Genomic DNA, 43,893 nt, shown 5'->3' with positions numbered 1-43,893 from the left:
GAAGTGGTGTTTCGTGGATTGGCCGCCCCGGGACCGTCCGCGCCGATGCGTGTCCGGTGCTCCCTGTCGAGCGACTAGAGAACACTACGCCCATCGGCGGGAGGAAGCAAACATCGCGCAAAGAAGCCGGCCGGACCCCTGGGGGAAGGGTCCGGCCGGCTGCTCGGGGCGCCGGTCGAGGCTCAGCTGTTGGTCGGGAAGCCGAGGTTGATGCCGCCGTGCGAGGGGTCGAGCCAGCGCTGGGTGACGGCCTTGCCACGGGTGAAGAACTGCACGCCGTCCGGACCGTACGCGTGCGCGTCACCGAACAGGGAGGCCTTCCAGCCGCCGAAGGAGTAGTAGGCGACCGGCACCGGGATCGGCACGTTGATGCCGACCATGCCGACCTCCACCTCGAACTGGAAGCGCCGGGCCGCGCCACCGTCGTTGGTGAAGATGGCGGTGCCGTTGCCGTACGGGTTGGCGTTGATCAGGGCCACGCCCTCCTCGTAGGAGGCGACGCGGACCACCGACAGCACCGGGCCGAAGATCTCGTCGTTGTAGACGGACATGCCGGGCTTCACGTGGTCGAACAGCGTGGGGCCGAGCCAGAAACCGTCCGCCGTCGGCGCACCGTTCCTGTCCTCGGCGGTGATCGGGTGCTTCCGGCCGTCGACGGCCAGCTCGGCGCCGTCGGCGACACCGGACTCGACATAGGAGGTGACCTTGTCCCGGTGCTGGCCGGTGACCAGCGGGCCCATCTCCGATTCACCGTTGCAGCCGGGGCCGACCTTCAGGGTGGCCATCCGCTGCTTGATCTTCTCGACCAGCTCGTCACCGATCGGGTCGACCGCGACCAGCACCGAGACGGCCATGCAGCGCTCGCCGGCCGCGCCGAACCCGGCGTTGATGGCGGCGTCGGCGCTGAGGTCCAGGTCGGCGTCGGGCAGGACCAGCATGTGGTTCTTGGCGCCGCCGAGGGCCTGCACGCGCTTGCCGTAGCGGGTGCCGGTCTCGTACACGTAGCGAGCGATCGGGGTGGAGCCGACAAAACTGACCGACTTGATGTCGGGGTGCTCCAGCAGCCGGTCCACGGCGGCCTTGTCACCGTGGACGACGTTGAAGACACCGTCGGGGAGACCGGCCTCCTTCCACAGCCCGGCCAGGAAGTTGGCGGCGGACGGGTCCTTCTCCGAGGGCTTCAGGACGACCGTGTTGCCGGCCGCGATGGCGATCGGGAAGAACCACATCGGCACCATCGCCGGGAAGTTGAACGGCGAGATGATCGCGACCGGGCCGAGCGGCTGGCGGATCGAGTAGACGTCGACGCCGGTGGACGCCTGCTCGGTGAAGCCGCCCTTGATGAGCTGCGGGATGCCGCAGGCGTACTCGACGACCTCCAGACCGCGGGCGATCTCGCCCAGCGCGTCGGAGTGCACCTTGCCGTGCTCGGAGACGATGATCGCGGCCAGCTCGTCCCGGCGGGCGTTGAGCAGTTCGCGGAAGCTGAAGAGCACCGTGGCGCGCTTGGCGACCGAGGCGTTGCGCCACTCGGTGAAGGCCGAGGCGGCGGCCGCGACGGCCTGGTCGACCTCGGCGATCTCCGCGAAGTCGACGTGGCCCGAGACCTGGCCGGTGGCCGGGTCGAAGATGTCGCCGCGCCGGGGCGCGGCGCCGGCGGTGGCGACGGGCGCGCCGCCGATCCAGTGCGTGATGTGCTTGCTCAAGGTCGTCTGCCTCCGAAGTCCCGGGCGGCGTCCTGCCGCCGGTCCCTTGTCTGGCGCCGCCCGTGTGCGGGCCGGGCGACGGGATTCACGGGGCTACCGCGCTCATCTCCCAGTCTGCTGGCCTCCACGGCCCACCTCAACGAACAGGCTGACGGGGATCGGGGATTCAGCCTTACAGGTCGTCGGCCGGATCCGCCGAACGGGCGAAGCCCCGCCGGCCCTCCCTCAGACCGCCTCCGTACCGTCCGTCTCCTCGGCGCCGTCCGTCTCCTCCAGGTACGGGTCGTGCAACCCGTCCGCCGCCTCCTGGGTCTCCAGCAGATCCAGTCGCAGATCCTGGGACCACGCCAACGCCCACCGCTTCAGCCCGCCGACCGCGCTGCCCGGGTACCCCCGGGCCCGGAACCGTCCGTCGGCGGCGTCGGCCAGCGTCTCCAGTCGGTCGGCGAGCACGGCGGGCTGGAAGCCCGCGTCCAACGAGACTGCCAGTGCGAGCAGTTCGCCCTCCCGGTACCAGGCGGTCAGGGCGTGTACGTCGATCAGGTCGCGCGGCAGGCCGCGGTCGGCGAGCAGCGCGGTGGCCAGGGCGGCCGCGTCCTCCAGGGCGACGGCCGTCAGCGTCAGCGCGGGCCCGCCGGGCACGGGCGCACCGAGGTCGAGCCGGACCGGTCGGTGGCCCAGCGGTTCCTTGCGCAGCTCCACCGCGTGGGTGCGGCCGCCGAGCGTGAGCCGGACGGAGAGCTGCTCCAACCGGGGCGTGCCCGGCCGCTCCGCGACGCCGCCGCCGACCGCCCGGTAGGCGGCGGCCAGCTCGGCCGCGGCCTCCGGCAGATCGGTGCCGCCGCTGGTGACCAGGGTCAGCCCGTCCTGGGGGCAGGCCGGTACGCCGTGGGCCCGCAGGGCATGGCCGCCGGCGAGGGCCAGTCCGAGCCGGTCGCAGACGGGCCGGGCCAGTTCGGCGAGCCGCAGCTGGGCCGGGCCCGGGCGAAGGGACGCGTCGACGGCGTCCGGGACGGTGGTCACGCCTCCAGTCTGACGCGACCGCCCGCCCCACGCCCCCACGCGCCCCTTCCACCCTTCAACCGACGCGATGCCGCCCTCGCCCTCCGGTGCCCCGCCGGTGGCTCCCGTCTCACCAGTCCCGGAGCCGGGCCGCGGCCTCGTGCAGGGCGAGCTCCAGCAGGGCGGGGTCGTTGAGCCGTCCGGAGCCGTCGGGCGGGACGAGCCAGCGCGCTCCCCGGCTGCGTGGCCGGGGGTGCGGGACGACGATCCAGGTGCCGTCGCCCGCGCAGCGCACACCGGTGCCGATCCACCGGGCCGCCGTGCCGACGGGGACGAGGAAGCCGACGCTCTCGCCCCCGAAGTCGGTGAGGACCGGCCCGCAGAGGCCGTCACCGAGGATCTCCAGGGCCGGCCGGCCGAGTCGGCCGGGCACCGAGAGGACGTCCCACCTCCGCCCGGCCGGCAACAGCATCAGTCCCAGTCCGGTGCGTTCCCACTGTTCCCTGAACGCCTCCGGGTCCGGTGCCGCCTGGGCGAGCCAGTGCAGTCCGGTGCTCTCCATGTGCCGTCCCCGTTCCTCAGCGCTGACGCTGCTCGCGGCGCGGCGGGAACCGAGACCCGCCGTCACCAACGAGAGGCGGACGGCGGGTCTCTCTTACACGGATCACCCGATCGGATGCGTCACCCGGCCGAAAGTCGCCGCAGCGGACGCATCACCGCGGCGGACGCGCGACCGGAGGCGCGGCGGTCAGCTGTCGAAGCCCAGCCCCAGCCGGTCGAGCGTGCGCAGCCAGAGGTTGCGGTGCCCGCCGTTGCGGTCCGCGCGCTGCAGGGACCGCGTGGTGATCTCGATGCCGGCCCAGCGCACCGGCTCCGGCGGGAACGGCAGCGGCTTGCTCCGCACCATCTCCAGCGTGGTGCGCTCGGTGCGCTCGCCCGCCAGCAGGTCGAGCATCACCTCGGCGCCGAACCGGGTGGCCCCGACGCCGAGCCCGGTGAACCCGGCCGCGTAGGCGACCCGGCCGCGGTAGGCGGTGTCGAAGAAGGCCGAGAAGCGACTGCAGGTGTCGATGGCGCCGCCCCAGGCATGGGTGAAGCGCACGCCCTCCAGCTGCGGGAAGCAGCGGAAGAAGTTGTGCGCCAGCGTGCGGAAGGTCTCCGGCCGCTGGTCGTACTCGTTCCGGACGTGGCCGCCGTAGTGGTAGACCGCGTCGTAGCCGCCCCAGAGGATCCGGTTGTCGGCGGAGAGCCGGAAGTAGTGGAACTTGTTGGCGCTGTCGCTGAGCCCCTGCCGGCCGCTCCATCCGATCGCGGCGAGCTGTTCCTCGCTGAGCGGCTCGGTCATCAGCGCGTAGTCGTACACCGGGACGACCAGCGGGCGGACCCGCTTGACCAGGGACGGGAACACATTGGTGCCGAGCGCGACCCGGCGGGCGAAGACCCGGCCGTAGGGGGTGCGGACGGCCATGCCGCTGCCGTACTCACGCAGGTCCAGCGCCCTGGTGTGCTCGAAGATCCGCACGCCCTGGCGCAGGCAGGCGTCCTTCAGGCCCCAGGCGAGCTTGGCGGGGTGGACCATCGCCACGCCCTCCTTGTCCCAGAGCCCGCCGAGGAAGGTCGGCGAGTCGACCTGGGCGCGCAGCGCGTCGGCGTCGAGCACGGTGATGTCGAAGCCGTACTCGGCGACGGCCTCGGCGATCTCGTGCAGTTCGGCGAGCTGGTGGGGCTGGGTGGCGACGTCGATCTCGCCGGTGCGCTCCCACTCGGCGTCGATGCCGTAGCGCTTGAGGGTGGCCTCGATGCCGTCCAGGTTGGCGGCACCGAGGCGCTCGAGTTGGCCGAGTTCGGCGGGCCAGCGCTGCAGGCCGTTGCCGAAGCCGTGGGTCAGGCTGGCCGCGCAGAAGCCGCCGTTGCGCCCGGACGCGGCCCATCCCACCTCGTTGCCCTCGACCAGGACGACGTCCAGCGAGGGGTCGCGCTCCTTGGCGATGAGGGCGGTCCAGAGGCCGGAGTAGCCGCCGCCGACGACCAGCAGGTCACAGGTGGCGTCGCCGACCAGGGCGGGCAGCGCCTCCGGCCGGCCCGGGTCCTCCAGCCAGAAGGGGGTGGGCCTGGCGTCACTGAGCGCGCGGGCGGAGTCCATGCATTATCAGCCACTTTCTGCACATAGGTGATGGTTGGGCGGCCACCCCGACGGTAGGTCAGGCGGTGGCCTTGCGACGGTTGCCGAGCCACTGGCCGGCCACCGTCAGCGCGACGGCGGCGATGAACATCGCGGTACCGATGACGTTCACCTGCACCGGGATGCCGCGCTGCGAGGCGCCCCAGACGAACATCGGGAAGGTGACCGTGGTCGGGCCCGAGTTGAACTGGGTGATGATGAAGTCGTCGAAGGAGAGCGCGAAGCTGAGCAGCGCGCCGGCCGCGATGCCGGGGGCGGCGAGCGGCAGGGTGACCCGCAGGAAGGTCTGGGTCGGCGTCGCGTAGAGATCCTGGGCGGCCTGTTCGAGCCGGGGGTCCATGCTCATCACGCGTGCCTTGACTGCCGTCACCACGAAGCTCAGGCAGAACATGATGTGCGCGATGAGGATCGTGGTGAAGCCGAACGGGATGCGCATGTTGAGAAAGAGCGTGCCGAGCGAGGCGGCCATCACCACCTCGGGCATGGCCATCGGCAGGAAGATCATCGCGGTGGTGGCCGAGCGGCCGCGGAAGCGGTAGCGGGCCAGCGCGAAGGCGACCATGGTGCCGAGCACGGTGGCGCCGATGGTGGCGAGCACCGCGACCTGCAGGCTGAGCGAGAGCGACTGGCACATGTCGGCCACACCGCAGGGATTGGTCCACGCGTCGGTGGAGAACTCGGACCACTCGTAGTTGAACTTGCCCACCGGCTTGTTGAACGAGAAGGCGAGGACGACCAGGTTGGGCAGCACCAGGTAGGCCAGGGCCAGCAGACCTGCCAGCACCACCAGATGGGCGCGGACCCATGTGAGCACTCGGGACATCAGACCAGTTCCTCCGTCCCGGCCTTGCGCATGTAGACCGTCACCATGCCCAGGATCAGGGCCATCAGGATGAAGCTCAGCGCGGCCGCCGTGGGGTAGTCGAGCACGTTCAGGAACTGCTTCTGGATGCCGTTGCCGACCATCTGCTCGCTCGGCGAGCCCAGCAGCTGGGCGTTGATGTAGTCGCCGGAGGCCGGGATGAAGGTGAGCAGCGTGCCCGCGACCACACCCGGCAGCGAGATCGGGAAAGTGACCTTGCGGAAGGTGGTGAACGGCCGGGCGTAGAGGTCGCCGGCGGCCTCGTGCAGCCGCGGGTCGATCCGCTCCAGCGAGGTGTACAGCGGCAGGATCATGAACGGCAGGAAGTTGTAGGTCAGACCGCAGACCACGGCGAGCGGCGTGGCCAGCACCCGGTCGCCGGAGGTGAGGCCGATCGCGCTGGTGACGTCCAGGATGTGCAGCGCGTTGAGGGCGCCGACCACCGGGCCGCCGTCCGAGAGGATGGTCTTCCAGGCCAGCGTGCGGATCAGGAAGCTGGTGAAGAACGGCGCGATCACCAGGATCAGGATGACGTTGCGCCACCGCTTGCTCGCCTTGAAGGCGATCGTGTACGCCAGCGGGTAGCCGATGGTCAGGCAGAGCACCGTCGCGGTGGCGGCGTAGCCGAACGAGCGGACGAAGTGCCAGCGGTACTCGACCAGGGCGTCCCAGTAGGTGGCGAAGTGCCAGGTGACCTTGAAGCCGTCCTCCAGCGAGCCGGTCTGCAGCGAGGTCGACCCCTGGTAGACCATCGGCACGGCGAAGAAGACGACCAGCCAGGCGATGCCCGGCAGCAGCAGCCAGTACGGGGTGAGCTTGCGCTTCGGCTTCCGGGCGGCCTCCGGGAGCGGTATGACTTGCGGCGGCGCCGCCGGGGTGGTGGTGGTCATGCCGCCTCCTCCCCGGTGCCCGCGTCGATCGCCTGCGCGGCGTCCAGGGCGAAGGAGTGCGCCGGGTTCCAGTGCAGGACGACCGGCGCGCCGGGGACGATCCGGGCGTCGCGCTCCATGTTCTGCTCGAAGACCGTCACCTCCTGGCCCCCGTCGGTGCGCACCAGGTACTGGGTGGAGACGCCGATGAAGCTGGAGTCGACCACGGTGCCGGCCAGCCGGTTGCGGCCGTCGGCGACCTCGGCGGAGGCGTGCTCGATGGTGATCTTCTCCGGCCGGACCCCGAGGTGGACCTTCCTGGCGTCGGTGGCGCAGCGGGCCCTGGGCACGGCGAGGCGGGTGCCGTCGGCGGTGAGCAGCAGGTCGCCGCCGTCGGCGCCGGTGACATCGGCGGGCAGCAGGTTGGACTGGCCGAGGAAGTTGGCCACGAAGGTGGTCGCGGGATTCTCGTAGAGGTCGGCGGGCGCGCCGAGCTGTTCGACCCGGCCGCCGTTCATCACCGCGATGGTGTCGGCCATGGTCATGGCCTCCTCCTGGTCATGGGTGACGTGGACGAAGGTGATGCCGACCTCGGTCTGGATCCGCTTGAGCTCAAGCTGCATCTGGCGGCGGAGCTTGAGGTCGAGGGCGCCGAGCGGCTCGTCCAGGAGCAGCACCTGCGGGTGGTTGATCAGGGCGCGGGCGACGGCGACGCGCTGCTGCTGGCCGCCGGAGAGCTGGTGCGGCTTGCGCCGGGCGTACGGGCCGAGTTCGACCAGTTCCAGCATGTCGTCGACCTGCTTCTTGACGTCCTTGCGGCCGCGGCGGCGCAGGCCGAAGGCGACGTTCTCGAAGATGTCGAGGTGCGGGAAGAGCGCGTAGCTCTGGAAGACGGTGTTCACCGGCCGCTTGTACGGGGGCAGGGCGGTGACGTCCTGGCCGCCGATCAGGACGGCGCCGGAGGTGGGCTCCTCCAGACCGGCGATCATGCGCAGGGTGGTGGTCTTGCCGCAGCCGGAGGCGCCGAGCAGGGCGAAGAAGGAGCCCTGGGGGACGGTCAGGTCGAGCGGGTGGACGGCGGTGAAGGAGCCGTAGGTCTTGCCGATGCCGGTGAGGCGGACATCGCCGCCCGTGGCCGCCGCGTCGCGCAGCTGGTCTGTCATGGGTGTCTTCCTGGTTTCTGCTGTCTCTGCCGTCAGTGGGGAGGTCAGGCGCCGATGAGTTTGGAGAACTTCTGCTCGAAGTCGCTCTCCTCGGTCTCGGTGAGGGTGCGGAACACGTGCGCCTTGGCCGCCATCTCGGGGGTGGGGACGACGAGTGGGTTGGCCGCGGTGTCCGGGGCGAGGGCGGCGAGCTCCTCCTTCATCCCGGTGACGGCGGAGACGAAGCCGATGCCCGCGACCAGCTGCGCCGCGATCTTCGGCTGGTAGTAGAAGTCGATCAGCTTTTCCGCGTTCGTCTTGTGCTGGGCCTTGGCCGGGATCAGCATGTTGTCGGTCGAGGAGACGAAGCCCTTCTCCGGGATGACGAACTCGATGTCCGGGTTGTCGGCACGGAGCTGGATCAGGTCGCCGCCCCAGGCGACGCAGGCGGCGATGTCGCCGGAGGAGAGCTCCTGGCCGTAGTCGTTCCCGGTGAAGCGGCGGATCTGCTTGCTGTCGACGCCCTTCTGCAACCGGGCGACCGCGGCGTCGTAGTCGTCGGCGGTGAACTTCGCCGGGTCCTTGCCGAGGTCGAGCAGGGTGATGCCGATGCTGTCGCGCATCTCGGAGAGGAACGTGACCCGGCCCTTGAGGTCGGGGTCGTCCAGCAACTGGGAGACCGAGGCGACCTCCTTCCCCTTGGTGGCCTTCTTGTTGTAGGCGATCACCACCTGGATGCCGGCCCACGGGTAGGAGTAGAGCCGGCCCGGGTCCCAGTCGGGGGCGCGGAAGCGGGAGTCGATGGTGGTGATCGCGGTGGTGACGTTGGCCTGGTTGAGCTTCTGCGCCCAGCCGAGGCGGATCATCCGGGCGGCCATCCAGTCGGTGAGCACCATCAGGTCGCGGCCGGTGTCCTGGCCCGCCGCGAGCTGCGGTTTGACCTTGCCGAAGAACTCGACGTTGTCGTTGACGTCCTCGTTGTACCTGACCTTGATACCGGTGGCCGCGGTGAAGGCGTCCAGGGTGCCGTGCCGCTCCTTGTCCTTCTCGTCGGAGTCGATGTAGAGCGGCCAGTTGGAGAAGTTCACCTCCTTCTGGCTGTCCGAGAGGTCCTTGGCGGCGTTCGCGGTCGAGTCGCCGGTCCCGGCGGTCCTGGCCGCCGGGATGCCGCAGGCGGCCAGGGTGCCCGCGCCGGCGGTGAGGGCGGCGGCGCGCAGCAGCGCCCGCCGGCCGAGGGAGGCCCGTCCGCTGGTCAGACTGCGTTCCCAGGCCTTGCGGACCGGTTCGGGCAGACCGTCGGTGAGCTCGTTGAACGCCATGGAACGGGCCTCCTGGGGGCGAGAGGTCGGGGCGGCTGGGGGGCGCCCCTGGGTGAGGGTTATCTGTCTCCGAAGACGGTGCGGTGCCAGTCCTTGCGGGCCACCGCCGTGGTGTCGAACATGACGTGCTTGACCTGGGTGTACTCGTCCAGCGAGTACTGCGACATGTCCTTGCCGTAGCCGGAGGACTTGTAGCCGCCGTGCGGCATCTCGCTGATGATCGGGATGTGGTCGTTGACCCAGACGCAGCCGGCCGCGATCTCCCTGGTGGCCCGCAGCGAGCGGTGCACATTGCCGGTCCAGGCCGAGGCGGCCAGGCCGTACGGGGTGTCGTTGGCCAGCCGCAGGCCCTCGTCGTCGCTGTCGAAGGGCAGCACGACCAGGACCGGGCCGAAGATCTCGCCCTGGACGACCTCGCTGTCCTGCGCGGCGTCGGTGATCAGGGTGGGCAGGTAGTAGGCGCCGCGGGTGAGGTCGGTGCCGTCGTGGCCCTTCTCCGGGGCGCGTCCGCCGGTGACGACGGTGGCGCCGTAGGAGCGGGCCCGCTCGACGAAGCCGGCCACCCGGTCCCGGTGGGTGTGGGAGACCAGCGGCCCGAGGTCGGTCCGCGGGTTCAGCGGGTCGCCGAGGCGGATCGCGCCGTACAGTTCGGCGACGCCGGCCACGAAGGCGTCGTAGAGCGGGCGCTGGACGTAGGCGCGGGTGGCGGCGGTGCAGTCCTGGCCGCCGTTGATCAGCGAGGCGGCGACCGCGCCGTGCACCGCGGCGTCCAGGTCGGCGTCGTCGAAGACCACGAACGGGGCCTTGCCGCCCAGTTCCAGGTGGGTGCGCTTGACGGTCGCGGTGGCGAGTTCGGCGACCCGCCTGCCGACCGGGGTGGAGCCGGTGAAGGAGACCATCGCGACGCCCGGGTGGGAGACCAGATGCTCCCCGGCGGTGCGTCCGGCGCCGGTGACCACGTTGACCACGCCGTCCGGGATGCCCGCCGCGGTGCAGGCCCGGGCGAACATCAGCGAGGTCAGCGGGGTCAGCTCGGCCGGCTTGAGGACGATGGTGTTGCCCGCCGCGATGGCCGGGAGGATCTTCCAGGCGGCCATCTGGAGCGGGTAGTTCCACGGGGAGATCGAGCCGACCACGCCGATCGCCTCGCGCCGCACGTAGGAGGTGTGGTCACCGGAGTACTCGCCGGCCGCCTTGCCCTCCAGATTGCGGGCCGCCCCGGCGAAGAACGCGGCGTTGTCGATGGTGCCGGGGACGTCGAACTCGGTGGAGAGCTTGACCGGCTTGCCGGTCTGCGCGGTCTCCACCCGGGCGAGGTCGGCGGCGGCCCCGGTGAGGACGGCGGCCAGCCGGGTGAGCGCCTCGGAGCGGGCGCCGGGGGTGGCGCCGGACCACTCGGGCAGTGCGGCCCGGGCGGCGGCGACGGCGGCGTCCACCTGGTCGGTGGAGGCGAGGGAGATCTGCTCGACCACGCTGCCGTCGGCCGGGTTGACGACCTGGAAAGGATCGCCGCTCCCCCGGCTCTGCCGGCCCGCGATGTACTGCGCGCCCGCTCCGAAGTCGGTCAGGTCCATCTGGTTCCTCCAAGTGCCGGTGGTTCGGCTGCCCGCATGGCGTCCGATCGTCCGATCGTCCGGTTCCCGTCATGCCGCAGATGCCGGTGGGCGGCGGTCCCGTACCGGCGTCGTCCGACTGATCGAGTCGCCGCGTCTGCGGTACGGGGGAATCCGGCCCGGTTGATCTTCCGGGATGGCGCGATCCTGGCAGCCCTGCGGCGTCCCGACAAGGGATTCCGCCGTCGCTGCCCGGTGACGCGACGGATTCCGCCGGTGATGTTGGTGTCTCGCCACAGCCGACCCGCTGACCATGCCTGTTGCCGCCCCGGCGTGACAAGGGTCACTCCGACAACCTCGACGCGAAGGGCCTTACAGGGTGGAAGGGTTCACGGAGGGCAACAGATCGTCGCCAGGAGGGATGATTTACCTGACACTCTGATCCCTGGAGGCCCCGCGATGCTCCCCACCGTCGCCCGCGTGCTCGATCTCGAAGTGATGCGGCGGGGCCTGCCCCAGGTCGTCGCCGGCGCCGACCGCCTGGAGCGCCCGGTCCGCTGGGTCCACGTCAGTGAGCTGCCCGATGTCGCCGGGGTGCTCCAGGGCGGCGAACTGGTGCTGACCACCGGTATCGCGCTGCCCGAGGACCGCGACGGGCTGGCCCGGTACGTCCGCGAGCTGGACGAGGTCGGCGTGGCCGGGCTGGTCGTCGAGTTCGGCCGGCGCTACTTCGACTCGCTCCCCCGCGCCCTGGTGCACGCCGCCGAGCAGCGCGGGCTGCCGCTGATCGTGCTCCGCCGCGAGCTGCGCTTCGTGGCCGTCACCGAGGCCGTGCACGCCCTGGTGGTCAACGCCCAGCTGGAGCAGCTGCGGACCTCGGAGGCGGTCCACCAGGTCTTCAACGAACTGGTGGTGGAGGGCGCCGAACCCGGTGAGGTGGTCCGCCAGGTGGCCCGGATGGCGGGCGCACCCGTCGTGCTGGAGAACCTGGCGCACCAGGTACTGGCCCATGACCCCGCCGGCCGGCCGGAGAGCGAACTGCTGGAGGACTGGGAGCGCCGCTCGCGCGGGGTGCGTCCGCCCGGGCGCACCGGCCACGACCCGCGCAGCGGCTGGCTGGTGACCACGGTCGGCGCCCGCGGCCAGGACTGGGGCCGGCTCGTCCTGGTCGAGGACCCGGCACCGCTGCCGGAGGGCGAGGCCCACCCGCACACGATGCTGCTGGAACGCGGGGCGTCCGCCCTGGCCCTCAACCGGCTGGTCGTCCGGGACCGGGAGAGCCTGGAGCGGCAGACCCACCGCACCCTGCTCTCCGGCATCCTCACCCACGCGCTGACCGTCTCCGAGGTGGCCCTGCGCGCCCAGGCGCTCGGCGTTCCGCTGGAGGGCCGCCGGCTGGTCGGGGTGGTGCTGCGGCAGCGGCGCGGGCCGATCCCGGCCGCCCTGGAGGCCCAGGCCAGGCTGCGCGACTTCACCGAGCTGGCGGCCGGCGCGATCCGCGGCTGCCGGCTCTCCGCCCTGGTCGGAGCGCTGGACGACGAGGGGGTGGGCGTCCTGATCGCGCTCGGCACCCAGCAGGACGAGCACACCGCGCTGGACGCCTTCTCCGCCGCGCTGCGCCGGCTGACGGCGGACGCCAACCGGGACGCCGCCCCCGTACCGGCCCCCGTCGTCGCCGTCGGCTCCTCGGTGGGCTCGGTCCGCGACGCCCGGCGCACCCTGCTGGAGGCCACCCAGGTCGCCGACGCCGCCCTGCACGACTCCCCCGGCGGCCGCGCCGCCGCCTACTACCGGCTGCCCGACGTCCGGCTGCGCGGTCTGCTGCACCTGCTGCGCGACGACGCCCGGCTGCAGACCTACGTCGAGCGCGAACTCGGCCCGCTGCTCGCCTACGACGCCGAGCACAACGGCCAGTTGGTCCAGATGCTGCGGATCTACCTGGAGCACGGCCGGAACAAGTCCGCGGCGGCCGATGCCGCGCACCTGTCCCGGCCCTCCTTCTACGACCGGCTGCACAAGGTCGAGCGGATCCTCGGCGTCGATCTCGACCAGGTCGAGTCCTGCCTCTCCCTGCACGTGGCGCTGCTCGCGCTGGACGCCGTCCGCCGGTGAGTACCGGGGCCCGGTGACCGCCGGGCCCGGTCCCGCTACACCCCGGTGATGCGGCCCCAGACCTTGTGCAGTTCGGGCCGCTCGGCGGAGGTGACATCGCGCATGGTGCGCAGCCGGGCGCGCATCTCCTCGGTCGGGAAGACCAGCGGGTGCTCCGCCAGCTCGGCCTTCTCCTGGTCCCCGCTCGCGGCCAGCACCTCGCGGGCGGCGGGCACCGGGCAGATGTACTGCACGAAGGCGGCCAGTTCGGCGGCCACCTCGGGCTGGTAGTAGTGGTCGATCAGCAGCTCGGCGTTGCGCTTGTGCCCGGCCCGGTTGGGGATCAGCAGGCTCTCCGCCCAGAGCTCGCCGCCCTCCTCGGGCACCACGAACTCGATGTCCGGGTTCTCGGCGGTCAGCTGGACGGCGTCACCGGAGTAGGCCTGACAGGCCAGCGCCGCGCCGGAGGCCAGGTCGCTGGTGTAGTCGTTGCCCGTGAAGCGGCGGACGTGCCGGGCGTCGACCATCTTCTGCACCAGGTCCATCGCCCGGTGCGCGTCGTCGTCGGTGAAGGCGGCGATGTCGGCGCCCTGGGCGAGCATCAGCAGGCCGAGCGCCTCGTCCAGACCGGCGAACAGGGTGACCCGGCCCTTGAGGTCGGGTGCCCAGAGGTCGGCGGTGGACCTGATCTCCCGGCCGAGCGCCTTGCGGTTGTAGGCGATGCCGGTGATCCCGGACTGCCACGGCACGCTGCGCTTGCGCCCGGGGTCGAAGGCGGGATCGGCCAGCTGCGGGTCCAGCTGGGCGGTGACGTTGGGCAGGTTGGCCCGGTCCATGGCCTGTACCCAGCCGAGCGAGACGTACCGGCCGGCCATCCAGTCGCTGACCACCATCAGGTCCCGGCCGGGGTCGGTGCCCTGGGTCAGGACCGGGCCGATCTTGCCGAAGAACTCGTCGTTGTCGTTGATGTCCTCGGTGTAGGTGACCTTGATCCCGGTCTGCTCGGTGAAGGCGTCCAGGGTCGGGCGCCGGCCGCTGTCGTCGACGTCGATGTACTGGGTCCAGTTGGAGAACGCCAGCCGCTTCTCCTGCTCCGAGCGGTCCGGGGCCGAGCGGCGGTCCTCGTCGACGTAGGCGGCCGGGATGCCGCAGCCGGTCAGGGTGCCGACGCCGAGCAGCCCGGCGGTGCCGAGCACGGAGCGGCGGGTGAGCCGGCCGCGTCCGCTGCGGCGGCCGTCGAGGGGGCGGCGGGTGAGGGTGGTGCTGGGCATGGATGGGCCTTCCGGGCATGCGGCGGCCCCGGGCGCACGAGCAAGACCCGGGGCCGTCCTTGTCGGTTCCTCAGACAGTGTGCGCGTCGGTCAGCGACAGCACCTCGTCGAGCACCGCGAGGCCGGTCTTGGCCTCCTCCTCGGTGACGGTGCACGGCGGGACGACGTGGAAGCGGTTCATGTTGACGAACGGCCAGAGCCCGCGCTGCTTGCAGGCGGCGGCCAGCTCGGCCATCGGCGCGTTGGCGGCGCCCGCGGCGTTGTACGGCACCAGCGGCTCGCGGGTGGTGCGGTCCTTGACCAGGTCCAGCGCCCAGAACACGCCGAGGCCGCGGACCTCGCCGATCGAGGGGTGGCGCTCGGCCAGCTCGCGCAGGCCCGGGCCGAGCACCGTCTCGCCGATGTGCCTGGCGTTCTCGACGATGCCCTCTTCCGCCATCGTGTTGATGGTGGCGACGGCCGAGGCGCAGGCCAGCGGGTGGCCGGAGTAGGTGAGCCCGCCGGGGAACGGCCGCTCCGCGAAGGTGGCGGCGATCTCCGCGCTGATCGCCACGCCGCCCAGCGGCACATAGCCGGAGTTGACGCCCTTGGCGAAGGTCAGCAGGTCCGGGGTGACACCCCAGTGGTCGGCGGCGAACCACTCGCCGGTGCGGCCGAAGCCCGCCATCACCTCGTCGAGGATGAAGACGATGCCGTAGCGGTCGCAGATCTCCCGTACCCCGGCCAGGTAGCCCGGCGGCGGGATCAGGATGCCCGCGGTGCCGACCACGGTCTCCAGGATGATCGCCGCGATGGTGCCGGGGCCCTCGAACGCGATCACCTGCTCCAGGTGCTGCAGCGCGCGCTCGCACTCCTGCGTCTCGTTCTCGGCGTGGAAGTTGGAGCGGTAGGCGTACGGGCCCCAGAAGTGAACGACACCGGAGACACCGCTCTCGTTGGGCCAGCGGCGCGGGTCGCCGGTGAGGGCGATCGCGTTGGCGGTGGCACCGTGGTACGAGCGGTACGTCGACATGATCTTCTGGCGACCGGTGTGCAGCCGCGCCAGCCGGATGGCGTTCTCGTTGGCCTCGGCACCGCCGTTGGTGAAGAAGATCTTGTCGAGGTCGCCGGGGGTGCGCTCGGCGATCAGCCGGGCGGCCTCACTGCGCGACTCGACCGCGAAGCCGGGCGCGATGGTGCAGAGCTTCGCCGCCTGCTCCTGGATCGCGGCGACCACCTTCGGGTGCTGGTGGCCGATGTTGGTGTTCACCAGCTGCGAGGAGAAGTCGAGGTAGCGGTTGCCCTCGTAGTCCCAGAAGTACGAGCCCTCGGCGCCGGCCACCGCGAGGGGGTCGATCAGCGCCTGGGCGGACCACGAGTGGAAGACGTGCGCGCGGTCGGCGGCCTTGACGGCCTGGCCGGCGGCTGAGTCGGCGGTGGGGATGCTCATGCCGGTAAGGCTAGGGAGTTCCACCCGTGAAGTGCAGGTTCATCGTGTCAGGCGGTCATGCGAACGGCCGACAGGGTGACAGGGCAAGGGCCCGGGTCGAAACGACCCGGGCCCATTGTCAGATCACACGATCAGCGTCAGATCGCGGTCATACCCCGCCAGATGGCCATGACCCGCTCAGATCGCGGTCATACCCCGCCAGATAGCCATGACCCGCTCAGATCGCGGTCATGACGTGCTTGACCCGCGTGTAGTCCTCGAAGCCGTAGGAGGAGAGGTCCTTGCCGTAGCCGGACTTCTTGAAACCACCGTGCGGCATCTCGGCGACCAGCGGGATGTGGGTGTTGATCCAGACGCAGCCGAAGTCCAGCCGGCGCGACATCCGCATCGCGCGGGCGTGGTCCTTGGTCCACACCGAGGAGGCCAGCGCGTACTCGACGCCGTTGGCGTAGCCGACGGCCTGGTCCTCGTCGGAGAACTTCTGCACGGTGATGACCGGGCCGAAGACCTCGTTCTGGATGATCTCGTCGTCCTGGTTCAGGCCGGAGACCACGGTCGGGGCGTAGAAGTAGCCCACCTCGCCGACCCGGTGGCCACCGGCCTCGACCTTGGCGTGCGCCGGCAGGCGGTCGATGAAGCCGGAGACCTGCTTCAGCTGGTTGGCGTTGTTCAGCGGGCCGTAGAGCACGTCCTCGTCGTCCACGCCACCGGTCTTGGTCTCGGCCGCGGCCTTGGCCAGCGCCTCGACGAAGGCGTCGTGGATCGACTCGTGCACCAGCACGCGGGTGGCGGCGGTGCAGTCCTGGCCGGCGTTGAAGAAGCCGGCCACCGAGATGCCCTCGACCGCCTCGGCGATGTCGGCGTCCTCGAAGACCACGACCGGGGCCTTGCCGCCCAGCTCCAGGTGAACGCGCTTGACGTCCTTGGCCGCCGACTCCGCGACCGAGATGCCGGCCCGGACCGAGCCGGTGATGGAGGCCATCGCCGGGGTGGGGTGCTCGACCATGGCCTGGCCGGTCTCGCGGTCGCCGCAGATGACGTTGAACACGCCGGCCGGCAGGTCCAGCTCCTTGAGGACGCCGCCGATGATCTCGGCCAGCAGCACGGTGGAGGCCGGGGTGGTGTCCGAGGGCTTGAGCACGACGGTGTTGCCCGCGGCGATCGCCGGGGCGAACTTCCAGACGGCCATCATCATCGGGTAGTTCCACGGGGCGACCTGCGCGCAGACGCCGACCGGCTCACGGCGGACGATCGAGGTCATCCCGTCCATGTACTCACCGGCGGCCTTGCCCTCCAGCAGGCGGGCGGCGCCGGCGAAGAAGCGGATCTGGTCCACCATCGGGCCGATCTCCTCGGAGAGGGTCAGCGCGCGGGGCTTGCCGGTGTTGCGGACCTCGGCGTCGACGATCTCGTCGGCGCGCGCCTCGACCGCGTCCGCGATCTTCAGCAGCAGCTTCTGGCGGGTGCTCGGGGTGGCGTCGCGCCAGACCGGGAAGGCGGCGGCGGCGGAGGCCATGGCCGCGTCCACATCGGAGGCGCCGGACAGCGGGGACGTCGCGTAGACCTCGCCGGTGGTGGGATCCACGATGTCGAGCGTGCGGCCGTCGGCCGCATCGACGAACTCACCGTTGATGTAGTTGCGCAGCGCGCGAAGGTCGCTCACGGGTCTCTCCTCGGTCTGGTCCTGCGGCGTTGCAGAGTCCGGCGCCATGGTACGTCGACACACCTGCCGGTCGGCCGTCCTCCGATGCCGAGTGGCCGAGCCCGAAGCGGCACGGTCCACTGGTGGGGGAACGCGCGCTCCACTGCGAAGCTGCGCGCGTACCGGGCCAGGTTAGCCGTACAACTGCTGGAATCGACAGACCAAGCACGCCCAGGCGATGAAATCCGCATGCGATTTCCAAGATCGCGACGAAATCAGCAGCTGCCACGCTTGCGAACAGAGGTCCGATCGGGCACAGTGGCGGCGTGGCCAACCGCGACCGGAACGCCAGCGTTCCCCTCGACGCCGCCTCCAAGGCGATCATCGAGCAGCTCCAGGAGGACGGGCGCCGCCCGTACGCCGCCATCGGCAAGGCCGTCGGCCTGTCCGAGGCAGCCGTACGGCAGCGCGTCCAGAAGCTGCTCGACCAGGGTGTGATGCAGATCGTCGCCGTCACGGACCCGCTCACCGTCGGCTTCACCCGCCAGGCGATGGTCGGGATCCGGGTCGAAGGAGACATCGAACCCGTCGCCGACGCGCTGGCCGCCCTCGACGAGGTCGACTACGTCGTCTGCACCGCAGGCTCGTTCGACCTCCTGGCCGAACTGGTCTGCGAGGACGACGAGCACCTGCTCGAACTGATCAACAAGCGCATCCGCGCGCTTCCCGGCGTGCGGAGCACCGAGAGCTTCGTTTACCTGAAGCTCCGGAAACAGACCTACACCTGGGGCACCCGATGACAGCCGACCCGGCGCAGAAGGACCTTTCCAAGACCGCCTACGACCACCTGTGGATGCACTTCACCCGCATGTCGTCGTACGAGAACTCCCCCGTGCCGACGATCGTCAAGGGCGAAGGCACCTACGTCTGGGACGACAAGGGACGCAAGTACCTCGACGGCCTCGCCGGCCTGTTCGTCGTCCAGGCCGGCCACGGCCGCGAGGAGCTCGCCGAGGCCGCTGCCAAGCAGGCCAAGGAGCTCGCCTTCTTCCCGGTGTGGAGCTACGCCCACCCGAAGGCCGTCGAGCTGGCCGAGCGCCTGGCCAACTACGCCCCGGGCGACCTGAACAAGGTCTTCTTCTCCACCGGTGGCGGCGAGGCCGTCGAGACCGCCTGGAAGCTTGCCAAGCAGTACTTCAAGCTGACCGGCAAGCCCACCAAGTACAAGGTCATCTCGCGTGCGGTCGCCTACCACGGCACCCCGCAGGGCGCCCTGTCCATCACCGGCCTGCCGGGCCTGAAGGCCCCGTTCGAGCCGCTGGTGCCGGGCACCCACAAGGCCCCGAACACCAACATCTACCGCGCCCCGGCCTTCCTGGCCGGCCCCGACGGCACGGTCGACCCCGAGGCGTACGGCCGCTGGTGCGCCGACGAGATCGAGGTCGCGATCCTCAACGAGGGCGCCGAGACCGTCGCCGCCGTCTTCGTCGAGCCGGTGCAGAACGCCGGCGGCTGCTTCCCGCCGCCGCCCGGGTACTTCCAGCGCCTGCGCGAGATCTGCGACCGCCACGACGTGCTGCTGGTCTCGGACGAGGTCATCTGCGCCTTCGGCCGCCTCGGCACCATGTTCGGCGCCGACAAGTTCGGCTACCAGCCCGACATGATCACCTGCGCCAAGGGCATGACCTCGGGCTACTCCCCGATCGGCGCCACGATCATCTCGGACCGCCTCGCCGAGCCGTTCTACAAGGGTGACAACACCTTCCTGCACGGCTACACCTTCGGTGGCCACCCGGTCTCCTCCGCGGTGGCGCTGGCCAACCTCGACATCTTCGAGCGCGAGGGCCTGAACCAGCACGTCCTCGACAACGAGTCGGCGTTCCTGGGCACCCTGAACAAGCTGCGCGACCTGCCGATCGTCGGCGACGTCCGCGGCAACGGGTACTTCTACGGCATCGAGCTCGTGAAGGACAAGGTCACCAAGGAGTCGTTCAACGACGACGAGGTCGAGCGCGTGCTCTACGGCTTCCTGTCGAAGGCGCTCTTCGACAACGGCCTGTACTGCCGCGCCGACGACCGTGGCGACCCGGTGATCCAGCTGGCCCCGCCGCTGATCTCCGACCAGTCGACCTTCGACGAGATCGAGCAGATCCTGCGGACCAGCCTCACCGACGCGTGGGCGAAGATCTGACCACCTGATCTTTCTTCCTCACCCTCCGCCGAAGGGCGGTCCCGCTCCCCGCGGGACCGCCCTTCGGCGTTCGCGGCCCCTCCCGGCCGCCTCCCTCCGGTTTTTTCGGACGATCTCCCCGACCAAACACGCCTGATTGCGGGCGATTTGCCCGTTATGGACCAGTGCGCCGCACCCGCGCCCGGCTCCAGTCGTTCTAATCTGACGAGTGTCATATCCCTGCGGCCACCCAGGATGGAACCTCATGTCAGCGGCCCCGCCTGACAACGACGTGCTGTGGGCCCGGGGGATCGTCAAGTCCCATCACGGCACCCCGGCCCTGCGCGGCATCTCGCTCGGCGTCCGGGAGGGCGAGGTACTGGCCGTGACCGGCCCGCGCGGCTCCGGCAAGAGCACCCTGCTCGGCTGTCTCTCCGCCCTCCTCCCGGTCGACGAGGGCGAGGTCTGGTTCAACAGCGCCCCCGTGCACACCCTGGCCCGGGCCGGCCGCGAGCGGCTGCGCCGCGACCGCTTCGGCTTCGTCGGCTCCGAACCGCACCTGGTCCCCGAACTGACCGCCCGTGAGAACGTCGCGCTGCCCCTGCTGCTGGCCGGGGCCGGCAACAAGGCCGCGTACACCGCCGCCGACGAGTGGCTGGAGCGACTCGACGTGGGCGAGGCCGCCAGGCAGCGGCCCGACCGGCTGCTCCAGAGCCAGCGCCAGCGGATCGCCGTCGCCCGCGCGCTCGCCCCGCTGCCGCCCGTCGTCTTCGCCGACGACCCCACCGCGCCGCTGCACCGCGAGGCCGCCGACCAGGTCCTGCGGATACTGACCAGCGCGGCCCGTTCCCACCAGCTCACCCTCGTCCTGGCCACCCACGATCCCGAGCTCGTCCGGTTCGCGGACCGCTCCGTCGCCCTCGTCGACGGCCGGCTGACCGCCCCCGCCGCCCCCGTCCCGCGCGGTCTCCCCGGAGCCCCTGGAGCCCCCGGAACAGTCGGCACACCGGGAGCGGCCGGAGCCGCCGCCGTATCGGCCACCCGCCGCTGACGCCGCCCCGCGGCTGAAAGAGTCGACGTGTTCTATCTCCGTCTGGCCCGGGGCTACCGGGTGCTCGACCTCGGCCGCTGGCTGCTCACCGCCCTGGCCGGCGCGATCGTCGCCGCCTTTCTGCTGCGCGCCCTCGGCCGGGCGCTGAGCGACCCGCTCGGCGGCACCGACGCCGTCGTCCGGCTGCTCTGGTGCCTGCCGCCACTGGCCGCCGTCGCCTGGTTCGCTTCCGTCGCCGCCCGCGCGGTACCGGCCCAGCGCCCCGAGCGGATCACCGGCCTGACCACCGCCGGCGCGGGTGTCGCCCGCATCCGGGCCCTGATCGCCGGCGAGGTCGCGCTCGCCTGCACCGTCGGAAGCGCACTGACCCTGCTGGTCTTCCTGGTCCTGCGCAATGACATCGCCGGTCCCTCGCTCGCCCCCGAGCTCGGCATGGGCGTGCCGCTGCCCGCCGCCGCACCGGTCACCCTGCTCGCCCTGGTCCCGCTCACCTCAGGGATCGCCGCGGCCGGCGCGGTGCCACTCGCCGAGACCCTGCCCGGCGTGCCCCGGCCCGCACGGTCCGGCTTCGGCCCGCTGCGGATCGCCCTGCCGATCGGCCTGGCCGTACTCGGCCTCGCCCTGGAGCTCATCGCCCTGCGGCCCGGCGCCGCCGCCGACGGCCGTCCGATCCACCTCCCGGCCGGGCTCGGCAGCACCAGTACCGCCGCGCTCGGCGGCTGGGCCGCCGTCGCCCTCGGCCTCGCGCTGCTCACCGGCCCGCTGCTCTCCTGGACCGGGCGGCTGCTGGCGGTCGGCCGGCCCACGCCGCTGCGGCTGCTGGCCGGCCGGGGCCTGACCGCGCAGGCCCGCCGGCTCGGGCCGCCGCTGGCCGTGCTCACCCTCGCGGTCGCGATGGTGCTCACCACCGTCCGCTACTGGATCGGCACCCCCGACAGCGCCGACGCGCTGCCCGCGATCGAGGCCTGCTTGGTGCTGGGCTGCGCGGCGGCGGCCGTGGCGGCCCGGCTGGCCGAGGTCCGCACAGCCCGCCGGGACGTCACCGCCGCACTGCTGCGGATCGGCACCTCGCCCCGGCTGCTGTTCGGCGCCGTCGCGCTGCGTACCCTCGCGGTCGGCACGGTCCTGCTGGTCACCGGCGGGCTGACCGCCGCGCTCGCGGCCGCCGGGCTGCGCTGACGCCTCGCCCGGCGGCGTTCGGCCCGCCGTGATTCAGGATCCGGTGGTTCAGCCCGCCGCGGCGAGCTGGCCGCAGGCCCCGTCGATCTCCTGGCCACGGGTGTCCCGGACGGTGGTCGGCACACCGTGCGACTGCAGCCGGCGGACGAACTCGCGCTCGTCCTCGGGCCGGGAGGCCGTCCACTTCGAGCCGGGGGTCGGGTTCAGCGGGATCAGGTTGACGTGCACCCGGTGGTTCTTGATCAGCCGGCCGAGCAGGTCCGCCCGCCACGCCTGGTCGTTGATGTCCTTGATCAGCGCGTACTCGATGGAGATCCGGCGGCCGGACTTCTCCGCGTAGTTCCACGCCGCGTCCAGCACCTCGGCGACCTTCCACCGGGTGTTGACCGGGACCAGCTCGTCGCGCAGCTCGTCGTCCGGGGCGTGCAACGACAGCGCGAGGCGGCAGCTGAGGCCCTCGTCCGCGAGCCGGTTCATCGCCGGGACCAGGCCGACGGTGGAGACGGTGATGCCGCGCTGGGAGAGGCCGAAGCCGTCCGGCGCGGGGTCGGTGAGCCGGCGGATCGCGGACAGCACCCGCTTGTAGTTGGCCAGCGGCTCGCCCATCCCCATGAAGACCACGTTGGAGAGCCGGGCCTCGCCGCCCGGGATCTCGCCGTCCTTCAGCGCGCGCATCCCGGCGGCGATCTGCTCGACGATCTCGCCGGTGGAGAGGTTCCGGGTCAGACCGGCCTGACCGGTCGCGCAGAACGGGCAGTTCATGCCGCAGCCGGCCTGCGAGCTGATGCACATGGTCACCCGGTCCGGGTAGCGCATCAGCACCGACTCGACGAGCGTGCCGTCGAAGAGCTTCCAGAGCGTCTTGCGGGTGGTGTCGTCGTCGCACGAGACGTGCCGGACCACCGACATCAGCTCGGGCAGCAGGCTCTCGGTGAGCTTCTCCCGGCTGGCGGCGGGAATGTCCGTCCAGCTCGCCGGGTCGTTCGACATCCGGCCGAAGTAGTGGTTGGAGAGCTGCTTCGCACGGAAGGCCTGTTCGCCCAGCTCGGCGACGGCCTCCTTGCGCTCGGCGGGGCTCAGGTCGGCGAGGTGTCGCGGGGGCTTGGCGCCACGCGGCGCGACAAAGGTGAGTTCTCCGGGCTTAGGCATGGTTGTTCCAGTGTCGCAGACGTTCCGGATGCCCCGAACGGCGCGAGCCCCGGACGCTTCGGCGTCCGGGGCCCGTCGGTCGGTTGTGCGGTGCTCAGCTGCCGACGAAGGCCGCGAGCAGCAGCCAGACCACCGGAGCGGTCGGCAGGAGCGAGTCCAGCCGGTCCATGATGCCGCCGTGGCCGGGCAGCAGGGTTCCCATGTCCTTGATGCCGAGGTCGCGCTTGATCATCGACTCGCCCAGGTCGCCCAGGGTCGCCGTGACCGCCGCGCAGCCGCCCAGGATCAGGCCCTGCCACCAGCTGCCGCCGTCGATGATCAGTTGCATCAGCAGGGCGCCCGCCAGCATCGACAGGCCGATGCCGCCGGCCAGGCCCTCGCGGGTCTTGCCCGGGCTGATGGTCGGGGCCAGCTTGGTCTTGCCGAACTTGTAGCCCACGGCGTAGGCGCCGGTGTCGCTGCAGACCGTGACGATCAGGAAGAGCACGATCCGCTGGGGACCGTCGTCGGCTGCCAGCATCATCGCCACGAAGGTGGCCAGGAACGGGACGTAGAAGGCGGTGAAGATCCCCGCCGTCACGTCCCGCAGGTAGTTCTCCGGCGGCGCGGCCATCCGCCAGACCATCACCGCCAGCCCGGTCAGCGCGAGCGAGGCCGCGGCCCACTGCACCCCGGCCCAGTAGCCGGTCGCGACCATCGCGACGCCACCCGCGGCCAGTGGGATCAGCGGCGCCTTGATCTCCTTGCGCTCGGCCAGCCGGCTGGTCAGCTCCCAGACGCCGACCACCACGGCCGCCATCACCACGACCAGGAACAGCGCCTTCACGACGAACAGCGAGGCGACGATCACCGCGCCGAGCCCGACGCCGACGCCTATCGCGGCCTGCAGGTTGCGACCGCCGCGCTGCTTGGGCGGCTGCGGCCGCGGATCGGGCTGGGCCAAAGGTGTCTCCTGCCCTGAATGGGACGTCGGCACGAGGTGGGGCTGCCCGGCCGCCGGGTGGCTCGGTGGCGGCGCGGGATGCACCGGGGCTCCCGGGTACGGCCGACCGCCGCGGCCGGGGGCGACGTCGTCGGTTATCGCGCGCAGCACGACCGTCTCCGCCGCGCCCGGCACCGGCGCCTCCGGCTGCTCGTCCCGGAACAGCGGGCCGCTCAGCCTCCCGGCCTCCCAGGCCGGCCCCTCCGCGGGGCCGGGCCCCGGGTCGGCCGGTACGGGAGCCATGACCTGAGTCTCCTCCGCGTCACCGCCCCAGTACACCGGAGGCTGCTGCGAGTGACCCGTTCGGTGTGCGGGGTCACCCGCAGCAGCAGCCGGCGCGACCGGGAAGGCGGCCTGGCCGCCCGGGTGGCCGGGGTACTCCTGAGCCCGCTGCGGCCCAGGCTGCTGCGGCCGCCGGTGCTGGTTCTGCGGCGGCTGCGCCTGCTGCGGCGGGCGGTACGGCTGGTACTGCTGGTCGGATGGGCCCCAGTAGCCAGGGGCGTCAGGGGCGTCGTTCATCAGACTTCGAGCAGCTCGGCTTCCTTGTGCTTCAGCAGCTCGTCGACGCTGGCCACGTACTTGGCCGTGGTGTCGTCGAGCTCCTTCTCGGCACGGCGGCCGTCGTCCTCGCCGACCTCGCCGTCCTTGACCAGCTTGTCGATGGCGTCCTTGGCCTTGCGGCGCACGGAACGGATCGAGACCTTGGCGTCCTCACCCTTGCCGCGGGCGACCTTGATGTACTCGCGGCGGCGCTCCTCGGTGAGCTCCGGCAGCACCACCCGGATGATGGAACCGTCGTTGGACGGGTTGACACCCAGGTCGGAGTCGCGGATCGCCTGCTCGATGGCCTTCAGCGCGGTCTTGTCGAACGGCGCGACGACCGCCATCCGCGGCTCCGGCACCGAGAACGAGGCCAGCTGGTTGATCGGCGTCACGGCGCCGTAGTACTCCGCGACGATCTTGGAGAACATCGCCGGGTGCGCACGGCCGGTACGGATCGCCGCGAAGTCGTCCTTGGCGACGGTGACGGCCTTCTCCATCTTCTCCTCGGCCTCGAGGAGGGTCTCTTCGATCACTGTGTACTCCCTGTCCGGTTCATCTGCTGTTGTCCCGACCGGTATCGGCGTCGAGGCCGGTCGTGGTGTCGACGTCGTCCGGTACGGCTGATTGCTGCTCAGGCCCGGACAGAATCCTGGCTGATGAGTGTGCCGATCTTCTCACTCTTCACCGCGCGCGCGATATTGCCCTCCGCCAGCAGCTCGAAGACCAGCATCGGGAGGTTGTTGTCCTTGCACAGCGTGATCGCCGTGAGGTCGGCGACCTTGAGGTCGCGCGCGATGACCTCGGAGTACTCCAGCGCGTCGAACTTGACCGCGTCCGGGTTGGTCCGGGGGTCGGAGTCGTAGACGCCGTCCACACCGTTCTTGCCCATCAGCAGCACGTCGGCGTGGATCTCCAGCGCCCGCTGGACGGCCGTGGTGTCGGTGGAGAAGTACGGCATACCCATACCGGCACCGAAGATCACCACACGGCCCTTCTCCAGGTGCCGGACGGCGCGCAGCGGCAGGTACGGCTCGGCCACCTGGCCCATGGTGATGGCGGTCTGGACCCGGGTCTCGATGCCTTCCTTCACCAGGAAGTCCTGGAGGGCCAGGCAGTTCATGACGGTGCCGAGCATGCCCATGTAGTCGGAACGGGCCCGGTCCATGCCGCGGACCTGGAGCTCCGCACCACGGAAGAAGTTGCCGCCGCCGATGACCACTGCGACCTCGGTACCGGCGCGGACGACCGTGGCGATCTCACGTGCGATCGCGTGCACGACGTCCGGGTCGACGCCGAGCCCGCCGCCACCGGCGAAGGCCTCACCGGACAGCTTCAGCAGCACCCGGCGGCGGCTGCCGGCCTGGGGGTCCTGCGCGGTCTCCTGCGTCTCCTGCATGGACTTCTCCTTCTGCACCTACTGGTTCACAGGCGCGGGTGTGCGGATGCCCGGCCTGCGCGTACACGCGAGGAGGCCACTGCCGCGGGAACCGGTACGGTGTCCTGCACGGCAATGGCCTCCTCGTCGTTCATGGTGCCGACGCGGCCCGCCCATAGACGGATGACGCTGGGTGAGCCCGTTCGGCGCGTTCCTCCCGCCCTGGTCAGCGGGCGGGGGCGGTTCCCAGCCTAAGCGTGCTGGGAGCCCGGTGGAACGTGGCTCAGGCGCCGACGCGGAAGCGGGCGAAGCGCTTGAGGGCGACGCCGTTCTCCGCGAGGACCTTGGCGACGGTCTTCTTGCTGTCCTTCGCGAAGGCCTGCTCCAGGACGGAGTTCTCCTTCACGAAGCCGGTGACGCGACCCTCGACGATCTTCGGGAGGGCGGCCTCCGGCTTGCCCTCCTCGCGAGCGGTGGCCTCGGCGACGCGGCGCTCGTTCTCGAGCTCCTCGGCCGGGATGTCCTCGCGGGACAGGTACTTCGGCGCGAAGGCGGCGATGTGCTGCGCGACGTCCTTGGCGACCTCGGCGTTCTCCTTGTCCAGCTCGACCAGGACGCCGACGGCCGGCGGCAGGTCGGGGCTGGTCTTGTGCAGGTAGACCGCGACGAAGCTGTCGCCCTCGAACTGGGCGAAGCGACGGAAGACGATCTTCTCGCCCAGGGTCGCGTTGGCCTCGTCGACGAACTGCTGAACGGTCTTGCCGGCCTCGATCTCGGAGGCCAGGGCGGCCTCCAGGTCGGCCGGGGAGGTGGCGGCGACGTGGGCGGCGAGCGCCTCGGCGACCTCGACGAACTTGTCACCCTTGGCGACGAAGTCGGTCTCGCAGTTCAGCTCGACCAGAACGCCGGCCTTCTTGTCCTCGGCGATCAGCGCGGCAACGGCGCCGTTGGAGGCGTCGCGGCCCTCGCGCTTGGCAACGCCCTTCTGGCCCTTGATGCGCAGGAGCTCGACGGCCTTCTGGACGTCGCCCTCGGCCTCCTCCAGAGCCTTCTTGCAGTCCATCATGCCGGCGCCGGTGAGCTCACGGAGCTTCTTGACGTCCGCGGCGGTGAAGTTCGCCATGGTGTGAATCTCTTCTCGCGTCTCGCGTGTCTGCGTGGGGTTGCGCCGGGACCGCTGGTTCGGTCCCGGCACGGGAGAGAGGGGCACCTACCGGTGTCGTACCGGCGGGTGCCCCTCACCCTTGGTACGTCAGGCCTGCTCGGCCGGAGCGTCGGCGGCGGGGGCCTCGACGGCCGCGGCCTCAGCGGCCTCAGCGGCCTCAGCGACGGGAGCCTCGGCGGCGGCGGGGGCCTCGGCGGCCGGAGCCTCCTCAGCCTTCTTCTCGCCCTCGATGAGGTCCTTCTCCCAGTCGGCCAGCGGCTGGTCGGCACCCGGCTCGGCCTTGACGTCGCCCTTGGCGACACCCGCGCGGGCCTTGAGGCCCTCGGCGACGGCGTCGGCGATCACACGGGTCAGCAGGGTGACGGAGCGGATCGCGTCGTCGTTGCCCGGGATCTTGTAGTCGACCTCGTCGGGGTCACAGTTGGTGTCGAGGATGGCGACGACCGGGATGTTGAGCTTCCGGGCCTCGCCGACCGCGATGTGCTCCTTCTTGGTGTCCACGATCCAGACAGCGCTGGGAACGCGCTGCATGTCGCGGATACCGCCGAGGGTCTTCTCCAGCTTGTCGTGCTCGCGCTGGAGGACCAGGAGCTCCTTCTTGGTAAGGCCGGAGCCGGCCACATCCGCGAAGTCCAGCTCGCCGAGCTCCTTGAGGCGCTGCAGACGCTTGTAGACGGTCGAGAAGTTGGTCAGCATGCCGCCGAGCCAGCGCTGGTTCACGTAGGGCATGCCCACGCGGGTGGCCTGCTCGGCGATGGCCTCCTGGGCCTGCTTCTTCGTGCCGACGAAGAGGACGCTGCCGCCGTGGGCAACGGTCTCCTTGATGAACTCGAAGGCGCGGTCGATGTAGTTCAGCGACTGCAGGAGGTCGATGATGTAGATGCCGTTGCGCTCCGTGATGATGAAGCGCTTCATCTTCGGGTTCCAGCGGCGGGTCTGGTGACCGAAGTGGACGCCGCTCTCCAGCAGCTCCCGCATCGTGACGACGGCCATAGCCGTACTCCTAAGGTGTTGCGCCCGGCTCTCACGCAGTCGACGTCGTGGTTCGCGCGGTGGCGCTCCCCGCTCGGTCGTCTGCGTACGGCCGGGTCAGGCTCGGTTTGTCCGTGGCAGCCAGGTGACAGCCACGCCTGACGCCCCGAACGTGCCGAGCTGCTTCTGCCCTTGCGGTCCGGGGACCGGGCGGGCTCGGCAGACCGAGCGGCACTCGCACCTGGCGAGGGCGGCGGCTGAGCCGCATCCGTCCACCGGTGGCGGGGCGTGCGAAGTCGACCCGGCGGACCGGGTCGCGTGTGAAGTGTACGGGAAGCGCCGAGCGGCGGGCGACTCCGCGGCGGGCGGGGGTGGGGGTGGGGCGGGTGCAGACGGGTGTTTGGAGGGGTGGAGCGGGGTGGCGGCTGGCTTCGTACGCCCGTTTGAGGGACGAATGTTTTCCACAGGGCCGGCTTGTCCACAGGAATCGGGACGCGAGTGGTCCGGCCACGGTCCGGCGGGGAGCCTCGTCCCCATGACAGCTCATCCCGGCTCTGGCGGCTCCTTCGCCGCGGCCAGCGCCGGCTCCCCCTCGGCCGGTTCCCTTTCCGTCGGCTCCGCGTCGGGGCGGCGGACCGGCCCCGTGCTGCCGCTTCCGCCGCCAGGGCCTGGTCCCACCCGCCGGGTGCTGCTGCTCACGCTGCTGGTGCTGACCGTACTTGCGCTGGTCGCCCTGCCCGGACGGGTGGGCCGCGCGGCTCCCCGGTCGGACCGGGCGTCGGAGACGGCACCCGGGGCGGGGACTGCGGCTGGATCGGGAGCGGATCCCGGCCTTGAGACCGGTCCTGATCGCGGTCGCGCTCGCGGCCTCGGTTCCGACGCCGGGGCGCGGCGGGCATGGCCGACGGGCGGGCCGGGCTCGCTTGTCAGACGGTTCGAGGCACCGGAGAAGCCGTGGGCCGCCGGACACCGGGGCGTGGATCTCGCGGCCGGGCCCGGAACGGACGTGCGGGCGGCGGCCCCGGGGGTGGTCGCCTTCTCCGGCCTCGTGGCGGGCCGACCAGTGGTCACGATCACGCACCCGGCTTCCGGCACTCCCCCGTTGCGTACCACCTATCTGCCCGTCACCGGCACCGTCGCCGTGGGTACTCCGGTCGAGGCCGGCCAGGTGATCGGGCAGCTCGGCCCCGACCCCGGCCACTGCGCCGACGGTGGCTGTCTGCACTGGGGACTGCTGCGTGGCGAGCGGTATCTCGACCCGCTGGCCCTGTTCGGTGCGGGCGCGGCACGACTGCTGCCCCTGGTAGGCGGGCGGTGAAGCAGGTGGTGTGGCGGGCCTTGAGCCTGCCGTGGACCTGGTCCATCGGTCCGGACGCGGTGGACCGCGGTCCACCGCTCGGTCGCTGGGTACCGATCCGTGACCCGCGATCCCCGCCCGTACCGGCCGCAGTGGGTCAGCGCCGGCCCAAGCCGTGGAGGGCGAGGGCGACGGCGGCGTCCGCGACGACTTCCGGGCTCTCGGCGGGGCCTCTGGCGGCGCTCTGCTCGGCCCGCCGGACGGCGGCCTCCACGATTCCCTGGAGCAGCACGGCCGCCAGGCGGGGCTGCTCGTGACCGAGGTCCTCCAACGCCTGAACCACCAGGCCGACCAACTTGCCGTGCGCGGCCCGGATGCGCTCGCGCGCCGCTTCGTCGAGCTCCAGCGCCGAGATGGCCGCCACCGCCCGGTGGCGCGGGTCCCCGGCCAGCGCCAGCTGGCCCCGGACGTACGCCTCGATCCGGCCGGCCGCGGTGTCGCAGCTTCCCATGCCTGCTTCGATCTCGGCCGCCCAGAGCGGGAAGTCGACCTCGCAGAGCACCTCCACCACTGCGGCGCGCGACCTGAAGTACTCGTAGACCGAGGAACGCGCCAGGCCGGTGCGCGCCGCGAGCGCGGGGAAGGTCAGGGCCTCCATGCCTCCCTCGGTGAGGAGGCTGCGGGCAGCGTCGAGGAGGGCTGCCCGCTGCAGCTGGCGATGCTCGGCCAAAGTGGCCGCTCGGATCTTCGGCACGATCCCACTCTACGGAGCCCTACACACCGCCGATACGGCGCCGCGCATCCGGGGGGAGCCGCAGGAGCACGGCGCGGCGTATGCGGCACGCCCGGCGCCGCTCGCCGCCCACCAGTCGCCACCCACCTACGGCGCGTTCTAGCGGATGTCGGACAGCTTGGCGCGCAGTTGCAGAACCGACTTCGTGTGGATCTGGCTGACCCGGCTCTCCGTCACCCCGAGGACCTGCCCGATCTCGGCAAGGGTCAGCCCCTCGTAGTAGTAGAGCGTCACCACGGTCTTCTCCCGCTCGGGCAGGGTGTTGACCGCCTGCGCCAGCAACCGGCGCAGCTCCCGGTCCTCGGCCACCTCCACGGGGTTGTCCGCGCCGTGGTCCTCCAGGGTGTCCACCAGGCTCAGCCGGTCGCCGCCCTCACCGACCGGGTGGAGCAGTTCGTCGAGCGCCACCACGTTGGCGAGGGACAGCTGGCTGAAGATGGCGTGCAGATCCTCGATCGCGATGCCCATCTCGGCCGCGACCTCGGGCTCGTGCGGGGTCCGGCGCAGCCGGGCCTCCAGCGTCGCGTACGTCCGCTCGACCGCCTTCGCCTTCTGCCTCACCGAGCGCGGGATCCAGTCCAGCGCCCGCAGTTCGTCGATGATCGCGCCACGGATGCGGCTGATCGCGTAGGTCTCGAACTTGATGGCCCGGTCGATGTCGAACTTCTCGATGGCGTCGATCAGCCCGAAGACGCCCGAGGAGACGAAGTCGGCCTGCTCGACATTGGACGGCAGTCCGACCCCGACCCGTCCCGCCACGTACTTCACGAGGGGTGAGTAGTGCAGGATCAGCTGTTCTCTCAGCCTCTGGTCACCCGTCCCCTTGTAGGAGCGCCAGAGGGCTTCGAGCGCCGTGCGTTCCTGACCGTCCGTCTCCCGGCGCTGCCCGGGCGCGCCCGAGGAAGGACGCGCCGGACCCGCCCCGGTCACGCCGGGCGCGCCGGGCTGGTCGGGGCGCGCGCCGGCTTGTGCCGCGACGTGCGCTCCGCCGCTCTGGTCCTCCCGCCCCGCCGAGGGGGGACAGACCGTCGACGAAGCGCCGGGCGGGGGGTCCGCCTCGGTGCCCGCTGCGGTGGCGGCCGCGTCGGCAGACTGGCCGGGCACCGACGCCGACCGACCGGCCTGCCGTGCGAGGCCCCCCATCGCGCCCGTCGCCTTGGGCGGGAACTCGGTCACGGGGCGCCGCTCGGTCCGCGGCCCGCCCGAGGACCGGGCGCCACCGGTCACTCTGTGTCCGGGAATGTGTGTGGGCATGCGTTGGTCTGCGCCGTTCTGCCGAGTCATGTGCTGATAGGGAAGACAGGGCGAGCGTAGCGTGACCGACTCACTGCAATGCGCTACCGCCACTCGGTCGTCCCCCGATCCGGTGGCGTTCCCCCTCCCCGGATCCCGGTGCCTGCGGCCGATCGGCCCGGCCACCGGGTCACCCCTCGTTGCCCCGTCTCCTGGCTCCCCGCGATGCCTCGCCCCGTTCCCTCACCGTGCGTCCGGTCCAATGCCCTCTCGTCCGTCTGGTCACCTCCTCCGCACCAGCCGCCAATGGGCGCCGTGCCGCTCCACGTAGCCGAGCGATCCCAACTCGTACAGCCGCTGGAACACTTCGTCCGGCGAGAGCCCCGACTGCCGGGCCAACCGCTCCACGGGCGCCCCCTCTGCCGTCGCCGGCACGGCCTCCAGCACCTGTGCCACAGCCGGCTCCAGCAAGTCCCGGGGCAGAACCGGGCCGCTCCGCTGAGGCGCCAGATCGTCGCCGATCGCACCGATCAACTCGGCCACCTCCGCGGCGTCGGTGACCAGGGTGGCGCCACCGCTACGGATCAGGGCGTGCACTCCGGCGGAGAGTTCCGACGTCACCGGCCCGGCGACACCCATGGTGTACCGGTTGAGGTCGCGGGCGCGCCTGGCTGTACTCAGCGCCCCGCTGCGCATCGCCGCCTCCACCACCACCGTCCCCCGGGTGAGGGCGGCGATGACACGGTTGCGCAGCACGAACCGGAAGCGGTTCGGGTGCTCCCCCGGCGGGAGTTCGCTCAGCAGCAGCCCCTGGGCGGCGATCCGCCTGATCAGCTCGGCGTTTCCCCTCGGATAGGCCACGTCCACGCCACAGGCGAGGACCCCCATCGTCATTCCGCCGGCGGCCAGCGCTCCTCGATGGGCGGACGCGTCGATCCCGTACGCCGCACCGGAGACCACCACCCACCCGCGTTCGGCCAGTTGAGCCGACAGCTCCCCCGCGACATACGCCCCGTAGGCCGTACAGGCCCGCGAGCCGACCACGGCGACCGAGCGAAGGGCCAGCAGTCGCAGCGAGCCCGTCCCGGCCACCCAGAGCCCGATCGGCCGCCCGTCCCCCAGATCGTCCAGTTGGCTCGGCCATTCCATGTCGCCCGGAATGATGAAGCGCCCACCGGCCACTCGTACCCGTTCCAGGTCGTCTGCGGGGTCGACGTCCGCGAGTCTGGCCCGGTAGCCGGCGAGTCGGCCGGCGTCCAGCTCGGGGTGGTCGGGCACAGGACCGCCCCGGATCGCCTGAACCACGTCAGCGGCGTCGAGTTGGGACAGCCATCGGCCGAGGACGGCGTCTCCGGGTTCGCTGAGCCTGCTGAGCACGGCCCTGGCGCAGCGCTCGGGCTCGGTCCGCGAGGCGCTCTGGGAGGGAGGTTGAGGGTGGTTCATCGTCCGGTTCACTTGCGGTGTCCTCGTTCTCTGCACACTGGTCAGATGCCACGCTCGGCCGGGCCGGGCCGGGTGGGCTTCTCCTCGCCCCGCCCGCCTCCCTGCTCCGGGACGCGACTGAGCTGACGGAAGGAGCGCTCCGCCGGCAGCCCTTGCTCGACGCCGGTGCGCAGGACGAGGGCGGTCCGCACGTCCCGTTGGTCCGGGCGGTCTCGACCCGCGAGGTCGGCGACCGTCCAGGCCACCCGGAGCACCCGGTCCAGGCCGCGGGCGGTCAGCAACCCGCGCTCCAGTTGGCGCGCGGCGTCGTTGAGTGCGCCGGGCGCGAGCTGCCAGCGGGTACGCAGTTCATGACCGGGCACCTCGGCATTGGTCTGCCACGGGGTGTTCGCCAGCCGCGTCGCCGCACGCTCGCGCGCCGCCAGCACCCGGGCCGCCACGGTCTCGGTGGTCTCCGCCGTGCTGTCCCGCTCCATGAGTTCGATCCTGGTCACCGGGGCGACCTGAACCTGGAGATCGACCCGGTCCAGTAGCGGCCCGGACAACCTCCCCTGGTACCGGCTGACCATCACCGGGGTGCACTCGCACCCCTCGCCGCGCCGCGAGTGCCGACCGCAGGGGCACGGATTCGCCGCCAGGCAGAGCAGGAACCTGGCCGGGAGTCTGAGCGAACCCGCCGAACGTGCGATCACCACCTCGCCCGACTCCAGCGGTTGACGCAGCGCGTCGAGCACCCGGACCGGGAACTCCGGTGCCTCGTCCAGGAACAGGACGCCTCGATGGGCCAGTGAGACCGCACCCGGTCGCGGCAGGCCGCTGCCACCGCCGACAATCGCCGGCATGGTGGTGGAGTGGTGCGGGGCGCAGTAGGGCGCGCTGTCGATCAGCGGCCGACCGGCTGGGAGCAGTCCCGCCACGGAGTGGACGGCGGTGACCTCCAGTGACTCCTTCTGGGTGAGCGGCGGGAGCAGCGCGGGCAGCCGTTCGGCCAGCATCGTTTTGCCTGCGCCCGGCGGGCCTTTCAAATAAAGGTGGTGGCCTCCGGCGGCGGCGATCTCCAGCGCTCTCCGGGCCTCGTACTGGCCCGCCACATCGGCCAGGTCCATATAGGCCGACTTGTCATCGGGCAGGCCTCGCACACCCGCGCTGGGGAGCATGAGCCCGGCCATCAGGGGGTCGGGGCGGCCGCCGATGGGGTCGGGCGGTTCCTCCGGCTCGGGTGCCCCGGTGAGGACGGCGATCAGCTGGCGCAGGCTGCGCACGCCGATGACGGTCACGCCCGGGACCAGTGAGGCCTCGGCGGCCGTCTGCTCGGCCACCACGACCCGCTGGTACCCGGCGTCGGCGGCGGCCAGCACCGAGGGGAGCACACCGCGTACCGGCCGCACCCGGCCGTCCAGCCCCAGCTCGCCGATGATCAGCAGGTCGGCGATGGAGGACGGATCCAGCCGCTCGGCAGCGGCGAGGACGGCACACGCCACCGCGAGATCGAAGCCGCTGCCGCTCTTGGGCACCGAGGCGGGGCTGAGTCCGACGGTCAGCTTGCGCTGGGGCCAGGCCTCGCCACTGTTCACCAGGGCCGCACGCACCCGGTCGCGGGCTTCGGAGAGGGCCTTGTCGGGCAGGCCGACAAGGGTGAACGCGGCGACTCCTGGCTCCAGATCGGCCTGGACCTCGACGATCACTCCGTCGACACCGACCAGTGCCACGGAACAGGTACGAGCGAATGCCATCTCAGACCACCCCTCGCAGGTGGTCCACCAGGGCCGCACCGCGGAACCGGTTGATGACGGCCACGAGGTCGATGCGGACGCCACCGGGTGGCACAGGTGGCCATGGCGGATCCGCAGGCCCGTTACCGGGCTCGGACTGATACTCGGAGCCGGCCAGCCTGGCGAAGTGGCCGGGCCAGCGCTCCGCCATCCAGCGCTCCGCGAGGCGCTGCAGCCGAGCGGCCTTGGCCTGGTCGATGGCCTCGCTGGGCTGTTGGAACCCCCGCTCGGAGCGGGTCTTCACCTCACAGACCGCCAGGGTGTCGCCGTCGAGGGCGACGATGTCCAACTCCCCCTCGACACACCGCCAGTTGCGGTCCAGGATGCGGAGCCCGTCCTCGGCGAGGCGGCGCGCGGCGACCCTTTCGCCATAGCGGCCGAGGCCGTTGTTGGTACTGCGCCCCGGGCTGTTCTTCTCCGGGCGCGGCGGAGCAGGCCCGACGGCGGTCGGCGACCCTCCGTCCGCCGGCCGCACTGTTTTCCGTCTGGGCTGCCCGTCCAGCCGGGCTTTCGCTGTCTGCTTGCGCGGGGAGCGCTTCGTGTCCTGCACGATGACCACCTCCGCTGTGGAGGTTGCCGCGCAGCCCGGGACCAGACCAGAGAGTTGTTATTTCCTGTGGATAACCAGGGCCTGTGGATAACTTCTGTCACCTGGAGGGGTGAGAATCCCGGAATACTCGAAATTCCTCTGGACACCACCGGCCCAGACGGTCCAACGTCAGTTCCCGAAGCCGGCGTCGTCCGAGGGCAGCTCCAGATCACTCTTCGCGAGCTCCTCGATGTTCACGTCCTTGAAGGTCAGCACCCTGACCTTACGGACGAACCGAGCCGGCCGGTACATGTCCCAGACCCACGCATCCGCCATCGACACCTCGAAGAAGACCTCGCCCTGGACCGAGTGCACCTGCAACTCGTAGTCGTTGGTGAGGTAGAAACGCCGCTCGGTTTCGATCACGTACTTGAACAGGCCGACGACGTCCCGGTACTCCCGGTAGAGCTTGAGCTCCATCTCGGTCTCGTACTTTTCGAGATCTTCGGCACTCATCCAGGCGTCCCCTCAACTTGTCACGTCCACCCATTGTGGACCACCGCACCCACCCTCAGAGCCGTACTGGAGTGACTGGCGGCCCCTCGGCCAACAGTTGCTCCACAAAGTCCGCCAGTCCGACCGGGTAGACCGTCTCGGCGGTTTCCCTGAGCTCCTCGATCGTCCACCAGCGCGCCGCGAGCAGTTGGGCGTGTTCGTCGTCGCCCATGCCCGAGTGGTCGAGCACCGTGTCCGTGGTCCGGGCCAGGTGGAACCACTGCTCCTGCTCGTAGTGCTGCCCCCGAAAGGAGAACGAAGCCGTGCCGTACGCCACCAAGGGCCCCAGCTCCACGCCCCGCAGTCCGGTCTCCTCCGCGAGCTCCCGTACGGCTGCCTCGCGCACGCCCTCGCCGGGCTCCAAGCCACCCCCCGGGGTGAACCACCAGGTGACACCCGGTACCGCCGGGTCGGACCCCCGGAAGAGAAGAAGGCGCTCCTGCCCGTCCAGCAACAGGATCCTCGCCGCTCTGCGACGCCGTGCCGTCATGGCAGATCTCCACACTCCTTCCGTTCGCCCCGGTGGCTCTCCCGATCCTGCCACCCGGCACGGCCGTCCGGGGCGATGTTCGGCAGAGCGGGCAGGTCCAGGGCCGCGGCACCCGGGTTCAGGACGCGCGGCGGTTCCGGAGCCGACGGGTCAGGCCCGCCACGCCGCCCACCGCCGAGGTCACGACGATCAGCGCCGCGCCTACAACGGTGGCGTAGGCGGCCGGCTCCAGCGGGCCCGGTTCACCGGCCTTCGGGCCACCGATCACATCGAAGGCCGAGGTCCTGGCGAACATGCCCGCCCGACCGAACGGCAGGACGGTGGACTCGACCCGGGCCTGCACCTCGCCGGCCGGGATCGTTCCCCCGTCCACCTCGAGGTGGACACGGGAGTCCAGCGATCCCTGCCGGTTGTCGCCGAGCAGGAACAGCCGCCCGGGCGGCACCTCCACGCTGAACGTGCCGCTCTCCGCGCTCTGCGCAGCCAGGTAGGGCTCGTCCACCGGCTTGCCGTTGACGGTCAGCCGGTGGTCGCCTCCGGTGATGGCCACCGTGTCGCCGCCCACCGCGACGACCCTCTTGACCATCAGCTCGCCGCCCCAGGCCTGGTCACGGAAGACCACGACGTCACCGCGGCCGACGGCGCCGTCATCGATCTTCCGGGCCAGAACGGTGTCCCCGACCTTGAGCGTGGGAGTCATGGACGCGGTCGGGATGTTGTAGGGCCGGTAGTCCAGGGCCATGACCGCGAAGCCGCCGACCAGCAGGACCAGTCCCAGCGCGATCACCGCGCCCTGCAGCACGGCGGCGGGCCGGCGCCGAGGCCGGGCGGCGGCCGGCGGGCGGTCGGCCACCTGTTCCACGACACTGCTCATCGACACCGTCCACCCCTGCCCGACCTGGAAGCGCTCGCGACGCACCGGGGCCACAGGCGGGAAACCCGGCGGGCCGTGGCACGTCCGAGCAGATTACTCGTCGGTACCACGGCCCGCGCAAGACCCGGGGGCTACCCGGTAACGGTCAGGACTGCTTCTTTCGGTCCGCCCGGTCCCTCAGCCGGCGTACCACCGGGAGCAGACCGACCGCGCCGACGGCGCCGGCCACGGGGGGCACGAGCGGCGCGGCCCCCGACAGCCCCTTCTGGTCGAAGGTGTCTGGTACTGGCAGCGTCGACCAGTGGTTGACCGGCCAGGCCACCACGAAGGCACGCCCGATCACCTCGTCCACCGGAACCGTGCCGCCGCCCGGCTGGTCCATGTGGAAGCGGGAGTCCAGGGAGTCCGCGCGGTGGTCGCCCATCACCCAGATCCGACCGGGCGGCACCTTCACCGGGCCGAAGGGCTTCGTACCGCAGGGGGTGTTGCCCGCGAAGACGTACGGCTCGTCGAGCACGGCCCCGTTGACCTTGACCGGGCCCTCGCCCTCGCACTCGACGGTGTCCCCGCCGACCGCGATGACGCGCTTGATCAGGTCCTTCTCGTTCGTGGAGGGCATCAGGCCGACGAAGCTGAGCACGTCCTGGATGCCTCGGACGAAGGAGTTGCTGCTCTGCTGGACGGGCTCGTCGTTCAGCCAACCGCCCGGGTCGTGGAACACCACGACCTCTCCGCGCTCGGGCTCGGCCCCGAACCACGGAGTCAGCTTGTCCACCAGGACACGGTCGCCTACCTGAAGCGTGTTCTGCATCGATTCCGACGGAATGGAGAACGCCTGGACGAAGAACGTCTTGATCACAAGAGCCAGGACCAGTGCGATACCGACCAGGATCGGCAGTTCCTTCCAGAAGGAACGCTGCTTGCGCTCCTCGCCGACGGACTTCTCGTCCGACGGCTCGTCCTCCGAACCCGGCTCGACCCGGAAGGCACCCAAGGAGTCACCCGTATCGTCGGCCGGTTCGTCTGCGGACGGGGCCGCCGTGTCCTCGGCGGGAGCCGAGGGCACCGCGGACTCGGCGGACCGGGCCGCCCGGCTGCCGGAGCCCTCGGGCTCTCCGGCGCCTGAGCGGGCGCCGATCACCAAATCCCCCACAACGTCTCCTCCCTGCTGTGCGGACGCCCGCGCGCCCGCGCTCACAGTGCCGCACAGCGGGCACCACACTCCACCATCGGCCGTGAACGTCTCAGAGCCGCCCGCGTCGGGCACACCTGACACCAACACAGCCGCAGAACACAACCGGCCTGGTGCACCGGTCACTCCAGCACTTCTCTATCACTCCCAGGCATCCGGCTCGCGATCCCACACGCGTGATCTTGCTGGTAGCCGACCGGCACGGCCTACTCCCGTGGTCGTGCCGACCGACGGACGACAAACGGAAGAATGCCCAACACACCCATAACGAGCGGAGGTTCCATCGGAATCGGCCCAGCGCCCGGCAATCGCGAAGCTTCTCCGCGAGCCGCCGGAGCCCGCGCCACTGAGGAGAGTGAACCCGGTGCATCAAGTTGATGGAACCGGTCCAACGGCCACGCGATCACAAAAGCCCGGCCCACCACACCGCTCAGCGGGATAGTCCCCTGCCCCGGATTCGCCATGTGGAAGCGGGAGTCGGCGGACACGTCCCGGTGGTCGCCCATGACCCAGAGCCGCCCCTGCGGAACCTTCACCTTGAAGGGCTGGCGGGACGGCGGGTTCCCCGGTGCCAGGTACGGCTCGTCCACCACAGCGCCGTTGACGCTCACCCGCCCCTGCGCGTCACAGCACTCCACGGTGTCCCCGCCGACACCGATCACGCGCTTGATCAGATCCTGCTCGCTGTCGGACGGCAGCAGCCCGACGAAAGTGAGGACCTGCTTGGCCCCGCGCAGTACCGGCCCGTCCGTGGACGGCTTGTGGTCAGCCTCCAGCCAGCCACCCGGGTCCTTGAACACCACCACGTCACCGCGCTCCGGCTCATTGCCGAACCAAGGGGTGAACTTGTCCACCAGTACCCGGTCCCCGATCTGGATGGTCTGTTCCATCGAACCCGAGGGGATCACGAAGACCTGCACCATGAAGGTCTTCATCACCAGTGCCACCAGCAGTGCCACCACGACGATCAGTGGAAGCTCGCGCAGGAGAGAACGTCTGCGACGGCGGGCCGCCCGGCGGGCGGTGCGGCGGCGCTCGGCCCGGCCGCGTACCGGTGGCGCCGCTTCCTGGGCGGGTGTCTCCTCCGGGCTGCCCGAGGGCTCGGGGGCGGGACGGTCGGCCAGCCGGCCTCTACCTCTGGTCCCCATGTCCACCCGTCCCCCCTGTCGCGGCAAACGCCGCCGGCCGGTCCAGGCTGGTCCAGTGGCCGACCGGGTAGACGACCCAGTCCGCCCGTCCGATCACCCTGCGCTCCGGGACAAAGCCTCCGCCGGGCTCGCCCAGGTGGTCACGCGAGTCGCGCGAGTCGCTCCGGTGGTCGCCCATCACCCACAGCTTGCCGGCCGGCACCACCACGTCGAAGGCCACGCTCGACGGCTCGTCCCCCGGGGCGAGGTAGGACGTCTCGTCGACCGGCACCCCGTTGACGGTGATCCGCCCACCCGGACCGGTACTGGTCACCCGGTCCCCGCCGACACCGATGACGCGCTTGACGTAGACCGAGTTCCCGGCCGGTGCCAGTCCGAGGTCCTGGCCGAGCGAACGAAGACCGTCCCAGAACCCGGCCGACCTCTCCGGCTCATGCAGAAAGGAGCCCGTCCCGTCGAAAACCACCACATCGCCGCGCTGGGGGTGGCCGCCGAAGGCGTACGCCAGCTTGTTCGCGATCAGGCGATCGCCCGGGCGCAGGGTGTTCTCCATCGATCCGGACGGCACCGCGAACGGCCGCGCCACGAAAGCGTTCACCAGCAGCAGGGTGAGCAGGCAGATACCCACCAGCAGAAGCAGGTCACGCCCACGCGAACGCACCGGCGCCTCCGGCTCCGGCTCCGCGGTGGGTTCGTCCCCCGGCCCGGCGGTCTCCGGCCCGGCGCCCGTCTCCACGTCCCGCGCCTCGGCCGGCCCGGCGTCCGATACCTCGGCCGTCCCGGCCTCCACACCCGCTCCGGCCGGTTCCGCCCCGCCCCCGGAAACGGCCGCGGACCGCGACAGCGAGTCCGCACCGGTGGGTGCGGGACTGCCGTCGCGGTCCGCGAGTGGTTCGTGCGTGCTCATCGGGGGCTGAGCTTACCTTGCGGCAGCGGCGCCCCCTAGAGCGCTCCGATCCCCCGGCAGCGCCGGGGGCCGGTGGATCAGCGGTCGCGCTTCTCCTTGATCTTCGCGGCCTTGCCGCGGAGGTCACGCAGGTAGTACAGCTTGGCGCGGCGAACCGCACCGCGCGTCACGACCTCGATCTTCTCGACGACCGGGGTGTGCACCGGGAAGGTGCGCTCCACGCCGACGTTGAAGCTGACCTTGCGGACGGTGAAGGTCTCACCGACACCGGCGCCGTGGCGGCGGATGACGACGCCCTGGAAGACCTGGACACGGGAGCGGTTGCCCTCGATGACCCGGACGTGCACCTTCAGGGTGTCACCGGCGCGGAAGGCCGGAATGTCGCTACGCAGCGAAGCCGCGTCGACAGCAGCGAGCTTGTTGCTCATGTTGCTCTCCATCGCAGGCGCCACGGGCCGCCCACGGAAGTTCGTCGCAATGGGGTCTGCTGCGGGCCGCATCGGACCGAGGTGATCCCCCCGTGGCGAGGGCACCGGACCACGTGACCCCTACGAAAGGAGTCCAGCGACAGACAGCAGCGGCCTATTCTTCCACATCACCGGCCACGGACCGAAATCGGCCGAGCTGCTCGTCCCAGGCCAGTCCGAGGATGCTGAGGGCCTCACGGTCCTTCTTGTCGAAGGCGCCGTACTGCCAGCGCTCCACCAGGTCCGGCCGGTTGGCCAGGGTGCGGGCGAAGGCCTGCTCGCGTCGCCAGCGGGCAATGCGCCCGTGGTTGCCGCTGAGCAGCACGTCCGGCACGGTCCGGCCACGCCACTCTGCGGGCTTGGTGTAGACCGGGCCCTCCAGCAGGTCGGCCATCGCGCCGGGCGCGAAGGAGTCGTCCCGGTGGGACTCGGCGTTGCCCAGCACTCCGGGCAGCAGCCGGGCGATCGCCTCGACCATCACCAGCACCGCGACCTCGCCGCCGGCCAGGACGTAGTCACCGATCGACACCTCGACCACCGGCATCCGGGTGGCCGCCTCCTCGATCACCCGCCGGTCGATGCCCTCGTACCGAGCGGGGGTGAAGGCCAGCCAGGGGCGCCCGGCGAGTTCCTGCGCGAGTTCCTGGGTGAACGGACGCCCGCTGGGAGTCGGCACCACCAGAGTGGGCACCTCGCCCTCGGGCCCCTGGGCGGTCACCGCGTCCAGGGCCTCGCCCCACGGCTCGGGCTTCATCACCATGCCGGGGCCGCCGCCGTACGGGCTGTCGTCCACGGTCCGGTGCACGTCGTACGTCCAGCCGCGCAGGTCGTGGATGTGCACATCGAGCTGGCCACGAGCGCGGGCCTTGCCGACCAACGAGATGTTCAGCGGCTCCAGGTACTCGGGGAAGATCGTGACGACGTCTATCCGCATCCCGCTCTGCACCGCGGCCACCGGCCCGGGCCCGGACTCCGGCCTCGGCTCCTGCGCCGCGCCCTGCCCCTGCTCACGTTCGTCGGAGCTCACTCCGCGGCCTCCGAACCGTCTCGCACACCGTCGCCCTGAGCACCGTCGCCCTCAGCAGCGTCGTCCCCAACACCGTCAGCACCGTCACCCCGGGCGACCTCGGCCTGCTCGGAGTCGATCAGCCCGCCCGGCGGGTCGATCACGGCGCGCTGGTTCTCCAGGTCGATGATCGGCACGATGCGGGTGACGAACGGCACCAGCACCTCGGTCCCGTCGGGCTTCTTCACCGTGAGCAGGTCCTGATAGGGCAGGTGGACGACCTCGGTCAGCTCACCGACCAGGGTGCCGTCGAGCAGCACCACGTCCAGACCGATCAGCTGGTGGTCGTAGAACTCCTCCGGATCCTCCGGGCGCTCCTCCGGGTCGACCTCGGCGATCAGGATGGTGCCGCGCAGCGCCTCGGCGGCATTGCGGTCCTTGACGCCGGCGAAGCGCAGCAGCAGCCGGCCGCTGTGCACCTTGCCGGACTCGACGGTCAGCGGCCCGGCCGACGCGGGGTCGGTGAGCAGGACGGCACCCGGTCCGAGCCGGAGTTCCGGCTCGTCGGTGCGGACCTCGACGCTGACGTCCCCCCTGATGCCGTGGGCGCGGCCGATCTTGCCGACGACGAGCTGCACGGTGATCGTTCTCCTGGATGAGTGCTAGGGAAGGCAGAGAAAGAAGGCTGAAGAGAAGGAAGGCTGACAAGAAGAGGCTGGAACCGGAGAGAAAGAAAGGCCGGCCGGGACGACATACGTCCCGGCCGGCCTCAAGCCTGACGGCTGAACGAGCAGCCGCGTCAGCGGATGTTGTCCACGTCGACCAGGTCGACCCGGACGTTGCGACCGCCGAGGGCGCCGACCACGGTGCGCAGTGCGCGTGCCGTGCGGCCGCCCCGGCCGATCACCTTGCCGAGGTCATCGGGGTGCACGCGCACCTCGATGGTGTTGCCCCGCCGCAGGTTGCGCGAGCGCACCTGCACTTCATCGGGGTGCTCGACGATGCCCTTCACCAAGTGGTCGAGGGCGTCCTCGATCACGATCAGGCCTCGGCGGCGGCGTCGGCCTCAGCCTCGGCCTTGTCCGACTTCTTGGCCTTCGGGGTGATGGCGACACCGGTGGTGGCGTCCTCGAAGCCGGCGACGGCCTTGGCGAACAGGTGCGAGAAGTCCTCGACCTTCGGCGCGGCGACCTTCAGCGGCTCCGGAGCCGGCAGGCCCTTGAACTTCTGCCAGTCGCCGGTCAGCTTGAGGATGGCGAGCACCGGCTCGGTCGGCTGGGCGCCGACGGACAGCCAGTACTGGGCGCGGTCGCTGTCGACCTCGATCTTCGAGGGGTCGTAGGTCGGCTGGTAGATGCCGATCTCCTCGATCGCGCGACCGTCACGCTTGGTGCGCGCGTCGGCGACGACGATGCGGTAGTGCGGGGAGCGAATCTTGCCGAGACGCTTGAGCTTGATCTTGACTGCCACGGGAGTGGATTCTCCTGGTGTTGACGTGGGTGAGCAGCCCTGCCGTCGCGTGGGGTTGCGGGGCGGGCCGTTCAAGGGACACGCCAGCCGTAGGAGAGAGGGGTCCTGTCTCGGCTGCCGAGTACTCAGCTGTCCATTCTGCCATACCGGCGCGAACCGCCTTCACCCGGCCGCCACCACCAGGCCGTCTTCACCGCCGCCAGCCACCCGACGGCCGCCCGACGGCCCCGGCAACAGGCCCGACCGGGAGCCCTCGCCCCCGGTCAGCCCGACACACATCGGCCGCCCGCTCGGTAGAGCCGATCGGTAGAGCCACTCGACAACTCAATGGGCCGATCGGCCGATTACTCCGGCCGGACGTGCTGCCCGCACAGCCGCCGGCCGGTTCTCCAAGCTATGCGATCTTGAACGGCTGCTGGCACGCGCCGCAGACGATGGACGCCTGCGCGAGCACCGACGGCACGACCCGGACGTTCCGCCCGCAGCCGCAGACCGCCTTGACCCGGACGCCGCCCCCGGAGGAGCCGTGCCGGGCGGCCGGACCGCGGAAGGCGCGCGTCACGCCATCACCGGCCACCGCCTCCTGGTGGGCGCCGAGGGCCCGGTCCAGGCGTTCGATGGTGTCGGCGTACCGCTCCTGCGTCTCCTTGAGCATGGTCACCTGGGAGAAGCCGCTGCTCGCGTGCGGTTCGACCGGGTGCGCCAGGCCGAGCTCGGAGGCGAGCAGCAGGAAGCGCCGGTTGTGGTAGCGGCCGGCGCGCGAGGTGTCCCGGATGTCCCGGGCCGCGGCCAGACCGTGGGCGGCCTCGTGGAGGAGCCGCTCGAAACCGAGCCGGGTGCCACAGGCCGAGGAGGATTCACCGATCAGCGCCTCGGGCGAGGCGAGGTCGGGGAGGTCCTGATGGAAGGCCTGGATGTCACTCCAGGCGGCGGCCAGTTCGGCCGCGAGAACGAGGGGCTGTGTCGTGCTCACGCTAGACCAACGATGCAGTGGGAGCCAATGTTCCGCGTGTTCTCGCTCTCCGGGAATTCCCAGGGAACTCTCAGGAATGCACGACCGCGC

Annotated in this window: 41 protein-coding genes; 6 read left to right on the top strand and 35 right to left on the bottom strand. The window is 71.1% G+C overall.

Going from position 1 to position 43,893, the window contains the following annotated elements:
- Positions 1-182 precede the first annotated feature (182 nt).
- The 9 genes from ACIP82_RS32620 to ACIP82_RS32580 form a co-directional block, all read right to left on the bottom strand.
- Positions 183-1,706: a CoA-acylating methylmalonate-semialdehyde dehydrogenase gene (locus tag ACIP82_RS32620; protein WP_363608993.1), complete on the bottom strand. Its 1,524-nt coding sequence runs from the start codon at positions 1,704-1,706 to the stop codon at positions 183-185.
- A gap of 225 nt (positions 1,707-1,931) precedes the next feature.
- The gene (locus ACIP82_RS32615) at positions 1,932-2,729 is read right to left on the bottom strand and encodes a hypothetical protein (protein ID WP_400658720.1); all 798 of its coding nucleotides are present in this window, start codon (positions 2,727-2,729) and stop codon (positions 1,932-1,934) included.
- A 109-nt stretch (positions 2,730-2,838) separates the two neighbouring features.
- On the bottom strand, positions 2,839-3,270 hold the full coding sequence (locus ACIP82_RS32610; RefSeq protein ID WP_363608989.1) for a hypothetical protein: 432 nt from the start codon (positions 3,268-3,270) through the stop codon (positions 2,839-2,841).
- Between the two features lie 186 nt (positions 3,271-3,456).
- The gene (locus ACIP82_RS32605; protein WP_363608987.1) at positions 3,457-4,851 is read right to left on the bottom strand and encodes an FAD-dependent oxidoreductase; all 1,395 of its coding nucleotides are present in this window, start codon (positions 4,849-4,851) and stop codon (positions 3,457-3,459) included.
- A gap of 58 nt (positions 4,852-4,909) precedes the next feature.
- Positions 4,910-5,713: an ABC transporter permease gene (locus ACIP82_RS32600; RefSeq protein ID WP_363608985.1), complete on the bottom strand. Its 804-nt coding sequence runs from the start codon at positions 5,711-5,713 to the stop codon at positions 4,910-4,912.
- The gene (locus ACIP82_RS32595; protein ID WP_400658717.1) at positions 5,713-6,642 is read right to left on the bottom strand and encodes an ABC transporter permease; all 930 of its coding nucleotides are present in this window, start codon (positions 6,640-6,642) and stop codon (positions 5,713-5,715) included. Before ACIP82_RS32595 ends, ACIP82_RS32600 begins: the two co-directional genes overlap by 1 nt.
- Complete coding sequence (locus ACIP82_RS32590) at positions 6,639-7,784, bottom strand: ABC transporter ATP-binding protein (RefSeq protein WP_363608981.1); 1,146 nt, start codon at positions 7,782-7,784, stop codon at positions 6,639-6,641. Before ACIP82_RS32590 ends, ACIP82_RS32595 begins: the two co-directional genes overlap by 4 nt.
- A 44-nt stretch (positions 7,785-7,828) precedes the next feature.
- Complete coding sequence (locus ACIP82_RS32585) at positions 7,829-9,082, bottom strand: spermidine/putrescine ABC transporter substrate-binding protein (RefSeq protein ID WP_363608979.1); 1,254 nt, start codon at positions 9,080-9,082, stop codon at positions 7,829-7,831.
- Between the two features lie 59 nt (positions 9,083-9,141).
- Positions 9,142-10,656, bottom strand: coding sequence for a gamma-aminobutyraldehyde dehydrogenase (locus tag ACIP82_RS32580; RefSeq protein ID WP_400658714.1), 1,515 nt, complete (start codon positions 10,654-10,656; stop codon positions 9,142-9,144).
- A 438-nt stretch (positions 10,657-11,094) separates the two neighbouring features.
- Here ACIP82_RS32580 and ACIP82_RS32575 point away from each other — a divergent pair, with 438 nt between their 5' ends.
- Complete coding sequence (locus tag ACIP82_RS32575; protein WP_400658712.1) at positions 11,095-12,747, top strand: PucR family transcriptional regulator; 1,653 nt, start codon at positions 11,095-11,097, stop codon at positions 12,745-12,747.
- A 35-nt stretch (positions 12,748-12,782) separates the two neighbouring features.
- Here the strand turns inward: ACIP82_RS32575 and ACIP82_RS32570 are convergent, their stop codons facing one another.
- The 3 genes from ACIP82_RS32570 to ACIP82_RS32560 form a co-directional block, all read right to left on the bottom strand.
- Positions 12,783-13,997: a spermidine/putrescine ABC transporter substrate-binding protein gene (locus tag ACIP82_RS32570; protein WP_363608973.1), complete on the bottom strand. Its 1,215-nt coding sequence runs from the start codon at positions 13,995-13,997 to the stop codon at positions 12,783-12,785.
- Positions 13,998-14,067: 70 nt separating this feature from the next.
- Entirely contained in the window at positions 14,068-15,426 is a 1,359-nt protein-coding gene (locus tag ACIP82_RS32565; protein WP_363608971.1) for an aspartate aminotransferase family protein, read from the bottom strand.
- Between the two features lie 217 nt (positions 15,427-15,643).
- Positions 15,644-17,137 carry a gamma-aminobutyraldehyde dehydrogenase gene (locus tag ACIP82_RS32560; protein ID WP_363608969.1) on the bottom strand — a complete coding sequence of 498 codons (1,494 nt, stop codon included), beginning with the start codon at positions 17,135-17,137 and terminating at the stop codon, positions 15,644-15,646.
- 257 nt (positions 17,138-17,394) lie between these two features.
- Here ACIP82_RS32560 and ACIP82_RS32555 point away from each other — a divergent pair, with 257 nt between their 5' ends.
- The 4 genes from ACIP82_RS32555 (at position 17,395) to ACIP82_RS32540 (ending at position 21,468) form a co-directional block, all read left to right on the top strand.
- Positions 17,395-17,868: an Lrp/AsnC family transcriptional regulator gene (locus ACIP82_RS32555; protein ID WP_030243538.1), complete on the top strand. Its 474-nt coding sequence runs from the start codon at positions 17,395-17,397 to the stop codon at positions 17,866-17,868.
- Entirely contained in the window at positions 17,865-19,259 is a 1,395-nt protein-coding gene (locus ACIP82_RS32550; protein ID WP_363608967.1) for an aspartate aminotransferase family protein, read from the top strand. The genes ACIP82_RS32555 and ACIP82_RS32550 overlap by 4 nt, the downstream gene beginning before the upstream one ends.
- 244 nt (positions 19,260-19,503) lie before the next feature.
- On the top strand, positions 19,504-20,289 hold the full coding sequence (locus tag ACIP82_RS32545; RefSeq protein WP_363608965.1) for an ABC transporter ATP-binding protein: 786 nt from the start codon (positions 19,504-19,506) through the stop codon (positions 20,287-20,289).
- Positions 20,290-20,316: 27 nt separating this feature from the next.
- Positions 20,317-21,468: a hypothetical protein gene (locus ACIP82_RS32540; protein WP_363608964.1), complete on the top strand. Its 1,152-nt coding sequence runs from the start codon at positions 20,317-20,319 to the stop codon at positions 21,466-21,468.
- Between the two features lie 48 nt (positions 21,469-21,516).
- On the opposite strand, the gene rlmN is transcribed toward ACIP82_RS32540, so the two are convergent.
- The 6 genes from rlmN to rpsB all read right to left on the bottom strand — a co-directional run bounded on the left by rlmN (position 21,517) and on the right by rpsB (position 27,675).
- The gene (gene rlmN / locus ACIP82_RS32535; protein ID WP_363608962.1) at positions 21,517-22,617 is read right to left on the bottom strand and encodes a 23S rRNA (adenine(2503)-C(2))-methyltransferase RlmN; all 1,101 of its coding nucleotides are present in this window, start codon (positions 22,615-22,617) and stop codon (positions 21,517-21,519) included.
- A 94-nt stretch (positions 22,618-22,711) separates the two neighbouring features.
- A complete protein-coding gene (locus ACIP82_RS32530) occupies positions 22,712-23,842 on the bottom strand; it encodes a phosphatidate cytidylyltransferase (protein ID WP_400658728.1) in 1,131 nt (376 codons plus the stop codon).
- A gap of 275 nt (positions 23,843-24,117) precedes the next feature.
- A complete protein-coding gene (gene frr / locus ACIP82_RS32525) occupies positions 24,118-24,675 on the bottom strand; it encodes a ribosome recycling factor (RefSeq protein ID WP_363608960.1) in 558 nt (185 codons plus the stop codon).
- A 98-nt stretch (positions 24,676-24,773) separates the two neighbouring features.
- On the bottom strand, positions 24,774-25,538 hold the full coding sequence (gene pyrH, locus ACIP82_RS32520) for a UMP kinase (protein WP_148642763.1): 765 nt from the start codon (positions 25,536-25,538) through the stop codon (positions 24,774-24,776).
- Positions 25,539-25,800: 262 nt separating this feature from the next.
- Positions 25,801-26,640, bottom strand: coding sequence for a translation elongation factor Ts (gene tsf / locus ACIP82_RS32515; RefSeq protein WP_363608958.1), 840 nt, complete (start codon positions 26,638-26,640; stop codon positions 25,801-25,803).
- A 129-nt stretch (positions 26,641-26,769) separates the two neighbouring features.
- Complete coding sequence (gene rpsB, locus ACIP82_RS32510) at positions 26,770-27,675, bottom strand: 30S ribosomal protein S2 (RefSeq protein ID WP_400658706.1); 906 nt, start codon at positions 27,673-27,675, stop codon at positions 26,770-26,772.
- A gap of 955 nt (positions 27,676-28,630) precedes the next feature.
- Between rpsB and ACIP82_RS32505 the strand changes: the two genes are divergently transcribed.
- A complete protein-coding gene (locus tag ACIP82_RS32505; RefSeq protein ID WP_400658704.1) occupies positions 28,631-28,972 on the top strand; it encodes a peptidoglycan DD-metalloendopeptidase family protein in 342 nt (113 codons plus the stop codon).
- Positions 28,973-29,108: 136 nt separating this feature from the next.
- Here ACIP82_RS32505 and ACIP82_RS32500 read toward each other — a convergent pair whose 3' ends face one another.
- From ACIP82_RS32500 to ACIP82_RS32420, 17 genes are all read right to left on the bottom strand, one after another.
- The gene (locus tag ACIP82_RS32500; RefSeq protein ID WP_400658726.1) at positions 29,109-29,681 is read right to left on the bottom strand and encodes a TetR/AcrR family transcriptional regulator; all 573 of its coding nucleotides are present in this window, start codon (positions 29,679-29,681) and stop codon (positions 29,109-29,111) included.
- Between the two features lie 162 nt (positions 29,682-29,843).
- Positions 29,844-30,674: an RNA polymerase sigma factor WhiG gene (gene whiG, locus ACIP82_RS32495; protein ID WP_400658724.1), complete on the bottom strand. Its 831-nt coding sequence runs from the start codon at positions 30,672-30,674 to the stop codon at positions 29,844-29,846.
- Between the two features lie 585 nt (positions 30,675-31,259).
- On the bottom strand, positions 31,260-32,420 hold the full coding sequence (gene dprA, locus ACIP82_RS32490) for a DNA-processing protein DprA (protein WP_400658702.1): 1,161 nt from the start codon (positions 32,418-32,420) through the stop codon (positions 31,260-31,262).
- Positions 32,421-32,461: 41 nt separating this feature from the next.
- Complete coding sequence (locus tag ACIP82_RS32485; RefSeq protein ID WP_400658700.1) at positions 32,462-34,153, bottom strand: YifB family Mg chelatase-like AAA ATPase; 1,692 nt, start codon at positions 34,151-34,153, stop codon at positions 32,462-32,464.
- 1 nt (position 34,154) lies between these two features.
- Positions 34,155-34,742, bottom strand: a complete 588-nt coding sequence (locus ACIP82_RS32480) for a YraN family protein (RefSeq protein WP_400658698.1) — start codon at positions 34,740-34,742, stop codon at positions 34,155-34,157.
- A gap of 168 nt (positions 34,743-34,910) precedes the next feature.
- Positions 34,911-35,237, bottom strand: a complete 327-nt coding sequence (locus ACIP82_RS32475; RefSeq protein WP_329929696.1) for a DUF2469 domain-containing protein — start codon at positions 35,235-35,237, stop codon at positions 34,911-34,913.
- 55 nt (positions 35,238-35,292) lie between these two features.
- A complete protein-coding gene (locus ACIP82_RS32470; protein ID WP_363608946.1) occupies positions 35,293-35,766 on the bottom strand; it encodes an NUDIX domain-containing protein in 474 nt (157 codons plus the stop codon).
- A 118-nt stretch (positions 35,767-35,884) separates the two neighbouring features.
- On the bottom strand, positions 35,885-36,640 hold the full coding sequence (gene lepB / locus ACIP82_RS32465; protein WP_400658696.1) for a signal peptidase I: 756 nt from the start codon (positions 36,638-36,640) through the stop codon (positions 35,885-35,887).
- Between the two features lie 145 nt (positions 36,641-36,785).
- Positions 36,786-37,793, bottom strand: coding sequence for a signal peptidase I (gene lepB / locus ACIP82_RS32460; RefSeq protein ID WP_363608942.1), 1,008 nt, complete (start codon positions 37,791-37,793; stop codon positions 36,786-36,788).
- Positions 37,794-38,038: 245 nt separating this feature from the next.
- A complete protein-coding gene (gene lepB, locus ACIP82_RS32455; RefSeq protein WP_400658694.1) occupies positions 38,039-38,794 on the bottom strand; it encodes a signal peptidase I in 756 nt (251 codons plus the stop codon).
- Positions 38,795-38,963: 169 nt separating this feature from the next.
- A complete protein-coding gene (gene lepB / locus ACIP82_RS32450; protein ID WP_400658693.1) occupies positions 38,964-39,887 on the bottom strand; it encodes a signal peptidase I in 924 nt (307 codons plus the stop codon).
- A gap of 77 nt (positions 39,888-39,964) precedes the next feature.
- Positions 39,965-40,315, bottom strand: a complete 351-nt coding sequence (gene rplS, locus ACIP82_RS32445) for a 50S ribosomal protein L19 (protein ID WP_063347674.1) — start codon at positions 40,313-40,315, stop codon at positions 39,965-39,967.
- A 154-nt stretch (positions 40,316-40,469) separates the two neighbouring features.
- Complete coding sequence (gene trmD / locus ACIP82_RS32440; protein WP_363608998.1) at positions 40,470-41,288, bottom strand: tRNA (guanosine(37)-N1)-methyltransferase TrmD; 819 nt, start codon at positions 41,286-41,288, stop codon at positions 40,470-40,472.
- 89 nt (positions 41,289-41,377) lie between these two features.
- Positions 41,378-41,998, bottom strand: coding sequence for a ribosome maturation factor RimM (gene rimM / locus ACIP82_RS32435; RefSeq protein ID WP_400658691.1), 621 nt, complete (start codon positions 41,996-41,998; stop codon positions 41,378-41,380).
- Between the two features lie 161 nt (positions 41,999-42,159).
- Positions 42,160-42,399, bottom strand: coding sequence for an RNA-binding protein (locus ACIP82_RS32430; protein ID WP_030056773.1), 240 nt, complete (start codon positions 42,397-42,399; stop codon positions 42,160-42,162).
- Positions 42,400-42,401: 2 nt separating this feature from the next.
- Positions 42,402-42,830 (bottom strand): 30S ribosomal protein S16, encoded by a 429-nt coding sequence (gene rpsP, locus ACIP82_RS32425; protein WP_363608934.1) that lies wholly within the window; start codon positions 42,828-42,830, stop codon positions 42,402-42,404.
- A 394-nt stretch (positions 42,831-43,224) separates the two neighbouring features.
- Entirely contained in the window at positions 43,225-43,803 is a 579-nt protein-coding gene (locus tag ACIP82_RS32420) for a hypothetical protein (RefSeq protein WP_400658689.1), read from the bottom strand.
- Positions 43,804-43,893 lie beyond the last annotated feature (90 nt).

The sequence above is a fragment of the Kitasatospora sp. NPDC088548 genome (assembly GCF_044753005.1).
Classification (GTDB): Bacteria; Actinomycetota; Actinomycetes; order Streptomycetales; family Streptomycetaceae; genus Kitasatospora.
This window is presented reverse-complemented; position numbering and strand designations above follow the sequence as displayed.

Excerpts from the sequence above, each read along its gene's own strand:
- ACIP82_RS32610 (WP_363608989.1), bottom strand. The coding sequence starts at position 3,270 with ATGGAGAGCACCGGACTGCACTGGCTCGCCCAGGCGGCACCGGACCCG.
- ACIP82_RS32605 (WP_363608987.1), bottom strand. The coding sequence starts at position 4,851 with ATGGACTCCGCCCGCGCGCTCAGTGACGCCAGGCCCACCCCCTTCTGG.
- ACIP82_RS32600 (WP_363608985.1), bottom strand. The coding sequence starts at position 5,713 with ATGTCCCGAGTGCTCACATGGGTCCGCGCCCATCTGGTGGTGCTGGCA.
- ACIP82_RS32595 (WP_400658717.1), bottom strand. The coding sequence starts at position 6,642 with ATGACCACCACCACCCCGGCGGCGCCGCCGCAAGTCATACCGCTCCCG.
- ACIP82_RS32590 (WP_363608981.1), bottom strand. The coding sequence starts at position 7,784 with ATGACAGACCAGCTGCGCGACGCGGCGGCCACGGGCGGCGATGTCCGC.
- ACIP82_RS32585 (WP_363608979.1), bottom strand. The coding sequence starts at position 9,082 with ATGGCGTTCAACGAGCTCACCGACGGTCTGCCCGAACCGGTCCGCAAG.
- ACIP82_RS32580 (WP_400658714.1), bottom strand. The coding sequence starts at position 10,656 with ATGGACCTGACCGACTTCGGAGCGGGCGCGCAGTACATCGCGGGCCGG.
- ACIP82_RS32575 (WP_400658712.1), top strand. The coding sequence starts at position 11,095 with ATGCTCCCCACCGTCGCCCGCGTGCTCGATCTCGAAGTGATGCGGCGG.
- ACIP82_RS32570 (WP_363608973.1), bottom strand. The coding sequence starts at position 13,997 with ATGCCCAGCACCACCCTCACCCGCCGCCCCCTCGACGGCCGCCGCAGC.
- ACIP82_RS32565 (WP_363608971.1), bottom strand. The coding sequence starts at position 15,426 with ATGAGCATCCCCACCGCCGACTCAGCCGCCGGCCAGGCCGTCAAGGCC.
- ACIP82_RS32560 (WP_363608969.1), bottom strand. The coding sequence starts at position 17,137 with ATGGCGCCGGACTCTGCAACGCCGCAGGACCAGACCGAGGAGAGACCC.
- ACIP82_RS32550 (WP_363608967.1), top strand. The coding sequence starts at position 17,865 with ATGACAGCCGACCCGGCGCAGAAGGACCTTTCCAAGACCGCCTACGAC.
- ACIP82_RS32545 (WP_363608965.1), top strand. The coding sequence starts at position 19,504 with ATGTCAGCGGCCCCGCCTGACAACGACGTGCTGTGGGCCCGGGGGATC.
- rlmN (WP_363608962.1), bottom strand. The coding sequence starts at position 22,617 with ATGCCTAAGCCCGGAGAACTCACCTTTGTCGCGCCGCGTGGCGCCAAG.
- ACIP82_RS32530 (WP_400658728.1), bottom strand. The coding sequence starts at position 23,842 with ATGGCTCCCGTACCGGCCGACCCGGGGCCCGGCCCCGCGGAGGGGCCG.
- pyrH (WP_148642763.1), bottom strand. The coding sequence starts at position 25,538 with ATGCAGGAGACGCAGGAGACCGCGCAGGACCCCCAGGCCGGCAGCCGC.
- tsf (WP_363608958.1), bottom strand. The coding sequence starts at position 26,640 with ATGGCGAACTTCACCGCCGCGGACGTCAAGAAGCTCCGTGAGCTCACC.
- rpsB (WP_400658706.1), bottom strand. The coding sequence starts at position 27,675 with ATGGCCGTCGTCACGATGCGGGAGCTGCTGGAGAGCGGCGTCCACTTC.
- dprA (WP_400658702.1), bottom strand. The coding sequence starts at position 32,420 with ATGAACCACCCTCAACCTCCCTCCCAGAGCGCCTCGCGGACCGAGCCC.
- ACIP82_RS32485 (WP_400658700.1), bottom strand. The coding sequence starts at position 34,153 with ATGGCATTCGCTCGTACCTGTTCCGTGGCACTGGTCGGTGTCGACGGA.
- ACIP82_RS32475 (WP_329929696.1), bottom strand. The coding sequence starts at position 35,237 with ATGAGTGCCGAAGATCTCGAAAAGTACGAGACCGAGATGGAGCTCAAG.
- ACIP82_RS32470 (WP_363608946.1), bottom strand. The coding sequence starts at position 35,766 with ATGACGGCACGGCGTCGCAGAGCGGCGAGGATCCTGTTGCTGGACGGG.
- lepB (WP_400658696.1), bottom strand. The coding sequence starts at position 36,640 with ATGAGCAGTGTCGTGGAACAGGTGGCCGACCGCCCGCCGGCCGCCGCC.
- lepB (WP_400658693.1), bottom strand. The coding sequence starts at position 39,887 with ATGAGCACGCACGAACCACTCGCGGACCGCGACGGCAGTCCCGCACCC.
- rplS (WP_063347674.1), bottom strand. The coding sequence starts at position 40,315 with ATGAGCAACAAGCTCGCTGCTGTCGACGCGGCTTCGCTGCGTAGCGAC.
- trmD (WP_363608998.1), bottom strand. The coding sequence starts at position 41,288 with ATGCGGATAGACGTCGTCACGATCTTCCCCGAGTACCTGGAGCCGCTG.